42 protein-coding genes are annotated in these 53,108 nt (G+C 38.1%); 20 read left to right on the top strand and 22 right to left on the bottom strand.

What is annotated here, in order from left to right; genetic code table 11:
- Nucleotides 1-189 precede the first annotated feature (189 nt).
- From ilvE to ilvA, 6 genes are all read left to right on the top strand, one after another.
- Nucleotides 190-1,062 carry a branched-chain-amino-acid transaminase gene (gene ilvE, locus LIV57_RS19930; protein WP_227943998.1) on the top strand — a complete coding sequence of 291 codons (873 nt, stop codon included), beginning with the start codon at nt 190-192 and terminating at the stop codon, nt 1,060-1,062.
- A gap of 179 nt (nt 1,063-1,241) precedes the next feature.
- Complete coding sequence (ilvD, locus tag LIV57_RS19925; RefSeq protein ID WP_227943997.1) at nt 1,242-2,924, top strand: dihydroxy-acid dehydratase; 1,683 nt, start codon at nt 1,242-1,244, stop codon at nt 2,922-2,924.
- Nucleotides 2,925-2,929: 5 nt separating this feature from the next.
- A complete protein-coding gene (gene ilvB, locus LIV57_RS19920) occupies nt 2,930-4,651 on the top strand; it encodes a biosynthetic-type acetolactate synthase large subunit (protein WP_227943996.1) in 1,722 nt (573 codons plus the stop codon).
- Nucleotides 4,652-4,669: 18 nt separating this feature from the next.
- Nucleotides 4,670-4,951: a hypothetical protein gene (locus LIV57_RS19915; protein WP_110009245.1), complete on the top strand. Its 282-nt coding sequence runs from the start codon at nt 4,670-4,672 to the stop codon at nt 4,949-4,951.
- Nucleotides 4,952-4,990: 39 nt separating this feature from the next.
- A complete protein-coding gene (ilvC, locus tag LIV57_RS19910; protein WP_110009246.1) occupies nt 4,991-6,037 on the top strand; it encodes a ketol-acid reductoisomerase in 1,047 nt (348 codons plus the stop codon).
- An 11-nt stretch (nt 6,038-6,048) separates the two neighbouring features.
- Nucleotides 6,049-7,311 carry a threonine ammonia-lyase gene (ilvA, locus tag LIV57_RS19905; RefSeq protein WP_227943995.1) on the top strand — a complete coding sequence of 421 codons (1,263 nt, stop codon included), beginning with the start codon at nt 6,049-6,051 and terminating at the stop codon, nt 7,309-7,311.
- A gap of 138 nt (nt 7,312-7,449) precedes the next feature.
- Here ilvA and LIV57_RS19900 read toward each other — a convergent pair whose 3' ends face one another.
- The 6 genes from LIV57_RS19900 to alaS form a co-directional block, all read right to left on the bottom strand.
- Nucleotides 7,450-8,919 (bottom strand): M20/M25/M40 family metallo-hydrolase, encoded by a 1,470-nt coding sequence (locus LIV57_RS19900; protein WP_227943994.1) that lies wholly within the window; start codon nt 8,917-8,919, stop codon nt 7,450-7,452.
- An 8-nt stretch (nt 8,920-8,927) separates the two neighbouring features.
- Nucleotides 8,928-9,164 (bottom strand): hypothetical protein, encoded by a 237-nt coding sequence (locus LIV57_RS19895; protein ID WP_227943993.1) that lies wholly within the window; start codon nt 9,162-9,164, stop codon nt 8,928-8,930.
- 75 nt (nt 9,165-9,239) lie between these two features.
- On the bottom strand, nt 9,240-11,567 hold the full coding sequence (locus tag LIV57_RS19890) for a hypothetical protein (protein WP_227943992.1): 2,328 nt from the start codon (nt 11,565-11,567) through the stop codon (nt 9,240-9,242).
- A gap of 306 nt (nt 11,568-11,873) precedes the next feature.
- Nucleotides 11,874-13,688 (bottom strand): cytochrome-c peroxidase, encoded by a 1,815-nt coding sequence (locus LIV57_RS19885; protein WP_227943991.1) that lies wholly within the window; start codon nt 13,686-13,688, stop codon nt 11,874-11,876.
- Between the two features lie 70 nt (nt 13,689-13,758).
- On the bottom strand, nt 13,759-15,234 hold the full coding sequence (locus LIV57_RS19880; protein WP_227943990.1) for a PhoX family protein: 1,476 nt from the start codon (nt 15,232-15,234) through the stop codon (nt 13,759-13,761).
- Nucleotides 15,235-15,843: 609 nt separating this feature from the next.
- Nucleotides 15,844-18,486: an alanine--tRNA ligase gene (gene alaS / locus LIV57_RS19875; protein WP_227943989.1), complete on the bottom strand. Its 2,643-nt coding sequence runs from the start codon at nt 18,484-18,486 to the stop codon at nt 15,844-15,846.
- 255 nt (nt 18,487-18,741) lie between these two features.
- On the opposite strand from alaS, the gene LIV57_RS19870 reads away from it, so the two are divergent.
- The 4 genes from LIV57_RS19870 (at nt 18,742) to msrB (ending at nt 21,211) form a co-directional block, all read left to right on the top strand.
- Nucleotides 18,742-19,296 (top strand): sigma-70 family RNA polymerase sigma factor, encoded by a 555-nt coding sequence (locus LIV57_RS19870; protein WP_137905933.1) that lies wholly within the window; start codon nt 18,742-18,744, stop codon nt 19,294-19,296.
- A gap of 6 nt (nt 19,297-19,302) precedes the next feature.
- A complete protein-coding gene (locus LIV57_RS19865; RefSeq protein WP_227943988.1) occupies nt 19,303-19,572 on the top strand; it encodes a hypothetical protein in 270 nt (89 codons plus the stop codon).
- A gap of 80 nt (nt 19,573-19,652) precedes the next feature.
- On the top strand, nt 19,653-20,096 hold the full coding sequence (locus LIV57_RS19860; RefSeq protein ID WP_227943987.1) for a DUF417 family protein: 444 nt from the start codon (nt 19,653-19,655) through the stop codon (nt 20,094-20,096).
- A gap of 17 nt (nt 20,097-20,113) precedes the next feature.
- Nucleotides 20,114-21,211 (top strand): peptide-methionine (R)-S-oxide reductase MsrB, encoded by a 1,098-nt coding sequence (gene msrB, locus LIV57_RS19855; protein ID WP_227943986.1) that lies wholly within the window; start codon nt 20,114-20,116, stop codon nt 21,209-21,211.
- 42 nt (nt 21,212-21,253) lie between these two features.
- Here the strand turns inward: msrB and LIV57_RS19850 are convergent, their stop codons facing one another.
- The 3 genes from LIV57_RS19850 to LIV57_RS19840 form a co-directional block, all read right to left on the bottom strand.
- The gene (locus LIV57_RS19850; RefSeq protein WP_227943985.1) at nt 21,254-21,883 is read right to left on the bottom strand and encodes a hypothetical protein; all 630 of its coding nucleotides are present in this window, start codon (nt 21,881-21,883) and stop codon (nt 21,254-21,256) included.
- A 124-nt stretch (nt 21,884-22,007) separates the two neighbouring features.
- Complete coding sequence (locus LIV57_RS19845; protein ID WP_227943984.1) at nt 22,008-22,853, bottom strand: ABC transporter permease; 846 nt, start codon at nt 22,851-22,853, stop codon at nt 22,008-22,010.
- A gap of 2 nt (nt 22,854-22,855) precedes the next feature.
- On the bottom strand, nt 22,856-23,758 hold the full coding sequence (locus LIV57_RS19840) for an ABC transporter ATP-binding protein (protein WP_227943983.1): 903 nt from the start codon (nt 23,756-23,758) through the stop codon (nt 22,856-22,858).
- 116 nt (nt 23,759-23,874) lie between these two features.
- On the opposite strand from LIV57_RS19840, the gene LIV57_RS19835 reads away from it, so the two are divergent.
- From LIV57_RS19835 to LIV57_RS19815, 5 genes are all read left to right on the top strand, one after another.
- A complete protein-coding gene (locus LIV57_RS19835) occupies nt 23,875-25,227 on the top strand; it encodes an ATP-binding protein (protein ID WP_227943982.1) in 1,353 nt (450 codons plus the stop codon).
- Nucleotides 25,228-25,311: 84 nt separating this feature from the next.
- A complete protein-coding gene (locus tag LIV57_RS19830; protein WP_227943981.1) occupies nt 25,312-26,415 on the top strand; it encodes an NAD(P)/FAD-dependent oxidoreductase in 1,104 nt (367 codons plus the stop codon).
- 18 nt (nt 26,416-26,433) lie between these two features.
- Entirely contained in the window at nt 26,434-26,925 is a 492-nt protein-coding gene (locus LIV57_RS19825) for a hypothetical protein (protein ID WP_227943980.1), read from the top strand.
- 143 nt (nt 26,926-27,068) lie between these two features.
- Nucleotides 27,069-28,181, top strand: coding sequence for a peptide chain release factor 2 (prfB, locus tag LIV57_RS19820; RefSeq protein WP_137905936.1), 1,113 nt, complete (start codon nt 27,069-27,071; stop codon nt 28,179-28,181).
- Nucleotides 28,182-28,267: 86 nt separating this feature from the next.
- A complete protein-coding gene (locus tag LIV57_RS19815) occupies nt 28,268-28,963 on the top strand; it encodes a DedA family protein (RefSeq protein ID WP_110009261.1) in 696 nt (231 codons plus the stop codon).
- Nucleotides 28,964-29,238: 275 nt separating this feature from the next.
- On the opposite strand, the gene LIV57_RS19810 is transcribed toward LIV57_RS19815, so the two are convergent.
- Nucleotides 29,239-30,108, bottom strand: coding sequence for an alpha/beta hydrolase (locus tag LIV57_RS19810; RefSeq protein ID WP_227943979.1), 870 nt, complete (start codon nt 30,106-30,108; stop codon nt 29,239-29,241).
- Nucleotides 30,109-30,131: 23 nt separating this feature from the next.
- The gene (locus tag LIV57_RS19805) at nt 30,132-30,626 is read right to left on the bottom strand and encodes a tetratricopeptide repeat protein (RefSeq protein WP_202838553.1); all 495 of its coding nucleotides are present in this window, start codon (nt 30,624-30,626) and stop codon (nt 30,132-30,134) included.
- A gap of 155 nt (nt 30,627-30,781) precedes the next feature.
- On the opposite strand from LIV57_RS19805, the gene LIV57_RS19800 reads away from it, so the two are divergent.
- The gene (locus tag LIV57_RS19800; RefSeq protein ID WP_227943978.1) at nt 30,782-31,663 is read left to right on the top strand and encodes a DUF808 family protein; all 882 of its coding nucleotides are present in this window, start codon (nt 30,782-30,784) and stop codon (nt 31,661-31,663) included.
- A gap of 408 nt (nt 31,664-32,071) precedes the next feature.
- On the opposite strand, the gene dnaJ is transcribed toward LIV57_RS19800, so the two are convergent.
- The 5 genes from dnaJ to proS form a co-directional block, all read right to left on the bottom strand.
- A complete protein-coding gene (dnaJ, locus tag LIV57_RS19795) occupies nt 32,072-33,190 on the bottom strand; it encodes a molecular chaperone DnaJ (RefSeq protein ID WP_202838550.1) in 1,119 nt (372 codons plus the stop codon).
- 98 nt (nt 33,191-33,288) lie between these two features.
- Nucleotides 33,289-33,828 carry a nucleotide exchange factor GrpE gene (locus LIV57_RS19790; protein ID WP_395974916.1) on the bottom strand — a complete coding sequence of 180 codons (540 nt, stop codon included), beginning with the start codon at nt 33,826-33,828 and terminating at the stop codon, nt 33,289-33,291.
- 632 nt (nt 33,829-34,460) lie between these two features.
- The gene (locus LIV57_RS19785; RefSeq protein WP_227943977.1) at nt 34,461-35,795 is read right to left on the bottom strand and encodes an Nramp family divalent metal transporter; all 1,335 of its coding nucleotides are present in this window, start codon (nt 35,793-35,795) and stop codon (nt 34,461-34,463) included.
- 114 nt (nt 35,796-35,909) lie between these two features.
- Nucleotides 35,910-37,241, bottom strand: coding sequence for an OmpA family protein (locus LIV57_RS19780; RefSeq protein WP_110009269.1), 1,332 nt, complete (start codon nt 37,239-37,241; stop codon nt 35,910-35,912).
- 118 nt (nt 37,242-37,359) lie between these two features.
- A complete protein-coding gene (proS, locus tag LIV57_RS19775; protein ID WP_110009327.1) occupies nt 37,360-38,835 on the bottom strand; it encodes a proline--tRNA ligase in 1,476 nt (491 codons plus the stop codon).
- Nucleotides 38,836-38,979: 144 nt separating this feature from the next.
- Here proS and LIV57_RS19770 point away from each other — a divergent pair, with 144 nt between their 5' ends.
- Together LIV57_RS19770 and LIV57_RS19765 are read left to right on the top strand one after the other, a co-directional pair.
- Nucleotides 38,980-40,080 carry a prolyl-tRNA synthetase gene (locus LIV57_RS19770; RefSeq protein WP_227943976.1) on the top strand — a complete coding sequence of 367 codons (1,101 nt, stop codon included), beginning with the start codon at nt 38,980-38,982 and terminating at the stop codon, nt 40,078-40,080.
- A 53-nt stretch (nt 40,081-40,133) separates the two neighbouring features.
- On the top strand, nt 40,134-41,519 hold the full coding sequence (locus LIV57_RS19765; protein WP_227943975.1) for an OmpP1/FadL family transporter: 1,386 nt from the start codon (nt 40,134-40,136) through the stop codon (nt 41,517-41,519).
- Nucleotides 41,520-41,620: 101 nt separating this feature from the next.
- Here the strand turns inward: LIV57_RS19765 and LIV57_RS19760 are convergent, their stop codons facing one another.
- The 4 genes from LIV57_RS19760 to LIV57_RS19745 all read right to left on the bottom strand — a co-directional run bounded on the left by LIV57_RS19760 (nt 41,621) and on the right by LIV57_RS19745 (nt 47,762).
- On the bottom strand, nt 41,621-43,273 hold the full coding sequence (locus LIV57_RS19760; RefSeq protein WP_227943974.1) for a RagB/SusD family nutrient uptake outer membrane protein: 1,653 nt from the start codon (nt 43,271-43,273) through the stop codon (nt 41,621-41,623).
- Nucleotides 43,274-43,283: 10 nt separating this feature from the next.
- Entirely contained in the window at nt 43,284-46,028 is a 2,745-nt protein-coding gene (locus LIV57_RS19755; protein WP_227943973.1) for a SusC/RagA family TonB-linked outer membrane protein, read from the bottom strand.
- A 280-nt stretch (nt 46,029-46,308) separates the two neighbouring features.
- On the bottom strand, nt 46,309-47,037 hold the full coding sequence (locus LIV57_RS19750) for a ZIP family metal transporter (protein ID WP_227943972.1): 729 nt from the start codon (nt 47,035-47,037) through the stop codon (nt 46,309-46,311).
- Nucleotides 47,037-47,762 (bottom strand): class I SAM-dependent DNA methyltransferase, encoded by a 726-nt coding sequence (locus LIV57_RS19745; RefSeq protein ID WP_110009274.1) that lies wholly within the window; start codon nt 47,760-47,762, stop codon nt 47,037-47,039. Before LIV57_RS19745 ends, LIV57_RS19750 begins: the two co-directional genes overlap by 1 nt.
- 137 nt (nt 47,763-47,899) lie before the next feature.
- Here LIV57_RS19745 and LIV57_RS19740 point away from each other — a divergent pair, with 137 nt between their 5' ends.
- Nucleotides 47,900-49,066: a class I SAM-dependent RNA methyltransferase gene (locus tag LIV57_RS19740; RefSeq protein WP_227943971.1), complete on the top strand. Its 1,167-nt coding sequence runs from the start codon at nt 47,900-47,902 to the stop codon at nt 49,064-49,066.
- A 763-nt stretch (nt 49,067-49,829) separates the two neighbouring features.
- Here LIV57_RS19740 and LIV57_RS19735 read toward each other — a convergent pair.
- Nucleotides 49,830-50,636, bottom strand: a complete 807-nt coding sequence (locus LIV57_RS19735) for an AraC family transcriptional regulator (protein WP_227943970.1) — start codon at nt 50,634-50,636, stop codon at nt 49,830-49,832.
- 40 nt (nt 50,637-50,676) lie between these two features.
- A complete protein-coding gene (locus tag LIV57_RS19730) occupies nt 50,677-51,690 on the bottom strand; it encodes an SDR family NAD(P)-dependent oxidoreductase (RefSeq protein WP_227943969.1) in 1,014 nt (337 codons plus the stop codon).
- Between the two features lie 209 nt (nt 51,691-51,899).
- Between LIV57_RS19730 and LIV57_RS19725 the strand changes: the two genes are divergently transcribed.
- The gene (locus LIV57_RS19725) at nt 51,900-52,904 is read left to right on the top strand and encodes a glycosyltransferase (protein ID WP_202838534.1); all 1,005 of its coding nucleotides are present in this window, start codon (nt 51,900-51,902) and stop codon (nt 52,902-52,904) included.
- Nucleotides 52,905-53,108: the final 204 nt, after the last annotated feature.

Here is a 53,108-nt window from a genome sequence, read left to right as displayed (position 1 = left end):
GCAGCGTCAGATGGGTATAAGGGACAGGTATAAAAGTATGTACCAGTTATTATCAGTAATTATTATCGTCATTATTATTCCCTTACGGCTGTGAGAAGGAAGGTGTATGACTGTACATATATTGAGCCCTCTCACAGCGTGAGAGGGCTTTTTTTATTTCCATTTGTTAATTTTTTAAACTTCTATAATATGTATTACAACGACGACACGACCATCTACTTTGACGGAAAATTTATGAAAGCGAAAGATGCGGGAACTGATCTTTACAGCCAATCACTTCACTATGGTTACTCTGTTTTTGAAGGCATTAAATCCTACAGCACAGACCACGGAACCCGGATTTTCAAAGCAAAAGAGCATTATGAAAGACTAAAAAGATCAGCTGAATTAATGCATATTCCCTTCGGTTATTCCGTAAACCAACTTACAGAACTTACCTATGAACTTCTGGATCGTAATGGATTTACAGATGCTTATATCCGTCCGTTGGTTACGTGTTCGCCCAATATGTCACTTTCAAAAGGACAAAAATCTTATCTGTCTCTTCTTGCATGGGAATGGAACAACGGCTATCTGGCGGATAAAATGAAAATTATGACTTCCCCTTTTCAACGCCCTAATCCTAAGGCATTCAAGGTGGAAGCCAAAGTAGGAGGGCATTATGTAAACTCAATATTGGCCTGCCAGGATGCGAAAGACAAAGGCTATGATGAAGCGCTGGTTCTGGATGAAAACGGAAATGTTGCGGAGAGTTCAGGTGCCAATGTGTTCTACGAAAAAGACGGAGTTTTATATACTCCGGCCAAAGGAAGTATTCTTCCGGGTATTACAAGGCAAACCGTTATGGAAATTTGTAACGAGCTAGCTATTCCGGTAAAGGAAACTTTTTTCAAACCTGAAGAAATGAGAGGTGCAGATGCAGGCTTTTTCTGTGGTACGGCAGCAGAAATTGTTGCCCTGGATTCACTTGATGATGTTCCATTTTCCAAAAATTGGGAAAATACGGCGAGCAGGAGAGTACAACAGGCATATTTGAAATTGGTAAGAGTTCTGTCATTGTAAATTTTAAGAAGTTAAATATTTGATTATCAAATAAATAAATTCATTTTTTAAACAATTGAATATTGTAGTTTTTGGAAAAAACGAAAATGAAAAGAATATTACAAAATGTAGTTTTGGATCAAAATTTAGTAAAAAACTCTATTTGAAGAAGAGAAAGGAATAGAAAATGTAGGAAAAGTATGTTAAATAAATATTCAAAAACATTCACGCAAAACAGTGAACAACCCGCAGCCAAAGCCATGTTGTACGGGATAGGATTTACAGAAGAAGACATGCACAAAGCTCAGGTCGGAATTGCCAGTATGGGCTATGACGGAAACACCTGCAATATGCATCTGAATGATCTTGCCCAGGTCGTAAAAAAAGGAACATGGAACCACGGATTAGCCGGATTGATTTTTAACACCATCGGAGTAAGTGACGGAATGAGCAATGGAACAGATGGAATGCGCTATTCTCTGGTAAGCCGTGATGTGATTGCCGACAGCATCGAAGCCATCTGTGGAGCGCAATACTACGACGGATTGATCGCATTGCCTGGTTGCGACAAAAATATGCCGGGAACTATCATTGCAATGGGAAGGCTGAACAGACCATCCATCATGGTATACGGAGGAACAATTGCTCCAGGCTGCTATAAAGGAGAACAGCTTAACATCGTTTCGGCTTTTGAAGCGTTGGGGAAAAAGATTGCAGGAGAAATTACCGAAGAAGATTTTGATGGAGTTGTAAAAAATTCCTGCCCAGGAGCCGGTGCATGTGGTGGAATGTATACAGCCAATACAATGGCTTCCGCGATAGAGGCTTTAGGAATGAGCCTTCCGTATTCTTCTTCCAACCCGGCTTTAAGCAAAGAAAAACAGGAAGAATGCCTTGAAGCAGGAAAATACCTGAAAGTATTACTGGAAAAGGACATCAAACCTTCGGATATCATGACCCGCAAAGCTTTTGAAAATGCGCTGCGCATGATTGTTATTCTTGGAGGAAGTACCAATGCCGTTCTGCATTTTATAGCTATGGCAAAAAGTGTGGGAGTACCGCTTACTCAGGATGATTTTCAGAAGATGAGTGATAAAACTCCGGTACTGGCAGATTTAAAACCAAGCGGAAAATACCTGATGCAGGATCTGTATGAACACGGAGGAATACCATCCGTCATGAAATACCTTTTGAATCAGGGATTATTACATGGTGACTGCTTAACGGTAACCGGAAAAACAGTAGCAGAGAATTTAGAAAATGTTCCCGATCTGGATTTTACTACTCAAAAGATCATTAAACCATTATCAGAACCTGTAAAAGAAACAGGGCACCTGAGAATATTATACGGAAATCTTGCTGAAAAAGGAAGTGTAGCCAAAATTACAGGAAAAGAAGGGGAGCGCTTCGTAGGAAAAGCCCGCGTATTTGATGGCGAAAAAAATCTGATCAGAGGAATTCAGGATGGAACCGTCCGGCATGGCGATGTGATTGTCATCCGTCATGAAGGTCCGAAAGGTGCTCCCGGAATGCCTGAAATGCTGAAACCCACGAGCGCGCTGATCGGGGCAGGCCTGGGAAGCAGTGTAGCCTTGATTACAGATGGAAGATTCAGCGGAGGAACTCATGGTTTTGTAGTAGGACACATCACTCCCGAAGCGCACGAAGGAGGTTTGATAGCCTTTGTAAACGATAATGACCTGATTGAAATTGATGCTGTCAACAATACTATACAGCTCAAAGTTTCAGAAGAAGAAATAGAAAGAAGGAAAAAAGGATGGCAAAAACCAGCTCTTAAAGTACAGAAAGGATTGCTTTATAAATATGCTTTAACAGTATCATCAGCGGCAGAAGGCTGTGTAACAGACGAAATCACTCAATAAAAAATATGGAAAACCCGAATTTATCAACAGAAATACAACTGAGCGGAAGCCGGATCATTCTTGAAGCCTTTCTTCAGGAAGGAGTGAAAACCGTTTTCGGATATCCGGGAGGTGCTATTATCCCTATTTATGATGCCCTTTACGACTATAAAGAAAACCTGAAACATATCCTTGTACGTCACGAGCAGGCAGCAGTGCATGCGGCACAAGGTCTTGCAAGAGTCTCAGGAGAAGTTGGTGTTGTATTGGCTACCAGCGGCCCGGGAGCAACTAATCTCGTTACGGGACTGGCTGATGCTTTACTCGATAATACCCCCTTGGTATGTATTACGGGACAGGTTTTTGAACACCTTCTCGGAACTGATGCCTTTCAGGAAATAGACGTGATGAACATCACAAGCCCGGTTACCAAGTGGAATTATCAGGTGACGGATGCTCACGAGCTTCCCGAAGTATTGGCAAAAGCATTTTACATTGCAAAGTCAGGCCGTCCCGGGCCCGTAGTGATTGATGTGACTAAAAATGCTCAGCTGCAGTCTGTTGCTTATAAAGGCTATTCACCATGCCACACATTACGCAGCTATAAACCGGATCCCGATCCATGTATGGAAAATATCGGAAAAGCTGCAGAGTTGATTAATAATGCCGAAAAGCCATTTGTTATTGCAGGACAGGGGATTATGCTCGGAAAAGCTGAAAAGGAGTTCTTACAGTTTGCAGAAAAATCAGGAATTCCGGTAGCATGGACGGTTCTGGGAATGAGTGCTATTCCAACTCACCATCCACAAGCGGTAGGAATGGTAGGAATGCACGGAAACTATGGCCCGAATATATTAACCAACGAATGTGATGTTCTGATTGCTGTAGGAATGCGGTTCGATGACCGTGTGACCGGAAGATTGGATCAGTATGCGAAACAGGCAAAGATTGTTCATCTGGATATTGACAATGCGGAGATCAATAAAAATGTAAAAGCAGATGTTCCCGTTCTGGGAAACTGCAAACATACGCTTCCTCTTCTTACAGAAAAGATCGTAAAAAGAGAACATCATCACTGGCATAAAAGATTTAAAAAATGTCATGAAATTGAAAGCATCAATCTGATTCATACGGAACTTTACCCTGAAGAAGGTGAGATTACAATGGGAGAGGTTATCCGCCAGTTGAATGAGATAACAGCAGGTGAAGCAGTAATTGTAACAGATGTAGGACAGCACCAGATGGCGACATGCCGATACTCTCAGTTCAAACATTCCCGAACCAATGTCACAAGCGGTGGGCTGGGAACCATGGGATTCTGTCTTCCCGCTGCAATAGGAGCATCTTATGCAGAAACAAACCGTCCTGTTATTGCTGTGATGGGAGACGGGGGAGCTCAGATGAACATTCAGGAACTGGGAACCATAATGCAGTATCATCCGGAAGTGAAGATCTTAATTCTGAATAACTGCTATCTGGGAATGGTAAGACAGTGGCAGGAATTGTTTCACGAAGAAAGATATTCCTCTGTAGATATTCAGAGTCCTGATTTTGTTCAGGTGGCAAAAGGATATAATATTCCCGGAAAAAAAGTATCCGAGAGAAAAGACCTGAAAGCAGGACTCCAAGAAATGCTTAACCATGAAGGATCTTTCCTCCTTGAAGTAATGACAGGAAAAGAACACAATGTATTTCCGATGATCCCTCAGGGAAAAAGTGTTTCGGAAATTGTATTAAACAATAAATAAAATTTAAAAATAAAAAAGATGAAAACAGATCATAAAGAATATACCATTACAGCGTATACAGAAGATTATTTAGGATTGATCAGCCGCATCAATGCTATTTTTTCGAGAAGAAGAATCTCTATGGTGACCTTTAATGTTGGTCCTTCAGAAATGGAAAAAGTAAAAAAGTTTGTTATTGTTATCAGAGAAACAGAAGATTCTGTTCAGAAGATCAGCAGACAAATGGAAAAGCAGGTAGACGTTCTGGAAGTACATTATCACAGAAATCCATATCTGACCGCAGTAGAATATGCTAGTTAAGCGCAAAAAATTAAACATCAATAAATAAAATCAAAAAAAATGGCAAAATTGAATTTTGGAGGAGTAGAGGAGAACGTAGTAACTAGAGAAGAATTTCCGTTGGAAAAAGCTCAGGAAGCACTAAAAGATGAAGTTGTAGCAGTAATTGGATATGGAGTACAGGGGCCCGGGCAGGCTTTGAACCAGAAAGATAACGGAATTAATGTGATTGTAGGGCAGAGAAAAAACTCCAAATCTTGGGATAAAGCAATAGCAGACGGATTTGTACCGGGAGAAACATTATTTGAAATTGAAGAAGCATTGGAAAAAGGAACGATTATCTGCTATCTTCTGAGTGATGCTGCACAGATTGAATACTGGCCGAAAGTAAAACAGCATCTTACTCCAGGGAAAGCGTTGTATTTTTCTCATGGTTTCGGAATTACGTTCAGCGAGCGTACAGGAATCGTTCCTCCAGCTGATGTAGATGTATTTCTTGTAGCTCCGAAAGGCTCAGGAACATCCTTGAGGAGAATGTTTTTGCAGAACAGAGGTTTGAACAGCAGTTTTGCCGTATATCAGGATGCTACAGGAAAAGCCAGAGAAAGAGTGACAGCATTAGGTATTGCGATCGGAAGCGGATATCTTTTTGAAACCGATTTTAAAAAAGAAGTATACAGCGATCTTGCCGGAGAACGCGGAACGCTGATGGGAGCTGTACAGGGAATATTTGCCGCTCAGTATGATGTATTGAGAAAAAATGGACACAGCCCTTCTGAAGCCTTTAATGAAACCGTAGAAGAACTGACTCAGTCATTGATGCCTTTGGTAGCAGAAAACGGAATGGACTGGATGTATGCCAACTGCAGTACAACCGCTCAGAGAGGAGCTTTGGACTGGTGGAAACGTTTCAGAGATGCCACTTCACCTTTGTTTGAAGAGCTGTATGACAATGTAGCCAAAGGAAACGAAGCACAACGTTCGATTGACAGCAACAGCAAGCCGGATTACCGTGAAAAACTGGAAGCTGAACTTAGTGAGCTAAGAGAAAGCGAAATGTGGAAGGCCGGGAAAACAGTACGAAGCCTGAGACCAGAAAATAATTAATAAATAAACAGATGATGAAAGAGGAAGTAAGTTCCTCCGTTCTAGAGAATGTCTATAAAGCGGAGGAACGATTAAAAGATGTAGTGGTAAAAACACCTTTGGTTGTCAATAACAATCTGTCAGCTATTTATGAGTCGAATATTTATTTTAAAAGAGAAGATCTTCAAAGGGTAAGATCCTATAAAATAAGAGGTGCCTATAACAAGATGGCCACCATGTCTGAGGAAGAACTTTCAAAAGGTGTTGTGTGTGCCAGTGCCGGAAATCATGCGCAGGGAGTTGCATTTGCATGCCAGACCATGAAGGTGAAAGGAACGATTTTCATGCCTTTGCCAACTCCCGGGCAAAAGCTTGAACAGGTGAAAATGTTCGGTGGAGAATACATTGATGTTATTTTATTTGGAGACACATTCGATGAATCTAAAGATGCTGCGATGAGGTTTTGTAAAGACCATAACAGCGTATTTATCCATCCTTTTGATGATCCGGCGATTATTGAAGGACAGGCAACAACAGCACTGGAGATTCTGGAACAGACAGAAGGTGTGGTTGATTATCTTTTTGTACCGATCGGCGGCGGCGGACTGGCAGCAGGAATCTGCACAGTATTTCAGCATCTGTCTCCGCAAACAAAGATTATCGGGGTAGAGCCCTCCGCAGCAGCAAGCATGAAAAAAGCCCTTGAAAAGGGAAAACCTGTTCTTCTTGAAAAGATCAGCCGTTTTGTAGACGGAGCAGCCGTACAGCAAGTGGGAGATATTACATTTGAACGCTGTAAAGATATCCTGTACGATATGGCTACAGTGGATGAAGGACTTGTCTGTGAAACCATATTGTCTTTGTATAATAAAGATGCTATTGTTGTTGAACCGGCGGGAGCACTTTCAGTAGCAGTATTGGAAAAATACAGGGATGAAATAAAAGGTAAAAACGTAGTATGTATTATCAGCGGGAGCAATAATGACATTACCCGGATGGAAGAAATCAAGGAAAAAGCATTGCTTCATGCAGGATTAAAGCACTATTTCCTGGTCAGATTTCCACAGCGCCCCGGAGCATTGAAAACCTTTGTAATGGATGTACTGGGACCTGATGATGACATCACTTATTTTGAATACACTCAAAAAAATTCAAAAGAAAAAGGAATCGCGGTGGTAGGAATTGCTCTGAAACAAAACAAAGATTTCACTCCTTTGATCGATAAGATGAAACGATATGATTTCTTTGTCAACTATCTGAACAATGACCCTTCTCTGATGAATTTGCTTATTTAAAATCATATTCAATACTAAATTATTTCGTGCACAAATCAGATTCTAAAAACACAATGATGAAAAAGCTTCACAATCAGTGAAGCTTTTTTGTTTTTTTGACAGAATCAATGACATAAGAAATATAATTCTTTTTATAGATTATCTTTCAAGCGAAAAATTCGAAATTACTTTCGGACGTTCTGCTTCATTAGCAACTTTCCAGGATGTTCTGTACATCCATTCCGTCATTTTATACAGCTTTTTGTAATTGATATTTTCTGATTCATCCTGCGGGGTATGGTACTGATCATGCAGAACACTGGTAAAGAATACAGCAGGAATGCCAATTTTAGCATACGGAAGATGATCACTTCTGAAATAGAAATACTCAGCATGGCTTGGAGAATCCCAATCCTTCAGATATTTGAACTTTGTGCTTTCGTTATTGGCATCTTCAGCCATTTTAACAAGCTCTTCAGAATTTTTGTGTGGAGCATTTCCTCCTAATAAAGCGGCTTCATTATTGTCATTTCTCCCGATCATGTCACCATTCAGTACGGCTACAATTTTCTCTTTCGGAACAACAGGATGGGCTGCATGCCATCTTGAACCCAGTAATCCTCTTTCTTCAGCGCCATGGAAAACAAAAAGGATGCTTCTTTTTCCCGGCTGTTTTTTGTAAGCTCTGGCCATTGCAAGCATCGCCACACAGGTGCTTGCATTATCATCAGCACCGTTATAGATGGTATCGTTCTTTACAGGATGTCTGATTCCGTCATGATCCTGATGCCCGCTTAGTAAAACATATTCATTCTTAAGAACAGGATCTGTACCATCAATTTTTCCGATAATATTTACTGAAGGGTATTTGTAGGTTTCAGTGATCAGGTTTAAAGATGCTTTCGGATTGTTTTTTACCCAGTTGGCATTTTCTCTTTTGATCCACAAAACAGGAATATTATTGGTGATTTTTTCTCTTAATCCTTCCACTCCGTAGCTTCCTCTTGTCATTTGAGGCAGTACTTCTACCCAGCTTTGCTCGGAAATATCATCGGTGATGAAAATAATGGCTTTTGCTCCCAGTTCAGCGGCTTTATTGTAATATTTATTTCTTACAAATCCGGGGTATCTCCTTACAAAAAGAGTCATATCCTTAGAAATATTTTTGTCGGATGCATTTACCGCAAGAACCTTCCCTTTGATATTCAATTGGGCAAGCTCTTCCGGTTCTGTATTTCCGGCATATACAATTTCAGCATCTACAGAAGCATTTACAGGTTCTGCAACCAGAAAATCCTTCCATAATTTTAAACTGTTGTCTCCAATTTTCAGGGTGCTTTGCGGGATCACCTGATGTCTGTACATGTCAAAGAACTGAAAAAAAGTTCCGTTATCTCCGGCAGGTTTCATTCCGGCTTCTTTAGCTTTGTCAGCCAGCCACATAGAGACTTTCAATTCATCCAGAGTTCCTGCTTCACGGCCCCAGAACTGGTCTGCAGCAAGCTGATACATATCGGTGCGGAGATCAGATTCTTTGATAGCAGAAACTAAAGGTTTTTTATAATTCTGAGCATTTCCGAGGGTAAACAGGAAAAGGCTTAACAGAGAAAAAATATAATTTTTATTCATAACATTGCTTAATTAAATTCAGCTAGTTTCTCTGAAAACTGTTTTGAAAATTCTTTTCTGTCTTCTTCCAGTTTTTCCTGTGTAGAAGGTAGAATATAATTAAAAAGGATCTTGTCTTCATGGTCTAAAAAGATAATTTCCTTTTCATTTCCATCGATCATCTGTGAGAAAATTTCCCACATCGGAGTGTCTTTTAATTTTAATAATTCAAAAAACTGTTCTGCTTTGATTTCGATTTTCTGCATGTTCTTTTTTATATATTGTCGTTGAATACCTCTGAATTCTGATTCAAAAATAAAGATTTAGTATTTTCCGGACGATTAAAACTCGAGAAATTTCAGCTTAAACTGAATGGCGAAGTTTTCTTTGAAATGAGGCGTTGCATAATAACCCACTCTGTAGAATACCCCAAGATTAAAATAGCTGGAAAGGAAATTGTTCCATTCCACACCGACTTCCTGATACAGGTGATCCAGTTTTCTGAATTTAAACTGGTGGTATTCCGGATGTTTCATATCACCGATGGTTCCTCTTAAGACAAAATCAAAGCTGGAAACATTGTGTCCGAAACTTTTCAGATACCATGGAAGTTTATGCGTAAAGTAATACGCTATGAACCTGTCATTATAGTATTTTCCGCCTTCCAGTGTGGCAAACCCAAGGTAAGATGTAAGGTTAAAATTGAAGTCTTTACCAGGAGAGGCCAGTCCGTTCATCGTAAAGTTTTTCCAGATAGGCGCCCCACCAAGAACAAGACCTCCATATAATCGGAACCCTGTAGTCCCGATCGGTGTTTTGAAATTATGAACAAACAAAGCATCAAAACGGGAATAATTAAAATCCCCCTGCAGTATTTTGTAACTCTGCTCATAATTAAAATACAGTTCAGGATATTTCTGATCAATCAGAGATTTTCCCTGAGGGGTCATAATATTGGTAGAATTCGGAGAATATTTCAGGGTGAAAAGGGTATTGAAGTTTCTGTAAGATGTTCCCCGGTCTCTGAACTGATAATCGAATTCAGCTTCTTCTGTGTTTCTTCTTACGGCAAGAGCAACGGTAAGTCCGTTGGTGACATCGTTCAGGTAAGATAATGACATTCCTTTAAAGTGGAAATACCGGTCATTATTCAAATTATTCCCGAAGTTCATCATTCTCATCTTGAAATTCCACATTTTTCGGTTGAATTCTCCGGATGCTGTCACATCATCATACACTTCAAATCTGAAAAAGGAATTCTTTTCCAGTGTGGTTTTCATATCAAGCCCCATTCCGTACTTCCATTTTCGGTCTTTCACACCATATGCAAAATAGTAGTCCGGTGAAAAATAAGGGTTGAAATTTTCATTCAGCTTGGCTTTTAAACCTAATCTGAAACCTTCATAGGAGTTATAATTGACAATTTCATCCACAGCAAAGTCTACAGAACCGACTCTGATCTGCCCGTTCAGTAAACCTGATAAAATCTGCGCTTTGCTGTCGATTTTATATTTTTTACCTAAACTGTCGATGGTTTTATAGGTATTTTGTTCCCTTTCGGTAAGGGGATCTGTCCTGTAGCGGTCCAGAGATTGACCGTCAATATTTTTTACCGAGAAAGTATAGCCTTTGAAATCCTTTGGATCTTCTTCAATAGGAGATTCGAAATCAAAATATTTTGAGGTAAGGAAAGCATAGGTCCCGAAGCTTTTTTTGTCTTTCTTATCATCGGCATGCACTTTGTCATCCATGGCCATTTTACCCATTTTAAGCTTGGCTTTTTCATGGGCAAGGAACCATTTGTTATTGTAGAATACCCAGGTACTGGTAATAATTCCTTCGTTTTTATTTTTACTGAAATTCTCAATTTTTTTGATTCCGTAGGTTTCAGTATCTACATAAATAGCACCGTTATACTTTCGTTTTCTGTCCGGCTTTTTGTAATTTACCTCACGGAAGCGGATTACAAAGTTTTTCCTTCCGTCAAGGGTAACCGTATCTGAAAGAAAGAATCTGTAAAGCCCTCTGTTTTCGGGTTTTATCTGTTCGGGAACAACATCCCTGTTACTTTGCTGGAGTGCGATCATTTCGTAAATAGGCTGCTTCAGACCGGAGATTCTGTTGTCCAGAATATTGATCTTTTCACCATACTTTTGGGAGTACAAAAACTCCTGAGCTCTTTCCCAAAGGAAGAGTTTACTTTTTGAAAATATTTTTCTTGCGTTGATATTATTCAGCGAGTCTTTTTCCCTTTTTTTCTTGAAAATATTTAAATCATTAAAATACTGATTAAACTGCGAAAGACTGTCCTCATCAATATCCAGAGAGATTTTTTCGTAGGATTTGTAGGAGTAGGATCCTAAACTTTTGGGTGAGTTTTCTTTGAATAATTTATTGACTTTTTTAAGAATTTCCAGAGCCCTGGGATCACTTTTGTCTTCAATAACAACCGCTTCAATGTTGGTTGTCTGTGATGTTTTTTTTAGCAGGGAAACTTCCATGCTGCTCTCAACTGTGATACTTTCTCTCTGATAAGAATCTGCATCGATATCAATATTTTTACATCCTGTTTTAAACTCCAGAATACCCTGTTCATTCGTATATCCGATAACTGCATTGTCACAGGATACCTTTGCTTTATAGACAGGTTTTTGGCTGGCGTCATCCACAACCTTAATTTTTGATTGTGAATACCCCAAAAAGCAGATCAGGAAAAATAATAACAGTAAACCCCTTTTCATGTAAAAAAACTACGTCAAAAATAATGATATTTATTGTTGTAAAAAAGTTTTTAACAGAGTATAACATTGATTTAATCTAATGTTTTCATGGACTTTCCAAAGGTAAAATCAAACAAAGAAATGAGCCGCATAGCCTTTCTGTGTTTTACCTGAATTTCTAAATAAAAAACTCCTTTGCAGTTAAAGCCCAGGAGTTTTAATGGTTTTTCGTTGTTTTGTGTTTTAGAATCGTATTTATTGATCATCCAGCGCTTTCATAAATTCAATAATATCATCAATTTCTTGATCGGTAAGCTGTAACGGTGCGTCGGAAAGTGTCTGATTATCTACTTTAAATCCGAAAGCTTTTCCTCCGCCTTTGTTATAGAAATTCATCACTTCTTTCAGGGTTTTATATCCTCCGTTGTGCATATAAGGAGCTGTTTTGTTAATATTTCTAAGTGTGGGTGTTTTAAAGGAATGCTGGAGGGAAGAAACTGTTTCATGGAATTTTCCCCGTCCCGGATCTGTGTCAAATACTTTATTTTCTCCGTTCATTGCAGCTCCCAGGACTTCCTGTTCTGTTTTTTTGAAATTCGGAGGAACCGTTCCATTGAATAAGGGAAGGAAATGACAGATGGCACACTGGGCTTTTCCCACAAAAAGATTGAAACCACGCTTTTGATTGTCTGTCATCGCTGATTTATTTCCTCTCATATATTCATCAAAATCAGAGTTGAATTTTGCCAGAGAGCGGATATAGCTTGCCAATACATTCTGAAGCTGCCAGACCTCGGTTTTTTGTGAATGATAGATCTTTTTAAATGCGGCCTGATAGTTTTTATCCTGGTTGATTTTAGCAAGAATAATATTAAGATCACCGTGCATTTCTTCTTTATTGGAGATTACATCAGAACTCTGTCCTTCCAGATCATCCTTTCTCATATCCCAAAACTGACCATGCTGATAGCCTGCATAATTGAGCGAAGGGGTATTTCTTGCCAGTTCCGAATTTTCAAGGGACATTGCTTTGCTCAGTCCATCTGTAAAAGCTTTCTCAGGAATATGACAGGTGGCACAGCTCCGGTTGTTATTATTCGACAAAATTTTATCATTAAAAAGTTGGTGGCCAAGAGCAGCTTTTTCTTCAGAGTAGGCATATTCTTTTCCCGGAATAAAAGCATCAGGATTAAAAGCATTTTTGCTGAAAAAAGTAGCTGCATTTTTGTTCAAAGCAGTTGTTACGTCAACGTCCGGGATGTTCTCCTGCTTTTTAAAATCTAGCATCAAAGCTGTGATCCTCTGCAAATGATCCGGAATGAAATTCACGTAGTCAAACGTATTTTTGTCTGTGTTTTTTTTCAGTATTTCAATGGTTGAATTGATTGCTGTAATAATATTTTTTAAAGCTTTGTTTTTAGAGCGGTCAGTGGAAATCTGTACCAGCGTTTCTTTTATTCCTTCCAGAGAAGAAGGCATTTCCTGTAAAAATGTCCCCGAAACCGGGGTGTCAAAACCTGAAATTCCCAGGCTGGAAATTCTGAAAGTCTCCTGTCTTAATGCATCAAAAACCTGGTCTTTACTGATCGTGATGACCTGAAAGTTGGTATCAATGGTATTGCTTTTATTGATGAGCTTATTAAGCATCCGGATTACTTCTTCTTTATTCGCTTTTTCGTAAGGGTATAACATCTCTTCCAGCACCTGTAAACCTTCCGGCTCTATTTCAGTATGTTCGTCCATTTCTATTTCGGGAAGGGCCGGGCCATTGATAAACCTTGCAGAGTGGGGAAGGAAGTACTCTACAGCCCATTCCATTTTTTTGTAGGTTTTTCGGATATCCTGGAATTTCTCCCGAAGAAGTTTTTCATCAGCATCTTTAGCAACAAGAGCCTTCAGTTCATTGATCTGTTTTTCAAAATCAGCATTGGTTTTGATGATCCTGATTTTTACAGAACCAAGATCTTCGTATATGGGCTGCTGCTTATCATTTTTGCAATGGTAAAGCGTAAGAAGTGCTGCTGCACAGTATAAGAAAAGGAGTATCGGGTATTTTGAAAGTTTACTCATAAGTATGAAAAAGTATCAACAGAGGTTTTCTATTGATACTTTAATTGAATTTGATATGAAGGAATTAGAACTATTTTTCTACGTTTCTGATGATAACAATCTGTCCGCCTTCTTTGTTGGCGTTGATTCCGGAACCGTCAGGATTTTTGAATTTATCCAGCTGCCAGGTATGAGAGTGAATATTCACAGAGAATGTATTCGGAATTCCGATGATGTCTGAAATATCAACCATTGCCCCGAATTCCCATGAACCGTACTTCTGCAGATCTCCGGATTGGTTATACGCTGTCTGCCATGCAGAGTCACCTCTGTTGTGCCTCATGTTCAGCCATGGTTTGTATTGTTTGGTGGCAATATTCAGCTGCCAGATATAAGAATCGTGATTGGCATTTTTGTAATAAGAATCTCCGTCTTCCTGGATGTATACGAAGTTTTCAGTCACACATAAGTTGTCAGGATTGATCAGATTATTTCCCGGATTAGAGTCTCCTTCAGCCACCACTTCCAGTTTTCCTGTCAGCATATTATTGGCGTTCAGAACAAGCTTGTAGACTCTTCCCCACATGGTTAATCCGGCTTTGGGATTGATCCCGTCGGAAGATTCACCGGTAGCAGTAAAGTAGATTTCTCTTCCTTTTCCAGCTCCTTTTCTGTAATCTACATCTTCTACTCTTGAAAAGCGGATCGCATTATTGTCAATATTTTTCTGGTTGATCTGAGCTCCGGTAAGGTTTTTAGCGTTCGGAATTTCCACGAATTCTACATCATAGCTGCTTCCTTTCGTCATATCCGTTTCAGTATAGTTGCTGTTGGTTCTTTTTAAAGAATACAACTTACCGTTATCAAGATCTCCCTGTGTATCGGCAACATACATAATCAACTGTCCTGCAGACTGGTGAGAAGAAGAATAAGACTGGTCTTCACCAATGATGATATAGGTTTTTCCGTTGGAAACATCTTTAGGAAGCGGAACCGCATTTTCCATAGAAGCCTTTCCTAATGCCGGTTTTACCCTTGTTTTATCAGTTGCCTGAGACACGGGTGCCAAAGGGTTTAAAGCATGTACCATACTTTCTTCACCTGATTCTCCTGCGGTAAGGAATGCACTGAAACCATGAATTTCAGGGGTTGCCAACGTAGCGGAGCATAATCTTGTCATTCCTCCGGTTCCGTTTAATATGTATTCTCCTTTTACAGGCTTAAAAGTTTTGTCTAAATAGACTCTTGATACCGATTGCTTGATCTCATGGTTGGTAATCATCAGGTAACCGTCAGAGTTTGGATCTTTCATAAGTCCCATTCCGTCCGGCTGTCCTCCGAAAACGAAATCCGGTGAACCCGGAAGCACATCGGAACTGGAAATAAGGGTGGTTATATTTAAATTTTCAAAATCTTTCATTCCATAAACGAAAGCGGGTTCTTTAGAAAAATTTTCAAGTTTGATTTTATCATTGACAGGAGCGTCCGAGTTACCGTTGTCATCATTGCAGCCTTGAAATACAAGAGAAGCAAAGACCAGAGCTCCAATAGTTTTGTTTATTTTCATAATTACATTTTTTGAATTTCGATTATGGCAAAACTAAAGGTCTTGTATTAACTGAGTTTTAAAAAGATAAAACAAATAGTTTAAGATTAAGTAATGGTTTGTTAAGATAAGATCAATAATTAGAACGGGTATAAATAAAAAAGACTGTGATGAAATCTTAGTAATAAAGAATAGTATGGTATAGCGCAGAGTAAGCAAAAGTTTTATTTTCTGCTTTTTTCGTTCGCAAAGGCATTCCATTTAGCAAAAAATGCAATCATTTGATAGATGAGTGTATAAAATAATGTTTCTTAGCGATCCTTCGCGTTAAATAAAACATATATCCCGCTTGTGTAACCTTTTCTTAAATTATTTTATTTTAATCTCCCACGGATTTCACGGATGACACAGATGTTTATGGGGATTTTGCTTTATCTGATGGAAGTATAATTATTACTCAAGCTTAGTCAGAATCAATGAAATTGATTTTCATCTTTGCTCCCATCAATACGACGTGCTATACGAAAAACTTTGCGTTAAGAATATAATAGGATAGATAGGATAAAACAACTCCGGCTGTCTCAATTTTGAGACAGCCGGAGTTAAAAATTTATAATAGAGGTTTCTATTTTAGATATTCAAAGCTTTTTGGTAAGCGTTTTCTAACCCTTCAAGGTTTTTACCACCAGCCGTTGCAAAACCTGGGTTTCCGCCGCCGCCGCCCTGGATTTCTTTTGCAAGATCCTTCACAATAGCGCCAGCCTGATAATCTGCCGCCAGATCATCAGAAACTCCAACGGTAATCATTGGTTTTCCGTCTGCATCAGAAAGGATGATCGTTACTGAAGCAGGAATTTCTCTCTTCAGCTGGAATACGATATCTTTTACAGAACCTGCATCCAGAGAAGTTTTCTTTACAAGAAGCTGCTTGTTGCCTTTCTGCTCATAAGCATTCTTCCATTCTCCGATTTCTCCTTTTGCTTTTTCCTTTTTAAGAGCATCTACTTCAGCCTTCAATGAAGTGTTTTCTTCGATCAGTTTTTCGATCGATCTTACCACATCTTTAGACTTTAATAGCTGGGAAAGCTCAGTGATCTGTTTTTCAAGATTGTTAAAATACTCTTCGGATTTATCTCCTGAAATAGCCTCAATCCTTCTGATTCCTGCAGCAGCAGAACCTTCGGAAGTGATCTTGAAATGACCAATTTCGCTGGTGTTTTTTACGTGAGTTCCTCCGCAAAGTTCTTTTGAACTTCCAAACTGGATCATTCTCACACTATCACCATATTTTTCACCAAACAAAGCCATTGCTCCTTTATCCAGAGCTTCCTGAATCGGAATATTTCTGAATTCCTGTAAAGCAATACTTTCTTTGATCTTTTTATTTACTTTTTCTTCAATTAATGCCAGTTCTTCTTCCGTCATTTTGTTGAAATGAGAGAAGTCGAAACGAAGATAATCCGGACCTACATAAGAACCTTTCTGTTCTACGTGAGTTCCTAACACCTCTCTTAAAGCCTCGTGCAAAAGGTGAGTCACAGAGTGGTTAGCCTGAGAGTTTTTTCTGTCAGAAGCATTTACTTTTGCTAACAATAAAGATGTTGGAGGTTCTGGAAGTCTATCTACAAGGCTTATTATAAGATTATTTTCTTTTCTTGTTTCAAGAACTTCAATTACATCTGGATAGAAAAATGTGCCACTTTCAGTTTCACCTTTCGCATCTAAGTTTATTAATTCACCTTTGTCACCAACCTGTCCACCTCCTTCAGGGTAGAAAGGAGAGCTGCTCAGTACCACTTGGTAAAATTCCCCGTCTTTGTTTTCTACCTTTCTGTATCTTGTAATATAGGTTTCAGATTCAAGCTGATCATATCCTACAAAGTTTTCATCTCTTTCCTCCAAGATAACCCAGTCATATACCTTCTGAGCAGAATCAGCTTTTGAACGAAGCTTCTGTTTCTCCATTTCAGCTTTGAAACCAGCTTCATCAATCGTTAATCCTTTTTCCTCGGCAATAATTCTTGTTAAGTCATCAGGGAAACCATAAGTATCATACAGTTCAAAAACTTCTTCACTTGGTAATACTTTCTGGTTATTGCCAATGGTCTGCTGGATCAGTTTTTCAACCCTGATCAGACCGTTTTCAATAGTTTTTAAGAAAGAATCTTCTTCACTTTTGATCACTTCAGCAACAAGTTTTCCCTGCTTTTCGATTTCCGGGAAGAAAGTTCCCATCTGCTCCTGCAGTACAGCTACCAGTTTGTAAAGGAAAGGCTCTTTCATATCCAGGAATCGGTAAGAATAAGAAATTCCTCTTCTTAAGATTCTTCTGATCACATAACCGGCTCCTCCGTTGGATGGTAATTGCCCGTCTGCAATAGCAAAAGAAACTGCTCTGATATGGTCTACCACAACACGGATGGCAATATCTTTTTCGTCTTGTAAAATTCCGGTATATTTTTTACCTGAAAGTTCCTCAACTTTAGCAATAAGCGGAGTGAAAACATCGGTATCATAGTTGGAAGACTTCCCTTGAAGCGCCATACAAAGACGCTCAAAGCCCATTCCCGTATCTACGTGCTGAGCAGGAAGCTTCTCTAAAGATTTATCTGCCTTTCTGTTGAATTCCATGAAAACCAGATTCCATACTTCCACAACCTGCGGGTGGTCCTGATTCACAAGGGAAATTCCCGGAACTGCTGCTTTTTCTTCAGGAGTTCTCAGGTCAATATGGATTTCTGAACACGGTCCGCACGGTCCGCTTTCACCCATTTCCCAGAAGTTATCTTTTTTATTTCCGTTGATGATTCTGTCCTCTGAAATGTGAGATTTCCAGAAGTCATAAGCATCCTGGTCCCTGTCCAGATTTTCTGAAGCATCCCCTTCAAAAATCGTTACGTATAAATTTTCTTTTGGAATTCCGTATACTTCAGTCAGTAATTCCCAGGCAAAAGCAATAGCCTCTTTTTTGAAGTAATCCCCGAAAGACCAGTTTCCTAACATCTCAAACATGGTGTGATGGTAAGTATCTCTACCCACATCATCCAGGTCATTGTGTTTCCCTGAAACTCTCAGACACTTCTGTGTATCGGCAATTCTAGGGGCGGTAGGGGTTTTGTAGCCAAGGAAAAAATCCTTGAACTGCGTCATTCCGGAGTTGGAAAACATAAGGGTAGGATCGTCTTTCAGCACAATAGGAGCTGAAGGAACGATTAAGTGCTCCTTACTTTTAAAATAATCTAAAAATTTTTGACGTATCTCTTGTGATGTCATAGTATTGCTTTTGCTTTTTTAAATATCAAATTTTTGATAAGATGCAAATTTAAGATTTTTAAGCGATTTGTAATAATTTTATGCTATGTTTTGAATGGTGCCCGGCTTTGGATATGGATGTGTCCTAAACCTCACGGGTTTTCAAAACCTGCGAGGTTTGAGACGGCTATAATTTGTAATAATCTATCTTGTTTTGCATTTTCCGGCTTAACTTACTACCTTCGCTATGATCTTAGATAAGGCAAAACACTTCCAATGACAAAAGATGAAGAGCTGAAAAGCTGGATAGAACAGTATTCGGGGCCGCTTTTGAAGCGGGCACTGTATGTACTTTCGAATAAAGAAGATGCACAGGATGTGGTTCAGGAAGTTTTTCTTGCAGCTTACTCAGCTTATGATTCTTTTGAAGGGAAAAGTAATGCGCTTACATGGCTGATGGCTATTCTGAATAGAAAAGTGGCCGATTTTTACCGGAAAAAATATAAATCGGAACCCAATATCCGACTTGATCATTTTTTTGATGAAACAGGATCATGGAAACATAATGATGTTTTAAATGACTGGAATGTATCAGGAGAAGGGGATGAGCTTTTAGACAACAAGGATTTTAATAAAACACTCGAGGAATGTATTGAGGAATTGCCCTCCAAATGGAAGATTCTCTTGAAAATGTATTATATTGAAGAAAAAAAAGCACCGGAAGTCAGTCAGGAATTGAATGTTTCCACGACTAACCTATGGAAGATTTTGCAGAGAAGCCGCATGCAGCTCAGAGAATGTCTGGAGTTCAACTGGTTTTCAAAATCATAAGAAATCATGATACGAAGAATACTACATATATTATTTTTACCGTGCAGTGAAGCTACTTTACTGATGGAAAAGAGGAATGCCCGGTCTATTTCTGCCAAAGAAAACAGGATGCTGAGCATGCACCTGATGATCTGTAAATGGTGCAGAATGTACAATGAAAAACTGGCACTTCTGGATAAAGCTTTTAAAAAGACTTTTTCTGAAAAAGAAACTGAAATTAATGATTCTGAAATTCAGGACTTTAAAAATAAAATGATCGATAAATTGAATTTCTGATAAAATTTCTGTCAGGATTGTAAAAAAGCTCCGACTATACTTTTGAAAACAATAAAGTATTCATTTAAAATCTTAAAAATATGGTCGGAACAGTACAGGAATCTAAAAATCAATTAACCCGAACCGGGTATTATATCTCCCTTTTTGGAGCAGCTCTTATTTTGCTGTGGATTGGCATCTTCAAATTTACGCCTACGGAGGCTGCAGCAATAAAACCTTTGGTGGAAAACCATTTCTTAACTTTTTTCGTATATAAGATTATGAGTGCCCAGGCAGTGTCAAATCTTATCGGAGTGATAGAAATTATCATTGCCTTACTCCTGATATTTAGTGCGAAATTTGCTGTACTGAAAAAGTATGCAGGGATAGGAATGATGGTAACTTTTCTGGTAACATTAAGCTATTTATTTACAACACCGGGAATGTGGAAAATAGTGGACGGAGTGCCTGTGACGGATTTCTTTATTCTGAAAGACCTTATGTTTTTAGGATTTGGAATAATGATCATTCAAAATAATAAGTAATGAATAAAAAAGTAAAAATGAAGAATATATTAATTGCACTCGGAATCATTCTGGGTATAGCAGTATTTGCTGCGGAATCAGGGCTTTTCAGAAAAGCAAAGTCCAATGTGGTGGAAGTAAAAAAAGAAAATGAGGAAATTATGGATAACAAGAACGTTAAAGAGATTTATTTTGCAGGTGGATGTTTCTGGGGAACAGAACATTTTTTTCAACAGATTCGTGGCGTGGTAGGAACAGAAGTTGGTTATGCCAACGGTAATACCAAAAATCCTACTTATGAAGAAGTCGTAAGCCATACAACAGGTTTCGCAGAAACCGTAAAAGTAAAATATGATCCTGAGCAGGTAGATCTGAAACTATTGATTGATCTGTATTTTAAAACCATTGATCCTACAAGCAAGGATCAGCAGGGAAATGACAGAGGAAACCAGTACAGAACAGGAATCTATTTCACTGATAAAACAGATGAAGCGGTGGTAAAAGATGAAGTTCAGAAGCTGGCAAAGAATTATAATAAACCCGTAGTCGTAGAAACTATTCCATTAAAAAATTTCTACAGAGCAGAAGACTATCATCAGGATTATCTGGATAAAAATCCAGGCGGTTACTGTCATATTGAACCGGGACTTTTTGAAATGGCTAAAAAAGCCAACCCGCTTCCAAAACCGGCTTATCAAAAGCAGGATAAAAAAGTTTTAAAAGAAAAACTGACAGCAGAACAGTATAATGTTACCCAGGAGAACGGTACCGAGAGACCTTTTCAGAATGAGTACTGGAACGAAACCCGTGAAGGAATTTATGTAGATATTACAACAGGGGAACCTTTGTTTGTCTCTACTGATAAATTTGAATCCGGATGCGGATGGCCAAGTTTTTCCAAACCGATCACCAAAGGTTTGATTGAGGAAAAACTGGATCGTTCGATTGGTATGGACAGAGTGGAAGTAAGAAGTAAAACGGGTGATGCTCACCTGGGACACGTTTTCACGGACGGCCCACAGGATAAAGGAGGACTTCGTTACTGTATCAACAGTGCTTCGCTGAAATTTATTCCAAAAGCTGAAATGGAAAGCAAAGGATACGGAAAATATCTTCCGTTGTTAGATAAAAAGTAACATGAAAGGAAGGCTGCCGTTGGGCAGCCTTTTTATTTTGAATTAATGATGTAGTTGAAATCTTTCTTTGATGCTGAGCATGGAGATATTCAGAAATAGGAGAAATCCGAAAATAAAATAATAGGTATCTTTCGGAAGTTCTGCGAGACGCAATTGTATTTTTTCAAAAAAATCAGGTTTATATTGTGGTCTGATAACATCATAACAAAGTAAACATTCATATTCAGGATATTGCACTTTAGGATCAATATAGCTATAAACCGCAAAAATATGTCCTGTTTTCTCAAGATCAACTGCATATTGTTCCTGTTTGGCAATTGTAAGATCATTCAAAACTGAGACAAAATCACCATAACTATTATTTTGATCTAAAATAAATTCAATACCAGACTCTTTCTCATTTCTTTTCTGGAGTTTTTTCAGTTCGGAAACATATGATTTCGAATTTTCTTTAGCAGTACCGGGGGCTATTTTTATTTTTTTGTAATTCCAGTTTCTTGCAGGTTCAAAACTTGCAAAAGTATTTTTAATCCCCTCTCTTTCTTTGGCAGGAAGTCCAATATCTATCACTGAAAGATTAATATCTTCAAACTTTTGATTTCCGTAGTACCAGAATAAAACAGGAATCAGCAAGGCGCTGATCAATCCTGGGAAGTAGTATATTTTTTTCATGGCTGGTTTTTGACAGTACTGAATGAAAATTTTAAGCCAAAAAAAGTGATCCGAAAACGAACCACTTAAAAATAATCTTTAAATATTTTAATTTTTTAAATCTTTAAATCCTAAATATAGTCATCTACCAATCCCTTTTTCTCAGAATCCAGTACGAACCGAATATAAAAACAGCACACCACACCAGACAGGCGATAAGACTTTCCGTAGGGTAGTGGAACTCATATTGTAAGCCCATCATTTTAGCCATATTTAATCTCATCATCGGGTTAGGAATCAGGCTTGACATGCTTTCAAGCGGTAAAAGGTGCGAGATAAAAAAATCATTCTGAAGAACCTCATTTCTTTGCGGTCCCTGCATTCCCTTTACTTTTGAATACGTCTCAAGAGCGGTTAAAATTCCTTCGCCAATCCAGAAAACGAAAAGGGCAAGAAAAACAAAAACAGATTTTCTCAGTAAAATGGAAAGGAACATTAAGAAGCAAAAGAACGTAAATAGCTTCACAAAATAATTTCCAATAAAGAACATTTCAGCAAAAGCCTTGGTAGAGTCCGTTGTATTCGAATATTGATAGCCCAGAAACAAAGTAATTCCCAACACAATGGCTGTCGAAACAATAGTGAAAATGCTTATCGTCAGCAATTTTGAAGTGATGAATTCCTTTCTGCTCAGTCCATCAATCGTGTTTTGCTTGAACATTCTGTTGCTGAACTCCTGGGAAATAGAGAAAACGATGATCAGTCCAAGGAAAATTTTCAATAAAGCAACAATCCATGTGGTGAAATTCCAGATTTCCGGGAAATTATAAATTCCCTGTTCTTTTAAATTAATCGTTCCTCCAAAAACATCAAAGTCAACCAATCCAATGAAAAGTAAAGCAATAAGAATGGCGAAATAAAGTATCGTGAAAACTCTGAAAGGTTTATAGTTCAGGTTTTTGTAATATTCAAGTTTTAATAATTTGATCATGATTAATTGGTGTTTTTTACAAGTTCAAGGAATTGAGATTCAAGAGACAGTTTTTTCTTTGTTAAATGAGAAAGATAGATTCCTTTTTCAGCCAGTTTCTGATTCATTGCCGAAGCTGAAATAGAAGCATCATCACGGATCTGAGCTTTGATAAGATCACCTTCCTGATGGATGGAAGAGAACCACTGAAGTTCGTTCAACGCATTTAAAAGTAATGTATTATTATCAGCTTTCAGCTCAAAATATCCGTTGTTGGAAGTCATTTCATCCACTCTTCCGCAGTAAATGGAATTTCCTTCCTTCAAGACAATGACATGGCTGCAGATTTTTTCAATTTCATCCAGAAGATGGCTTGCAATGATAATGGTGATTCCCTGTTTGGCAATATCGCTGATAATTTCCCTGATCTGAATGATTCCTTCAGGATCCAGTCCGTTGGTCGGTTCATCCAAAATTAATACTTCCGGATTGTTCAGCATGGCAGAAGCAATAGCCAGACGCTGCTTCATTCCTAAAGAGAAAGTTTTGAAAGTATCTTTTCTTCTTTCATACAGATTAACCGTTTTCAGAACTTCGTCAATCCTTGAGTAGGGTGTTTGCTTAATTTCAGCGACAATCTTAAGATTGGTTTCTGCACTTAGATAAGGATAAAAGTTAGGCTGTTCAATAATCGCTCCGATCTTTTTTAAGGTGTCCGGATCAGTTCCTTTCTTGCCAAACCAGAACCAATCTCCGCTGGTGGGATTGATGGTTGAAAGCAGCATCCCGAAAGTAGTGGATTTTCCGCTTCCGTTCGGCCCCAAAAGGCCATAAACATTTCCTCTCTCGACATCAAAAGAAATATTGTTGACCACAACTCTTTTGAATTTTTTCGTCAAATTTTTTACTGATAAAATCTTTTCCATGTAATTTGTTTTACATAGTAGTAGTCTATATAAATTAGAGAATGTTACAGAATTATCATAAATCAATATTAATTTATGGACAAATACATTAAATTTGATAGAATTAATCAACAGTTATGAAGCTAATTGAACTGGCAGAAGAATTAAATGTATCTGCAGAAGCCATAAAACAGTTTATCCAGGATTTTGATCTTGAACTGGTAGATTGTATCAGTACCAATTTTGAGGTAAAAAAAGATTTTGAAAAATTTGCCCGCGAAAATGTAGATTTTTTAAGATTGTATGAAAAAGATCTTGATAAAAATAAAACCCTGGAGCAGATTGCCGAAGTCATTAAGCAGCCAAAAGATAAGGTTGAAAAGGTGATCAAAGACAATAATCTCAATATTTTCGATAATGGTTTTTACAAATCCTCCATATCGAGCTATGGAATTGATAATAAACTGGGAGGGAATTACCAGTTTGTGTATGATTATTTCGGACATAAAACCAGCCTTCAGCAAAGAGATTTTATCGGATACAGAGACCTGTTTTTTTATACATCCACTGTTCTGGAACCCTTCCTGAATCCGCAGCAGATCAAAGACTGGGGCATCAACAAGCCTGCAGGGATTATTCTGTACGGACCTCCCGGAAGCGGTAAGATATTCTGGGCCAACAAAATTGCTGAAATTATCGGATATCAGTTTAAGGAAGTCAAAAAACATTATTTGGGAACTTCGCTGATTGATGGAAATGAGATCAATTTCAGTGATTTCCTGGTGAGTATGATGAAGGAAAACAAAATGCTTCTTTTTATGGATGATTTTGATGAAATTATGATGCAGAGAAGGGCGGAAACAGACATTGCTTCCTGCAATCTTGAGGCTCAGGAACTGATTCTTCACTACATCGGAAAGTTTGAAAAAGAAGGTGTTTTAATGGTAGGTTCAGCTAATTCTGTGGCTGAAATTGATGAGGAAATTCTGGCACCAGGAAGATTTGATGTGCTGATTCCTATTTTTCCACCCAATGCTGCTGAGCGCTCGGAAATCATCCTTTATGCCATGACCAGAGGACTGGAAGAAGATTCTTTACTCTACAAAATACTTAAAAATAACAAGGCTGATAAAGTTCCATTCTGGCATGAAATCTCTTCAAAGATGAAAGCATTCAGCAATACCATGCTGATCGATTTTACCCAAAGCCTAAAGAAAAGAATCAAAAACCTGTATCAAAGGACCAGAAACGAAAAGCTGAAAATTGATCAGAAAATTTTAGACAGCGCATTAAGGGATGCAGGATCAAAGCTTACTGAAGAATATCTTGATCAGGTAGCACGATTTCTTGCGGATGCCATTATCAATAATTTTGATGACTTCAGGTTTAGGATTCAGGCTCTGAAAAATGAACTGGAAACCTACAGAGTTGTCGAAGAGCCGCAAAGAGCAATAGGATTCCAGCATAATGATGATAAAGATAAAAGGTAGAGGAAAGAGATTTTAAGTTTAAGGTTCAAAGTTTAAAGCTCAAGGGTTTATAAAAAATTACTCATTACTCATTACTCATTATTTATGAACAGCATCTGGGAACTGGATACATTCTACAGAAAAAGAGACATCATCATTATTGGTGCGGGCTTTTCCGGGCTTTGGACAGCCATATCCATAAAGGAGAAGTATCCTGAAAAATCTGTTCTTATTATTGAACGGAATAGCATTCCATTGGGTGCTTCCACAAGAAATGCCGGATTTGCCTGCTTTGGAAGCCTTACCGAAATTATTGCCGATTCTGAGAAAATGGGCTGGGAAAAAACACTGGAGCTTGTTACAATGAGATTTGATGGACTTGAGAAAATCCAACATTATGTTAAAAATGATGAAATTGATTTTGAACTGAATGGAGGGTATGAAATTGTAAACAATGAAGAGTATTTAACCCAGATTGATGCTGTAAATAAAAAACTGAAAACAATAACCGGACTGGCTCAGACTTATGCTTTGAATCAAAATAAAATACAGGAATTCGGGCTTGGAAAATCTGAATTCCTGATAGAAAATCCCTGTGAAGGAGGTCTTCACTCCGGAAAGTTAGTACAGAAACTGCTGGAGAAATGCCATGAACTGAAAATTGAGTTTTTATTTGGAACGGAAGTTCAAAATATTGAAGAAACGGACAAAGTTGAGGTGCAGCTTTCAACTGATCTTTCTGTAATCGCCGACCAGCTTATTTATTGTACCAATGCATTCACTTCAAAATTTCTGGAAAACGAGAATATCATTCCTGCCCGCGGACAGGTTCTTCTGACAGAACCAATAGACGGTTTAAAACTTAAAGGTACTTTTCATTACGATGAAGGCTACTATTATTTCAGAAATATAGGAAACAGAATATTACTAGGTGGCGGAAGAAATCAGGATTTTAAGACAGAAGAAACCACAGCTTTTGAAACCACGGAATTTCTGCAGAATCATTTAGAAAACTTTTTAAAAGAAGTCATACTTCCTCATAAAGATTTTAAAATTTTCCTTCGCTGGTCAGGAATAATGGCTATGGGTGAAGAAAAATCGCCCATTGTAAAACAGTTTTCAGAAAGACAGTTTTGTGCGGTAAGACTTTCAGGAATAGGGGTTGCCCTGGCTCCGAAGATAGGTGAAATGGTGGCAGAAATGATATAATTGCAAACGTTGAGAAATATGAAATACTTACCCTTTGAACGTATTACTTACAAAACAAATTTGTCTGAAAAGGAAGTATTAACAAGACTTTCTGGTTTTGTAGAACCTAAAAAATTTGGTTTGGGAAAGAATTATATAAAAGATTATGAAGGATCTGTGGATAATAATAGCTTTGAAATAAGCAGAGTGATACAATACAGAAACTCATTTCTTCCTCAGATCAATGGTAAAATTCAAAATGAAAATAATGGAACACAAATACAGGTGACCATGTCATTAAATGCTTTTGTCTTTTTTTTCTTAATAGTCTGGTGCTCATTTGCCCTGATTTTCTTCATAGGTGTCTCTATAAAAACTATAAGGGAAAAAGAAATATCATTAGAACTTTTTCTTCCTCTGAGTATGCTCTTGTTTGTCTACGCCTTAACTATGGTAGGATTCAAATCGGAAAGTAAACAAGCAAAAGATTATCTTAGAAGAAGCTTTGACGCTGAAATTGTTAAGGAATAGTTCTCCTAAATCAGATCCTGAACCTCTATTAAATTTCCAAAAAAATCAAGTATTCGAAAAACTCGAATCCCGAACCCCGAAAACTAAACCCCGAACCTCTCCACTCTAAAAGAATTCCTTATTTTTGCAAAAAAGAAACATTCGTGATTAACAACGACCAGATAAAAGAAGTTCAATCCAGAATTGAAGACTTACACAGATACCTTCAGATTGAAAAAAAGAAGATTGAAATTGCCAATGATGATGAAAAAACTGCAGCACCGGAATTTTGGGACAATCCAAAAACAGCTGAAGCTTTTTTAAAGCAGCTTCGTTCCAAGAAAAAATGGGTAGAAAGCTATGATGAAATTCAGACACAGTTTGAAGATCTGCAGGTTTTGGCTGATTTTGCTAAAGAAGATCCGGATTCTGAAAAAGAACTGGATGAAACATTCCCGCAATTGGTGGAGAAAATTGAAGACCTGGAATTCAAAAATATGCTTTCTAACGAAGGTGATGAGCTTTCCGCAGTCCTTCAGATTACAGCAGGGGCAGGGGGAACAGAAAGTTGTGACTGGGCATCCATGCTGATGAGAATGTATACCATGTGGGCAGAAAAGCAAGGCTATAAGATCCGTGAACTGAATTTTCAGGAAGGTGATGTGGCCGGAGTGAAGACTGTTACCCTTGAAATTGAAGGTGAATTTGCTTTCGGATATTTACGAGGCGAAAACGGAGTACACCGTTTGGTAAGAATTTCTCCTTTTGACAGTAATGCGAAACGCCATACCAGTTTTGTTTCGGTATATGTTTATCCTTTGGTGGATGATACCATTGAAATCAACATCAATCCTGCCGATATCAGCTTTGAAACCATGAGAGCTTCCGGAGCCGGAGGACAGAACGTAAACAAGGTGGAAACGGCTGTACGTCTTCGCCACGCTCCTACAGGAATTATTATTGAAAACTCAGAATCCCGTTCTCAGCTTCAGAATAAAGAAAAGGCAATGCAGCTCCTTCGTTCAAGACTCTACGAAATGGAATTGGAAGAACGTATGAAAGCCAGAAACGAGATTGAAGCCAACAAGATGAAGATCGAGTGGGGAAGCCAGATCAGAAACTACGTCATGCATCCTTACAAACTGGTAAAAGATGTACGTTCAGGTCATGAAACGTCAGATGTGGATGCGGTAATGAATGGTAATATCACTCCTTTCCTGAAAGCATTCTTAATGGCCGATGGAACCGCAGTTTCCGATGATGATCTCGACTTATAAAAATCATGTTTGAATTTTAGTTAAAATCTTATAATTAATTTTTGTTTCAGACATTTTAGACTTACTTTTGTTGTTCATCGATATTTATGGAAGATTTCAATAGCTGGAAGGATTTATTAAACCCGGAGTTTTATATAAAAATGGGAGGGTTTTGGCTGATTTTATTTATTGTTTTTGCTGAAACGGGTCTTTTTGTAGGATTTTTTCTACCTGGGGATTCTCTACTTTTCGTTTCGGGAATTTATGCCGTTGAAATCATCAAAGAGACTTTTGGCTCTACAGGGAGCGATTTTTTAGATACCACCTTATTGGCTTCAGGAGTAGCTCTTGCCGCTATTATTGGAAATGAAGTAGGATATTACTTCGGAAGAAAAGCAGGACCAGCTTTGTATAAAAGACCGGATTCAATGCTATTTAAGAAAAAATACCTTTACCAGGCACACGATTTCTTTGAAAAACACGGAGCATTAGCAGTTATTATGGCAAGATTCTTACCGGTTGTAAGAACTTTTACTCCTATTGTAGCAGGTATCGTAAAGATGGATAAAAAAGAGTTTTTAAGAGATAATATTATTGGTGCCGTATTGTGGTCTTTTATTCTGATCTTTGCAGGACATTATCTGGACAAGCTTTTTATGGAGCAGTTTGGCATCAACCTGAAAGAGAAACTGGAATATATCATTATTGTAATCGTATTGGTAACAACACTTCCGGTAATCATTAAATTTGTTTTCGGGAAAAAAGAAGATCTTTCCAAATATGAAGACCAGGACTTTGAATAGATAAAGAATTCAATCAAAATATAGAGCCGTCTCAATCATGGGATGGCTTTTTTATTGCTTATCAATGAATTTTTTAAACGCAAAGATTAATTTGTATTGAGTATTATTTTGAGAGAGCAAAGGTAGGAATCAATGAAATTGATTCTTTCTAAGCGTATGGATATATTTGTGAGCTTCATCAGTGACAAAGTCACAACTTCTTTACTTTCTTACAATGATGTGCTGTAATTATTATCCTTTGTGTTGAATAATCAAAAAAATTCTGTTACACATCTTTACTTTTTAATCCATTCCAAAATATTAGGATAGATAATGCTGTCTCTTTTTCTCTTACTGAAAAATCTGGGTGCATGCCCGGCTCCTTTCATAAAGATGAATTTATGCGGAATATTCATTTGGGTAAGCGCTGAATCCATGGCGATTCCCTGATGCTGGTTGACCAGCACATCATTGTTTCCCTGAAACAACAATGTAGGAACATTGGTAATATTAGCAATAGGACTGGCTTCTTTAAAGGCTTCAGACATATTTTTCCGGTCAAACTTAGTCCCTACTACTTTTTGAAAAGTAGGAGAAGTATATTTTGAATAAAACGACTTAAGATATGCTGAGCTGTAAAAATCTGTCGGCCCGCTTAAAGAGATGATTTTTTTGATCTGCTCGGGATGCTGATAACCGTAAAGTAAGGCGAGATGTCCACCGGCACTTTCTCCCAGAAGAATGTAATTATTGGGCTGAAGCTCTGCTTTTTCCGCCAGAGAATTGAATTTTTCAATGGCAAGGGCAATATCTTCAAGCTGTTGTTTGTAAGTGATTTTTTCCTTTGGAGAAACCAGCCTGTAATTCATATTGATGCTTGGAATCCTGTTTTCAAAAAGCATCTTCTGAACCTGGATCATATGTTCTTTTTTACCCAAAGTCCAGGCGCCTCCATGAACGATAAGTACTACAGGGGAATTTTCAGCATAGTTTTTGGGAAGAAAGACATCCATTTTCTGCCTTTTATGCTCACCATATTTCAGATTGTAAATCTTCTGCTGGCCTCCGGGACCTACCCAAACCCTGAATTTCGTATTACAGGACTGCAGCACGAAGCCAACACATCCCATAGCGAAAAAATGATACCGGAGAATGAGCTTTTTCATAAAGTAAAAATAAAAAAATATTATTACAATTCATTATGCAGACCCTTGGCATAATTGTAAACAGACCGGTTGTATCTTGGCAGATGGCGGGAAAGTGCCTTTAAAGTTAATGATAATGCTTCCTCATATTTCCCGGCTGAAGAAAGAGACAACGCTAAAAAAGAATCTACTGCATCATTTAGCTCATCAGAATAATGGGCTTTTTCTTCCCTTAAAATATGAATGCTTTCTTCTGTTTTTCCATTATTTCTTAAGGTACTTGCCAGCTGGATTCTTGCTCTTCTTCTTCGTAAGCCGGTTAATCCGTGATCTAATGCCGATCTGTACAATGGTTCTGCTTCCTTTTCATGTCCGGTGGAATCAAAAGCGCAGGCTCTTTCAAAATCGGCAATAGCCTGGGAATTGTTATCTGTAAGTAACTCTACATGATTTTTAATGTGCTGAATAAACGCTTCATTGCTTATCGTTCCCAGTTGTAGCCATAAACTTTGTAATTGGTCTTCCCAGTTTTTATCCATTGAAGAGGTTTTAAACAAAGATATAAAATATTGAAAGTGAAGGATTGCTTAATGATTCTCATAATTTTGAAAATTATTGTCATATTATGAATCCAAAAACGGAATTAAATAATTATTTTTGCTGGACTTAACAAAGATTAAAAAATTATTAAAATATGGCATCAGGCTTTTTTGCTATTTTGGATGATATTGCAGCATTGATGGATGATGTAGCAGTTACCAGTAAGATTGCTACACAAAAGACAGCAGGAATTTTAGGGGACGACCTGGCTGTAAATGCAGAAAAAGCCACCGGCTTTCTTTCCTCCAGAGAACTTCCGGTTCTGTGGGCTATTACCAAAGGATCATTTATCAATAAACTGATCATTCTTCCTATTGCCTTTCTTCTCAACTGGCTGTACAAACCGGCTATTGAAATGATTCTTATTTTAGGGGGAATATATCTTGCCTTTGAAGGAGTAGAGAAAATTATAGAATTCCTGTTCCACCGTTCCAAAAAAGGGCACGAAGTCATCGAAGAAAGTGAAGAAGAAGAAAACTCTGAAGTTTCTGAAAAAGCAAAAATAAACTCAGCAATCAGAACAGATTTTATCCTTTCCATTGAAATTGTAATTATTGCATTGGGAACGGTTATCCAGCAGGAACATCCGCTTCTTACACAGATTTTAACGGTAACTTTTGTATCATTTATTGCAACAGTAGGAGTGTATGGAATTGTTGCATTGATCGTAAGAATGGATGATGCAGGTTTCAGTTTGATTAAAAAGAGTCATGACAAAGGATTCTTCTCCAAGCTTGGTCACTTATTGGTAAAAGCATTGCCAGTTATCATCAAACTTTTAGGAGTTGTAGGAACAATTGCTTTGATCCTGGTTTCAGGAGGAATTTTTGCTCATAATATTCATTATTTACATGAGCTGCTTCCAACGTGGCCTTCTATGCTGAAAGAATTTACTTTCGGTCTTGTAGGAGGAATTGCTGCAGTATTGGTTTTCACTTTAGGAAAAGGAATCTATTCCCTGGCGACAAAAAAATAAAACAGAATTAAAATTAAATAATCAAAAAGTCCTGTATTCAAGAGAGTACAGGACTTTTTTTAGGTTCATTCAATATCTTTTAGTTAAATGAATTAAAGTTGATGGGCCTCAATTAATACTCGAGATTAATCATAAGGTTTTCTTATTGATAACCTTTCGACAGGCTCAGGTTGATAACCCAAATATCAATCAAAATTTTAAACATTGTCAGGCTGAGCCTGTCGAAGCCATTGCCACTAAAAGGAATATCAAAAAGTTGAAACAACTTAGGTTGATTTCCTATAAGCATACGTATGTTGGTAAAGCTTTTTCAGTGACAAAGTAGTCATTGTTTACTCTTTTCATTGCCACAAGACCGGAGCCTTCTTCAAAGCAAAAAAGAGACTTTTTACAAGTCTCTTTTTTATATTAATTGAATAAATCTTTTACTTTATCAAAAAAAGTTTTTTCCTTTCCGGATGGTTCTGCAACCATTTCTCCGCTGGACATCTGCTTTTCAAAGAATTCCTTCTGCTCCTTGGTAAGCTTTTGCGGTGTCCATACATTGATGTGGATGAACATGTCTCCTTTACCATAGCTGTCAATGCTTGGAAGTCCTTTTCCAGCCAATCTTAAGATTTTTCCGGACTGAGTTCCCGGATCAACGGTAATTTTCACTTTTCCGCCAACGGTAGGAATTTCTTTCTTGGTTCCTAAAGCAGCTTCAGCAAATGAAACATATAATTCCTGGTGAAGATTGTCACCTTCTCTTTTGATCGTTTGATCTACTTCCTCTTCAATAATCACCAATAAGTCTCCCGGAACACCTCCAAATGGGGCATCATTTCCTTTTCCTCTTACATTAAGCTGGATGCCGTCTCTTGCACCTGCCGGAATGTTGATGGTAATTTCCTCTTCATCTTTAATAAGACCCTGTGCATTCGCCCCTGCAGGAATTTTGTCAGCAACTTTTCCAATTCCCTGACATGTACCGCAGGTAGTTTGAGTCTGCATCTGACCGAACATCGTGTTCATCACTTTTAACTGAACACCGGAACCGTTACAGGTAGGACATGTTTTTGAAGTGGCACCTTCCGCCATCTTCATTTTCTTTACTTTGATGGTTTTCTGAGTACCGTTTACCATTTCCTCAAGGTTCAGCTTGATTCTGATTCTTAAATTAGAACCTTTCACCTGCTGACGGCCTCCACCGCCACCGCCGAATCCTCCGAAACCGCCACCGAAAATATCTCCAAACTGACTGAAAATATCCTCCATATTCATTCCGCCTCCGAAGCCTCCGCCTCCGAAACCGCCATTTCCACCCATTCCGGCATGTCCGAACTGGTCGTATCTGGCACGTTTCTGATCATCGCTCAGAACTTCATAAGCCTCAGCAGCTTCTTTAAATTTTTCTTCAGCCTCTTTATCCCCTGGATTTTTATCCGGGTGGAATTTGATGGCCATTTTACGGTATGCTTTTTTTATTTCGTCGGCTGATGCAGATTTGCTGATCTCAAGAACCTCGTAATAATCTCTTTTTGACATGACAATTTTATAATTGATTGTTGATAAATGATAAAAGATATTCTAAAGCTAATAAGTGAAACATTCAATTATCACTCATCATTTATCATTTATGAATTTTAATTTCCTGTTACTACTTTTGCAAAACGGATTACTTTATCATTTAAAGTGTACCCTGTTTCAATAACGTCTACGATTTTTCCTTTCAAATCTTCCGATGGAGCAGGGATCTGGGTAATCGCTTCATGGAAATCAACATTAAAGCTGTCACCAGCCTTTACTTCCATTGTTTGTAAGCCTTTTTCGGTAAGTTTATTCTTGAATTTCTGATAGATAAGCTCTACACCCTGAAGATCAGCCGGATTTCCGTTTTTAGCGATTTCTTTTAAAGCTCTTTCAAAATCATCCAAAACGCCTAACATTGAAACCATCATCTCCTGGTTGGCATACTGGAAGAATTCCATCTTCTCCTTGCTTGTTCTTTTTTTATAATTTTCGAATTCAGCATACAGTCTGATGTAACGGTCTTTCTCTTCTGCCAAAAGTTCCTCCGGAGAAGGTGCAGCTGTCACATTGTCCTGTGATGTTGCGTCATTCTGAACATTGTTTTCTTCCTGATTATTGATGCTTTCTTCGTTAATATCCTGGTTTTCCATAATTCAATATTTATTTACTGATTGTTTGACAAAGAGTCTGCCAAATCTAAAAACTGGACATTAAGGCAGAAAAAAGAAGTAATGGTGAATCGTGAATACATCAATGCGCTTCGCGTGTGAATTTTGAGTAGTATAGGTTTAATAATTGACTTTGCAAAGCAAAAATTGACCATTGACTATTCACTAATCAATGGTGAAGATGTCAATCCGCTTCGCTTGTGAATTTGTTATAGGGTAGGATTAATAATTGACTTTGCAAAGTAAAAATTGACCATTGACTATTCACTAATCAATGGTGAAGATGTCAATCCGCTCCGCTTGTGAATTTGTTGTAGGGTAGGATTAATGATTGACTTTGCAAAGTAAAAATTGACCATTGACTATTCACTAATCAATGGTGAAGATGTCAATCCGCTCCGCTTGTGAATTTATTGTGGAGTAGGGCAAAAAATTGACTTTGCGAAGCAAAAATTGACCATTGACTATTCACTAATCAATGGTGAAGATGTCAATGCGCTCCGCTTGTGAATTGGTTGTAGGGTAGGATTAATAATTGACTTTGCGAAGCAAAAATTGACCATTGACCATTCACTTAATAATGTTCAACAGTCAATTTAAAAACTGTCATTGTACCTTTATTCTCCTGTAAATGTCTGATATAACAGATAAAGGTTTAAAACAATAATAATAATGGAAATAATCCATACACAGATTTTCAGGAATGGTTTATTGACAAATTCACCCATTTTGGCTTTATCATTGGTAAACATTACCAGCGGAACAACAGCAAAGCTCAGCTGCATGGATAAAATTACCTGACTTAACACCAATAATTCGGTTGTTCCCTGTTCTCCGTAAAGAATGGCAACAATAAGTGCAGGAATTACAGCGATAAGTCTTGTGATCAGTCTTCTCAGCCATGGTTTTAATCTGATGTTCAGAAAGCCTTCCATGACGATCTGCCCGGCAAGAGTTCCTGTTAATGTGGAGTTTTGCCCGGACGCCAATAAAGCAATCGCAAATGCAATACTAGCCATAGAAGCTCCTAAAATTGGGGTTAACATTTTATAGGCATCATGGATATCCGCCACATGCTCGTTTCCTGTAGTATGGAATGTAGCGGCTGCCAGAATAAGGATTGCAGCATTGATGAAGAAAGCCAGCATTAATGAAACTGTACTGTCTATGGTGGCAAACTTTATGGCTTCTTTTTTTCCTTCAGTATTGCGGGGATAATCTCTGGTTTGCACAATACTGCTGTGCAGATACAGGTTATGCGGCATTACCGTAGCTCCTAAGATTCCGATTGCAATATAGAGCATGGCAGGATTCTGAATGATTTCCTTTTGTGGAACCAAACCTCCCAGAATTTCATTGAAAGCAGGTTTTGAAATAACGATTTCATATACGAAACACGCCAGAATAATGAAGATAAGTCCACCTACAATACTTTCGATCCATCGGAAGCCTTTTGCCTGAAGTAAAAGGATGATTAATACATCTACTGTTGTAATAACAATTCCCCAGGTCAACGGGATATGAAATAGCAAATTTAACGCAATAGCAGAACCGATGACCTCGGCAAGATCACAGGCGGCAATGGCTATTTCACAGAATACCCAGAGAATAAAATTAGTGGTAGGATTGAAGTGGTCTCTACAGGCCTGGGCAAGATCTCTTTCTGCAACAACACCAAGTTTTACGGATAAGTGCTGTAAAACCATTGCAAAGATATTGGAAATAAGGATGACCGAAAGGAGTGTATAACCGAATTGAGCTCCCCCGGCAATATCTGTGGCCCAGTTTCCCGGGTCCATATAACCTACAGCTATCATCAGTCCTGGTCCTGCAAATGCAAGATACTTTCTCCAGAAAGTTGCATTTTTAGGGACTTTGATTGATGAATAAACCTCTGATAGGGAATGGTTTGTTTTATCTTTTCGCCAGGCGCTTTTTATATTGAAGTTCATAAATGTTAGAAATGACTAACAAATTTAATTAAATAAATGTAAACAGAAAAATCATCGCATAAAAAAATCCCGGAAATTTGCTTTCCGGAATCTAATTTTTATTGAATTTAAAGATTATTTAGCAAATCTTACAGCCATTTTTCTGTCTGCAGCTCTTTCAGCATCAGAAGCTGTAGCATCAACTTTAGCAAATTTACTTCCATAGCCCTCAGCTTCTAAAACCTGAGCACCAACTCCTGCTTTTACTAAAGCAGCCTTGATATATTCAGCTCTGGCCTTTGATAGTTTTACATTGTTGGCTTCGTTTCCGGTTTTGTCTGTATAACCTCCAATTTTGATTTTTGCATCAGGGAAAGCTTTAAGGATAGCCACTAAGTTATCCAATTGTCCTTGTGAACCTGCCTCAAGTTCAGTAGCACTTCCCATTTTGAAATTGACGTGATCGAAGTCGTACCACTTATCTTTCAATGCTGCATCATCAGCGGCATTTTTATAGTTTCCGGATTTCAGGAATGTAATCATCTGATCTTCCATTCCTCCTTTATAACCTTTTAACATCACTCCGTTAAGATCAATGTCTTCATCTGTTTTAGCTGTTGCCGGAGCAGGTGTTGCTGTTCCCGTTGTAGCAGCAGTATCTGTTGCTGTACTGGTTGCTGCTGAGTCAGATGTTGTGGTAGTAGTGGTAGTCGTCTGCTTTTTCTCGCACTGTTTCCATAAGAAATAAGCAGCAGCTATCAATAATAAAAGCGGAAGCAACCATTTCCAGATTGAACCTCCGCCTTGATTATTGTTGTTATTATTTTCAAATCGTTCTCTTACTTCTCTTGCGCCTTCTGAAACATTTTCTCTTGCTGTAGCAACACCTTCAGCGATGTTATCTTTAGCAGTTGACGTTACTGAAGAAACCGTTTCTTTAGCCTGTCCAAACCAATTCTCAGCTCCTAATCCAAAGGATGCCAAAGAAAGACCTGCCGGCAGTAAAGAAGAAACAATGCCTTTCTGATCATGCAGTAAGCTGGAAATACCTGAAGCACCCAGATTATTGTCTGCTGCATATTTTCCAATAGTGCCTACTGTAGCTCCAGTCACCAGGTTTAACAAAGAACCTGCAGAGGTATTGCTTACACCTGAAAAACTGGCAATGGAATTCACTAATGCACCTACTTTATCTCCAAAAATGGAAGACAACAAGTTTGAAATAACAGGACTGCTGGACGAACCTCCTAATAAATTTCCTAAAATTCCACTTGAAGAGGCTTGTGTAATTGCATCCACAACGCCAGGCTTATCTGCATTATTGGCTAATCCACCTACTACAGCAGGTAATAATCCGCCAATTGCTTTAGAAATACCGGATTCACTTTCTCCAAACTGCGATGCAGCCTGTGAAACCAATGCGGGACCTAATTGTCCTTTAATTAAATCAATGACATTTAAAGACATAATAATAAATTTTTTTGATTAATGTTGAGATAAATTTAAACAAAAATCCGTCCAAATGTCACTTTTTTTTGAATATTTCTTTGAATTTTAATGATTTTTTTCTAAATCATTAAAATTTTTAATAAGCTTTTGCAAATAATACACGTCTCTTAGATGGTTTTCCTGAGATCAATGAAATTCCTTCTTCTACATCATCATCCAAAGGAATACATCTGATCGTCGCCTTCGTTTCATCTTTGATCTGTTCCTCTTCTTCAGCTGTCCCATCCCAGTGTGCGTAGATGAATCCACCTTTTTCTTCCAGAACTTTTTTGAATTCTTCATAAGTATCCACTTTCGTGATATTATTTTTTCTGAATTCAAATGCTTTGTTATAAATATCCTGCTGAATGGTTTTCAACAGATCTTCGATATAAGAATCAAGTCCTTCAATAGAACGAACTTCTTTAGTCAGGTTGTCTCTTCTCGCGATTTCCACAGATTTATTTTCAAGGTCTCTAGGTCCCATTGCGATTCTTACAGGAACTCCTTTCAATTCATATTCTGCAAATTTCCATCCTGGTTTGTTCTGGGTGTCATTATCAAACTTCACAGAAATTCCTTTTGCTCTCAGTTTAGCCTGGATATCCAAAGCCACTTCACTGATCTGCTCCAGCTGCTCTTCTCCTTTAAAGATAGGAACAATCACGACCTGGATTGGAGCAAGGGTAGGAGGCAGTACCAATCCGAAATCATCAGAGTGGGTCATGATTAATGCTCCCATCAGACGGGTAGAAGTTCCCCATGAGGTAGCCCATGCATGTTCAATTTTTCCTTCTTTGTTGGTGAATTTTACATCAAATGCTTTTGCGAAATTCTGTCCTAAGAAGTGAGAGGTTCCAGCCTGTAAAGCTTTTCCGTCCTGCATCAATGCTTCAATACAATAAGTTTCATCGGCTCCTGCAAATCTTTCAGAAGGTGTTTTCAACCCCTGAATAACTGGAATAGCCATAAAGTTTTCTGCAAAATCAGCATATACTTTATTCATTTTCTCTGCTTCTTCCACAGCTTCATCTTTTGTAGCGTGAGCGGTGTGCCCTTCCTGCCATAAGAACTCTGCGGTTCTTAAGAAAAGACGTGTTCTCATTTCCCAACGAACAACATTCGCCCATTGGTTGATTAATATCGGCAAGTCTCTGTAAGACTGAATCCAGTTTTTATAGGTATTCCAGATAATTGCTTCTGAAGTAGGACGAACAATAAGTTCTTCTTCCAGTTTTGCATCCGGATCTACAATCAGTTTGGATGGATTGTCCGGATCGGTTTTTAACCTGTAGTGGGTAACAACAGCACATTCTTTTGCAAAACCCTCTGCATTTTTTTCCTCAGCCTCAAACAAGCTCTTGGGCACAAAAAGCGGGAAGTATGCGTTAACGTGACCTGTTTCTTTGAACTTTTTATCCATTTCATCACGCATTTTTTCCCAGATCGCATAGCCATACGGTTTGATCACCATACATCCACGCACGCCTGAGTTTTCAGCTAAATCAGCTTTTACAACCAGCTCATTATACCATTTGCTGTAATCTTCGCTTCTTGAGGTTAATTTTGCCATTATTTTTTTTAATTTTTTTAACTTTTGTACATTATTGTTATCTAAAAATAAAAATCTATTTTTGATAGATTTTTTTACCAGTATTTTGGTACATTTTTGGTACAGATTGCAAATATAATTTAAATTAAAAATTTTTACGTTATCATGAAAAGAAATATACATAAAAATTTGCTTGGTCTGCTAAGATCCAAAGGGATATTAGCCATATCGGGCGGATTATTACTTGTGTCTTGTGGTGCTCAGATGGGAGGGTATAGCGAGACAGATGGGGTGTATTACGACCCCAATAAGGATACGCTACCTGAAGGAGTTATCATCAATGATAGCGGAAACAGAGTAGGAGAATATTATGACTACTATCAGGATTCCAATGTAATTCAGAATGCACAGACGAATTCCAGAGAGCAGCAAAACAGATATAATGATTGGAGCAATACCAACACCAATTGGAATTCCAATGCTACAGATTCAGATTGGGGACTTTATGCAGGTTCACAAACGAACTACTATGACAACTCATGGGGATGGGGATCTCCGTGGGGATGGTATGGTGGTTACAGCCCATATTGGGGCTGGGGCTGGAACCGCGGCTGGGGCTGGGGTGCAAGTATGTCCTGGGGCTGGGGCGGATCATTCGGCTGGGGCTGGGGAGGCTCTTTCGGATGGGGAAGTCCATACTGGGGATACGGCTATGGCGGATACTATGATCCATTCTGGGGCGGATACTACGGAAACCCATATTGGGGATACGGTGGAGGTTACTGGGGTGGTGGCTACTACAACAGACCTGTTTACAGAAGAAGTGGTGTGAGCGGAGGCGGATTCCTGAATACAGGGGTAGCCAATGCAGTTTACAGAACGAATACCAACAATTCAGGTTTCAGAAATACGAATGGTGGTTTCAGAAATACCAATAATAATGGTGGTTTCAGAGACACTAATTCCAACGGAGGTTTCAGAAACAGTAACAGTAATGGCGGATTCAGAAACGGTAACTCGGGAGGTTTCAGAAATACACAGTCTAACGGTGGATTCCGTAATTCTGCACCACAAACAAGACCCAATTACAATTATCAGCAGCCACAGCCAAGATATAACAACAATAACGGAGGTTTCAGATCTAACGACTCAGGAGGTTTCAGATCGAGTGGTGGCTTCAACTCCGGAGGTGGAGGCTTCAGAGGTGGTTCTTCAGGAGGCGGCGGAATGAGATCCGGCGGTGGAGGCAGAGGAGGCTTCAGATAATTTTCAAATTAATAAACTATTTAAAAATAATGTTAAAAAAATCTTTAGTATTAATGAGTATTTCTGCTGCATTTTATGCACAGGCTCAGGATGTTTCTGTCATAAGAAATACGGTAGAGGTTTATTCAAGTACTCCTATGGTGGGATCAGCTAAGTTTAATGCGATGGCTGGAGCTAATGGTGCGCTGGGAGGTGATGCGAATTCTTTGCTTACCAACCCTGCAGGTTTAGGAGTTGCTATTTCAGGAGAGGTTTCAGGAACTTTATCTATTTTAGGAAATAAAAACACGAGTTCGCTGGCGGGGTCTTCAATAGACTACAGCAAAACCAAAGGAGATCTAGGGAATGCCGGAGGAATAATTGCTTTTCCTTTGATGACAGAAACCGGCTGGAAATTCATCAATATTGGTATTAATTTTTCTAACCAGACGCTGGATAATGTAATCCAGACACCGGGTAATAATAATATCGTTTATGCTTTTGATAAGGATGATATTACCAAAGATGCTGCATTAGCAGGGCATATGTATGAAAGATACGGTAACCTGTCAAAGATGAGTTTCGGGGTAGGTGCCAATTATAATCATAATTTATATTTAGGAGCAGGTTTCAATTTTTTCAACGCTTCGTTGGATCAGTATGATAGTTTGTTTTACCGAAATCTGACCAATAATTCCACAGAAGGATTCAGTAAGCAGGATACTCCTTATTCAGAAAGATCATCAGGTTTTTCTGCTTCATTAGGGGTAATCGGTAAGCTAAGTCCTAATTTCAGATTGGGAGCATCTCTTGAAACGCCTACATTCTGGACAATAGACAGAAATTATTATTTCTATAACGATCCTGTGTATGGAGATGATATGGGAGCGGAAAACAGAAAGTTCACTTCGCCGCTTAAAGCAACAGTGAGTGCTGCTTTTGTAGCGAGTAAAAATTTCTCATTGAACGTAGATTATACCCTTGGACTTACAAAGCCTGATTATAAGGTATATGGAGGTGCGGAAAGAGCTTTGAATGATTTCTTTAAAGAAAACTACAAAAATCTTTCTGAAGTAAGAGTGGGAGCGGAGTACAGAGTACAGCAGTTCAGATTGAGAGGAGGTTACGCCTACCAGTCAACTCCTTTTGATGCCCTTACGATCAGCAGATTTAATGATGCAGGTACTGTAGGAGATCAATCGTACAGCAATATGATGCTAAGTGACAGAAATACCCTTTCTTTTGGTATCGGGTATGACTTCAAGTCATTCTATGTAGATGCATCTTATCAGAACATCTCATCTAAGTATACTAATCCTTTCATGAGAGGATATATGGATGGAAATTCTGATTCATCTTATTATTCTGCTAATAACATCTTTGAAAGTGATGCGTATGCGGCAAGTGAGGTGAAAAACAACAGAAATAATTTCTTCCTTACAGTAGGATGGAAATTCTAAGTTAAGATATCAAAAGATATAAAGAGAGGCTGCCCATATTTAGGACAGCCTCTTTTTTGTTGGTTTGAAATTTTTGAATGCTGTTGATTTCCGTATTATTCTTAATCCGGATTCTGCACCAGATTCGGCTGGATCTGGATCTGCTGTTCCGGAATATATTCTACCACTCTGTTATGGGTATAAGGTACTGTATAAAAAGCATTGCTTCCACTTAAATGAGTTCCGGGATATTGTCTGTCGAGATCCAGTTTGTTTCTGAAGACATCGTATCTTCTATGTCCTTCAAAAGCCATTTCCAGCCTTCTCTCCTGTAGAACAATGTCCAGAATAGTCTGCCCTGCTGGGACTGAATTATATACAGGTATTCCTGCTCTTGTTCTGATGATGTTTATGTCTGCGAGTGCTGAGGCAGTATTTCCTTTTTTCGCATAGGCTTCGGCTCTGTTCAGGTATATTTCTGCCAGTCGTACAATAACCGGCGACCATAACTGAGGAACCCCTTCCTGTAATGAACATTTTAAAACATAAAATTTAGGATATCCGTTTCTTTTATCCATATCATTATCAAGGTAGACATAAGTTTTCCCACCGTTTGCGTTAACAAAATAATAGTTTGTTTTATTAGATGCTGCTTCAGATAGTACCTGATAATTGATATTATTCATGGTAAAATAAGTATTTCCATTCTGCTGGAAGGTTTTTTGGAACTGATAGCTGTAGGTTGCGGCCCCGGATGAGCTGGTTCCTTTTTGCACCCAATAGGCTACGGGAACTGCCGGACTGCTGTATTTTGGAGAAATAAACTTCAGTCTTGCATCCTGAGGATTCTGATTGATAAGATCCAGATAAGAGGAAGAAGCGTACATTTCACCCCAGCCTACATTCTGTATGGTGGCATACATAGAACCTATCGTATACCAGCCATCACTATAGTCTCCATCTTTATTATATTTAAATGCAAAAATGGTCTCTGTATTGTTTTCAGGAGTCTTGGTAGCATAGGCAGGCAATTCTGCTTTGGACAGAAGCGTATACTTTCCGGAATTGATGACTTTATCTGCATATTCTATCGCTTTATCATTATTTTCCATGTACAAGTAGACTCTGGAAAGTAAAGCCTGCGCTGCTTCTTTGGATGCATATTTGTTCCCTTTGTCCAGTGTCATCAGTTTTTCAGCTTTTAAAAGATCGCTTACCACCTGATTGTATACTTCTCCTACAGTAGCTCTTGCAGGCAAATCGTTGACATCGTCAGATAGTTTTAAGGGTACTCCGGGATTACCTGTTCCCTGATTATACGGTCTTCCAAAGACGTTGACCATAGAAAAGTATACATAAGCTCTCAGGAAATAATTTTCACCTATGAGCTGATCTGTTTCTGTATCTTTTCCTTCAGCAATCTTTGAGATCAATCTGTTGCAACCGATGATAGCTTTATATCCGGAGGTCCAGATGATATTGGTGCGGTAATTATTTTTAATGCTTTTATAATTATAATAATAAAAGAATGAATCGCTGGTCGTTCCGCTGATATCGACATTGTCACCACCATATTCACTGATCCTGTACAGATTGTTATAAAAGCCGCCACCGTCAGCATCACCTTTAAGCAATGCATAATTTCCTAAGGTAATAGTCTGCAGTCCTGTTGCGTCTGCCAGGACCACATCAGACTCTTTTGAATCATATGGCGAACGGTCTATGTTGCATGCTGTTAATGATAGTATGAGAATGGGAATAAGTATTTTTTTCATAATTATTTTTTTAGAAGGTAAAGTTTAAGCCTAATGAAAATCTTCTTGGAATAGGGTAGATAGCTCCTGCATTGCCAGAATAAGTACTTTGGCTATTATCTCTGAGGCCGACTTCCGGATCCACCCCCGAGAATTTGGTGATGGTGAATAAATTTTCACCCATAATATAAATACTTGCTGATTTGATGTTAATCTTTTCAGTTAAGGAGCCAGGCAGGTTATATCCTATTCTCAGGGACCTTAATTTAACAAAGCTGGCATCTTCAAGATAACGTGACGAAGGCTTATTGGTAAATGTATTATTGTTGAATATGGCAGCCGGATGGGTTGCGATATCTCCAGGTTTTTCCCATCTTGTCCATCCGTTTTCCAAAACCATCTGATTGTAATAAGGATAGGCTCCGTCTGAATCATATAATTCCCTGTACGAATTATATACTTGCCCACCCTGTGAGAAATAAAGGTTTGCGGCAAGGTAAAAATTTCTGATCATAAGATTGGTACTTACAGAGCCGTAATAATCTGGTGTGGCTGCTCCTACTACCTGTACGGTAGCCAGGTTATATTTTGAGGTTGCACTTCTGCTTCCATCCGGATTAATGATCTCCCATTGTGCTTCACCATTTTCCGGATTCACACCCAGCCATTTTCTCATATAGAAAGAAGTGACGTCATATCCTGGTATGGCTACATGATAATTATCTAAAACCTGTGTACTATTATTTCGCGTTGAAAGGATACTGTTTTTATAAGTGCTGATATTGAATCCAAGATCCCAGCTGATATCTTTTGAGCGTATAATGGAGTAATTTACATTGAATTCCCAACCTTTGTTTTTGACATCACCGATATTCATGTATTGTCTTTCAACGCCTGTCAGTGATGGCAGATGGATCAGCATCAGTAAGTCTTTCGTTTTATTATTAAAATAATCAATATTTAAAGTTAGTCTGTTGTTAAATGCCCTGATATCCGTACCAATATTATTTTGGTAGATAGACTCCCAGGTTAGCGCAGAGTTTCCTAGCTGGTACCATGTGGCTCCTATCTGTCCGTCATACTTCTCTGTTAATGTATATAAATCCTGCCAACCGTAGTCCGGGTATGGCGTATTTCCCACAAGTCCCCGGCTGGCTCTAATTTTCCATTCGTTAACAGGTTTTACGTTGAAAAACTTTTCTTTATGAATATTCCATCCTACGCTGTAGGCGTAGAATAAGCCATTTCTCTTGGTGCCGCCGAATGCAGAGGATGATTCGCTTCTTAAGGATCCCTGGACAAAATATTTTTTGTCATATACATACTCTGCGTTAAACAGGAAGGCATTATAGGCACGGTCAATTTTTCTTCCTGATGGCTTTTGTCCTGTGGTTGCACCGGTATTAAATATATCTGTATCCGGTACCACTCCATAAACCCCTGCCTTTGATTCTTTATAGTATTTATCTGTATATTCATAGGCTGCTAAGGCATTGATGTTATGATTTCCAAAATCTTTGTCAAACCTCAGCATCTGGTTGAAAAATTTGTTGATGGTTTTCTGGTAAGACTCTGTCAGTTCACCTTTATTGCTTGTCCCTGCTATAGATCTGGGATCCACATATTCAGTTTTGTCAAAGTTTCTGTAGGTAATATTGTTGGTAGTGATGAATTTCAGATAATCGGTAAACCGGATTTCAGCATCTATATTTCCGATAAGATCCAGCTGATTGCCTTTTTCATAGTTCCACTGAAGGTCATACAGATAACTGCTATGATCCCTTCCATACCAATCACCTGCGTAATCCTCATCTACCCGGATCAGATTTCCATTGGCATCTCTGGGGTTGTCCCACGGCATATTAAGGTACATTTCATCAAGGGATGCACGGGTATTCTTTAATGTAGTATATGATAAGCTGACTTTGGGTTTTAGTATCAACCAGGGCTTTATAGTTTGTTCATGATTGATTCTGAATGAGAGCCTGTTGTATTCATCTCCTTTTATTGTCCCGGTTTCATTATAATAATTTCCTGAAATATAGGTTTTGGAGCTTGATGCTCCTCCCTTGAAATCAATAGTATAATTTTGTACAGTTCCTGTTTGTGTCCCGTCTTTCAGCCAGTTGTAGCCATCGTTTCTAAGAGTTTTAGGAATTTCAGGTGCTCCTTTTAATGAAGTAAAATAATCATACAGCTGCGTTCCGTTCATAAGCTTGAAACGCCCGTTGTTAAACACATTAAAAGAATTATTAAGAGATGCACTTAATGTACCTTTTCCTGAATTTCCTGATTTGGTAAACACCTGTACAATACCATTGGCAGCTCGGGAACCATACAAGGCTGTAGAAGCAGCATCTTTCAGGATGTTGATGCTTTCAATCTGATTGGGATCCAGATTGGGCGCATAGGGCATTACAACACCATCTACTACCCAAAGGGCAGAACTGGGACCATTAATGGTAGAATTCCCCCTGATTTTTACAGTGGCTGAGGAACCGGCAGCCCCGCCATTGGGCATAACCTGAACTCCGGCAGCTTTCCCCTGCAGAAGGCCCGATACACTTGGAGTATTGGAATCCTGAAGCTTTTTGTCGGAAATAACAGAGACAGCGGCGGTAAGACTGGATTTCTTCTGTGCTTTGTAGCCGATAATTACAATGTCATCAATTTTTTTTTCTTCTAAAGAATCTGTTTTCTTTGTGGTCTGGGCTGCCATAAAACCCGTCATTAAGAAAAAACAGACTGATGTTGTTAAGTTTTTTTGTTTTTTCATACAATTTTTAGATGATGGTAATGTGGCTAATGTACGAAAAACAATGTATTGTTATTAATAGTTTGTTAAAAAATGTTAAACAATGTGTTTTATTGTGTTTTTAAATGTAAATATTTAATTTTTATTTATTTTTTAATGTAAAATATTTTTAAAAAAACAAATTTTAACTTATTTGTCTAAAATGCTATAAGTAAAGATGAACGGGTATATCGTGGAAAATATATATTATTAATACAACCTAAAATGAAAAAGCTCCGGATTCCGAAGCTTTTTTTATTGTTTAATGAGAATGAGCAGGGGGATGTTGATGGAAAACATGCATCATCAATGCGAGTGAAACTCCTAAAACAACCAGCCCGATTTTTACCCAATCGATATTGTGATTTTTATTGCTTTCAAAAATGATCACGGATGAGATATGAAGGAAAATCCCTCCTACAATAGCCAGGAAATAAGGCTGAAGGTCAGGATTGAAATAATTTCCTAATAACATTCCCATTGGAGAAGCCAATGCAAATAAAGCTACAATGAGAATAGAAGGATAAGATGAGGAACTTTTTGATTCTCCCCTTCTGTTAAATAAAAATGCACCCAGAATAAATGAAATAGGAAGATTGTGAAATACAATTCCCCAAAGGTAAGGCGACATTTCGTGCTGCTCGTTAGCCAAAGGAATTCCTTCAATAAAAGCATGAATGAATAATCCTACCATTAACGCAACAGGAAGAATATTGTGTTCACTATGATGATGGAAGTGCCCGTGTTCAAAACCTTTGGTAAGAGCTTCCAGGATCATCTGCAGCAGAACTCCCGCGATTACGAATATCCCAAGGCTGCTGCTTCCGGAAGAGGTATACACCTGAGGGAAGACTTCGTTGAGACAGATTGTAATCAAAAAACCGGCACTCAGTATCAATAGATTTTTGGCCAGCTTCTCTTTTTTACCAAAGTGTTTTCCAAGGAATACTCCTGTTACGACACTTAAAATCAGTAAAAGTACTGTTGTCATTATTTTTTCTTAAATAAATTGATGCAACGCGGGGAATTTTCTTTCTTAAATTCATTCAGCTGATAATCTCCCCAGATTTTTATTCTTTCAAACCCACATTCAGAAGCATAGGCATGAATGGCTTCCAAAGTATGGAGTTTTACTTTTTCAAAGAAATGAAACGGCTTACCGTCAGCCTCAAAACGGATGTCTTTGATGACATGTCTTCCTTCGATCTTCTTTAAAATTCTGAACTCAATATTTCCTCTCGTGATCGTTGTTTCAGGAATTAAAGTGCTTCTTACAAATTCCTCATTCAGGTAGTCCAGTACAAAATATCCTCCTGGTTTTAAAGCATTGTAAACGGATTGAAATACTTTCTTATCATCATTTTCATTGTCAAAATACCCAAAACTGGTAAACAGATTGAATACAGCATCCATAGGATCTGCATCAATAGGGTTTCTCATATCATGAACTTCAAAAAGCAGCGTTTGATTTTCATATTGTTTGTCAGATTCAATACTTTGTCTTGAAAGGTCCAGTCCCAAAACATCATACCCTAATTTGTTAAGGAAAACAGAGTGTCTTCCCTTTCCGCAGGCAAGATCTATGATTTTCGACTGAGGCGGAAGCTGAAGATCCGCTGTGAGCTTTGTAATGAAGTTTTCAGCTTCAGTATAGTCTCTGTTGCTATAAAGCAAATGATAATAAGGGGTATCAAACCAAGATTCAAACCATTCCATAATGCAAAAATAACTAAATTTGTGCGGTTAAAAGCAAAGTATTTTACAACATTAAGAGATTGAAAAATTCAATTGGATAAGAACTTGGGTGGTTAATCTTTTAATTTTTAAAGCTTTAAATCTTTTAATACATACTTATGGATACAGAAAATATTAAAATACAGATAAAGACATTCTTCGGATTGGAGCAGATTCTGGCGGAAGAAATCAAAAAATTGGGCGGAAGAAATGTTGAAATTAAAAACAGAGCAGTAAACTGTGAAGGGGATCTTGGTTTTCTTTATAAAATCAATTACTCTGCGAGAACAGCATTGAAAATCCTGGTGCCGATTCATGAATTCAAAGCTTTTAATCAGCACCAGTTCTATGACAGATTATTCAAATTTGAATGGGAGAACTTTATGGATGTAGATCAGTCTTTCTCTATTGATGCTACTGTCAATTCTGAAACGTTCAAGCATTCTCAGTTTGTAACCTTAAAAATGAAGGATGCGATCGTGGATTATTTCCAGGAAAAATTCAAAAGACGTCCTAATGTAGAAACGAGAAATCCGGATATCAAATTCCACCTTCATATAGACCGAGAATTGGTCATGATTTCAATGGATTCTTCAGGAGATCCTTTGTTTAAAAGAGGATACAGAAGAGAACAGGGAGAAGCGCCTATCAACGAAGTATTGGCAAGCGGAATGCTTCAGCTGGCAGGCTGGGACGGAAAAGGTAATTTCCTTGATCCGATGTGCGGTTCTGGAACATTATTGATTGAAGCAGCAATGATTGCAATGGATCTTCCGGCTCAGATTTTCAGAAAAAGGTTCGGATTCCAGAACTGGAATAACTATGATGCAGACTTGTTTGCAAAAATTAAAGAATTCAGAATCAACAGAATCAGACAGTTTGATGGAAAGATTGTTGGATATGACATCGATGCGAGAATGCTGAATGCGGCAAGAATGAACGTGGAAGCAGCGGAAATGGAAGATGTGATTGAGATTAAAAAACAAAACTTCTTTGATTCTAAAAAAGAACTGTTCCCTTTATTAATGGTATTCAATCCGCCATATGATGAGAGAATTTCCATCAATGATGATGATTTCTACAAGAAAATAGGAGATACCTTTAAAACCCATTATCCGAATACCTTAGCATGGCTGATCTCTTCCGATCTGGAAGCGGTGAAGAAAATCGGTTTACGTCCTTCAAGAAAGATCAAACTTTTCAACGGAAAACTGGAGACAAGGTTTTTACAGTATGAAATGTATGAAGGAACGAAGAAGGTACATAAACTGGAAGAAAATAAATAGCAAGAAAAAGTGCTGGGAGATTTTTTTGATCTATTAGATACTCTATTTAGTGTGTCCGGGCTGTTTCAGAGCGGTTCGGGATCATCACGTTTAAGCTCCGATAGAAAGAGCCTGAATTATGATGAGAAACCTCAAAAGAAAGAATCTAAGAGATCAAAATACTTCACAGAGATAGTAGGTGCCTTAGCTGTGGTATTGGCAACATTTTCTTTTTTTATTGTTTTTAAAGATCCGTTGCCTGTACAAAACTATACACGAACCCTAGTGGTGGCTTCTTTAATAGGAACTGGTATTTCACTTATAGTGTTTTTTATTTTGCACGTTTTGGAACTTTATTATTTTAAAACGCTGTTCAAGCTACTTCTTTTCAGTTGTTCCGTAATCGCTTTTTTTGTTTCGGCAGTATTATATATCTACTTTAGATCGGGATTTTTTATATAATAGGACATAAATAGTATGAAGGAACGAAGAAAGTTTATAAATTGGGAGATAATAAATAATAACCTCTGAGATTAGAAATGTCCTGGAATTTTTTTGACATATTTGATGTAATTTTTGATTTACTAGATCTGTTTGGTTCTGGATCAAAATCGTCACGGTCATCACCTTCAAAACCTGAAAGAAAAGCTTTAAATCATCATGTGATATCTCAAAAGAAGCAATTAAAAGATACAGATATTCCAAAGAAAAAATAACTTGTCATACATTATAAGTTTAATTAAAACAATAAAAGGTTGTACAGATTAGTACAACCTTTTTGTTTTTATCGTGCCATTGAAGGGGCAAATCCATATTGCTTTTTAAAGGCATGCGAAAAATGCGACAGGTCTTCAAAACCTACTTCCAGAAAAACATCGGAAGGCTTTTTATTTTTTTCTGACAAATGATAATAGGCCAGTTCAAGACGTTTTTGAGTAAGCCACCGCTGTGGAGTTGTCTGAAAAAGCTTTCTGAAATCCCGGTTGAAAGTAGATAAACTCCTTCCTGTAAGGTATCCGAATCGTTCCAATGGCATATTGAACATATAATTTTTTTCCATAAAACTGATCAGATCTACTTTTCCCGGCTCATCAAAATCAGCGAGTATGTAATCTATATCCGGATCAATTTCCCTTACAATACTGATAGCTTCAGTGATTTTTAAATGGGCAATATTCTCAGGAAGCGGACCTTCCATTTCAAAATAAGGTATGAGCGACGCAAGACAGCTGTTCAGAAGCGGATGACTGCTGAAACTATGAATGCTGGCTTTGTGATTTCCGGTCTTCCTCTGCTCATCAACAGAACTGTAAAAATTCTTCAGGCGTTCTGTGGTAAGATGCATGACTACTGCTTTATGCGGAAGCCCGTCTTTAGGATAATTGATAATCGTGGCAAGATGGTTTCTTGGAATCAGGAAAATATCTCCAGCTTTGAAAACATAGGTTTTATCTGCCTGAATAATTTTTGTTTCTCCTGATATGAACCAAACCAGCATATGGTATTCAAAAACTGTTTCCGTTTTGAAGAGCTTGTCATCATAACTGGAAAGCTTGATATCCGGCGTGAGGTATTGTATCTGGAAATCCATTGTCAAAAGTTTTTCATTACAAATGTATTTAAAAAAACAGTTATTGGGTATCAAAGCTGAATCCCAGCATTTCTTCGCTTAATTTCCATAAACGGGCAGCATTGTTTTTGTCGATGGAATAAGGTTGTACCCCACGAATTGTAGCCGGTTCATCAAATCTGTGGTCAATTTGCCCTCTGTCTACCTCTGCAATATCACAGTTTTCACAATACACTCCGCCAATACCGTTAAGTTGAGGCGTTACGGCACACCATATTGTTGTTGCAGCCCCTTGTGGGATGGTCTTTAATCGTGCTTCAACTTCAGGTTTTATATTTCCGTTTTCGTCATGCGTTCCAAGCTGTTTAAAAAGCTCAACAGGTTCTTCTCTGCCCAGATCAGTACCATATACAGAACCGGGATGGAGAGAATAAGCTCTGATATTGAATTCTTTTCCTCTTTCATCGAGTTCTACAGCAAACAGATTGCAAGCTGTTTTAGATTGTCCATATCCGGAAAGGGTATCGTAATCCCTTTTTTCAAAATTAAGATCTTCAAAATTAAAAGGTGCCATCTGGTGCCCGTACGAAGAAACACTGATAACCCTTGCTCCATCTGCTTTTTTCAGAGCCGGCCATAATTTTGAGGTGAGATGGAACTGTCCAAGATAATTGGTCGCCAGTTGAGATTCAAAACCTCTGCTGTCTCTGCGGAGCGGTACCCACATAATCCCGGCATTATTAATAAGAAGATCCAGTTTTCTGCCTGATGAGACAAATCTTTCTGCAAAGGCATCAATGGATGCCGGATCCATCAGATCCATTTTTTCAAGTTCGATATTTTCAATTCCTGTAAGGTTTTTTCCTGCCTTTTCAATATCTCTTGCAGGAATAATGACATGGGCTCCGGCTGAAGTGAGTACTTTTGTAGTTTCAAGTCCGATTCCTGCATAGCCACCGGTAATGATTACTGTTTTTCCGGTAAGATCAATTCCCTGAATAACTTCCTGCGCTGTTGAATAAGCATTAAAGCCTGACTGAACGGGTTGCTGTAATGTGCTGATAATTGGTTCCATTTTTTTGTTGGTTTAAATTTCTATAGCAAAATTAGGAGGGATTCCGGATGTTTATTTTGTTTAAAATGCCAAATTACTTGGTTCAGAATTTCATTGATAAAATACATACAGTGAGAAGAATACAAGGTAACATCGTTAATTTATCTGAATAAGCTGTTAAACTGTTTGTAGGTTGTTCTGCGAATAAGTAATTTTGAAAAATTTTCAATTTGAAGCCTACTATTTCTATTGTCGTTGCCATTTACAACCGGAAAGATGAACTTTTTGAGTTGCTGACTTCTCTTACTCAACAGACAGATAAGGAGTTTGAGATCATTATCGTGGATGACGGTTCTCTGATCGATCTGAAACCTACTATCAAAAACTTTGAACAGGGATTGGATATTAAATATTTCAGAAAAGATAACTCAGGACCGGGACTGACAAGAAATTACGGAGCAGCAAGAGCTGCTAACGAATGGCTGGTATTTGTAGACAGTGATGTTATTGTTGAAAAAGATTATATTGAGCATATTAAAAATGATATCCTTACCATTCCCTGTGATGCGTTTGGTGGGGCCGATAAAGCGCATAAAGGATTTAATCTGATGCAGAAAGCTATTTCGTATTCCATGACGTCTGTATTTACTACCGGAGGAATCAGGGGAAGTAAGAAAGCGGTTTCGAAATTTCAGCCCAGAAGTTTCAATATGGGGGTGAAAAAAGAAGTCTTTAAAAAAGTAGGCGGATTTTCCGAAATGAGAATTGGTGAAGATCCGGATCTTTCCATGACCCTATGGGAAAACGGTTTTACTACTGCTTTTTTTGATGATATCGCTGTATATCATAAACGTAGGGTTGATTTTGGAAAATTCTCCAAACAGGTCTATCAGTTTGGCTGTGCAAGACCGATTCTTAACCAGAGACACCCGAATTATGTAAAAATTTCCTTTGCTTTTCCTACTTTATTTATGCTGGGATATGTAATGGGCTTTCTGGAGTATTTTATTATGGGAAGAGGAATCATCCTTGCCTTTTATGGATTGTATACCTTTCTGGTGTTGTTTCACGCTTTATTACTGACAAAAAATATCAGTATTGCCGGAATGGCAGTTATTTCCACGTATATTCAGATGTTTTCTTACGGATACGGATTTTTAAAGTCCTGGATTTTGCTGAATGTTTTCAGAATGAAACCCGAGGATGCTTTTCCGCATCATTATTATAAGAAATAGCAGGGATAATTATCTGTAAAGGAAATTCAATATGAATGGGCTTTAGCCCATTCATCAAAATAAATAAAATCTTCCAATGGCTTTAGATTCTGTGTTAACTTCCAAATATTTTTTATACATTTATATTTATAAAAGCGACCTTGAGTTAGCTTGCGTAGGGTGAACGTCTTTGATTTTTACCCTACTTTCTTCAAAATCTATCTG

Source organism: Chryseobacterium sp. X308, from assembly GCF_020733145.1.
GTDB lineage: Bacteria > Bacteroidota > Bacteroidia > Flavobacteriales > Weeksellaceae > Chryseobacterium > Chryseobacterium cupriresistens.
This window is presented reverse-complemented; position numbering and strand designations above follow the sequence as displayed.

What these genes read in the sequence shown, in the direction of transcription:
- ilvE (WP_227943998.1), top strand. Translation starts at nt 190, where the DNA reads ATGTATTACAACGACGACACGACCATCTACTTTGACGGAAAATTTATG.
- ilvD (WP_227943997.1), top strand. Translation starts at nt 1,242, where the DNA reads ATGTTAAATAAATATTCAAAAACATTCACGCAAAACAGTGAACAACCC.
- ilvB (WP_227943996.1), top strand. Translation starts at nt 2,930, where the DNA reads ATGGAAAACCCGAATTTATCAACAGAAATACAACTGAGCGGAAGCCGG.
- LIV57_RS19915 (WP_110009245.1), top strand. Translation starts at nt 4,670, where the DNA reads ATGAAAACAGATCATAAAGAATATACCATTACAGCGTATACAGAAGAT.
- ilvC (WP_110009246.1), top strand. Translation starts at nt 4,991, where the DNA reads ATGGCAAAATTGAATTTTGGAGGAGTAGAGGAGAACGTAGTAACTAGA.
- ilvA (WP_227943995.1), top strand. Translation starts at nt 6,049, where the DNA reads ATGATGAAAGAGGAAGTAAGTTCCTCCGTTCTAGAGAATGTCTATAAA.
- LIV57_RS19900 (WP_227943994.1), bottom strand. Translation starts at nt 8,919, where the DNA reads ATGAATAAAAATTATATTTTTTCTCTGTTAAGCCTTTTCCTGTTTACC.
- LIV57_RS19895 (WP_227943993.1), bottom strand. Translation starts at nt 9,164, where the DNA reads ATGCAGAAAATCGAAATCAAAGCAGAACAGTTTTTTGAATTATTAAAA.
- LIV57_RS19885 (WP_227943991.1), bottom strand. Translation starts at nt 13,688, where the DNA reads ATGAGTAAACTTTCAAAATACCCGATACTCCTTTTCTTATACTGTGCA.
- LIV57_RS19880 (WP_227943990.1), bottom strand. Translation starts at nt 15,234, where the DNA reads ATGAAAATAAACAAAACTATTGGAGCTCTGGTCTTTGCTTCTCTTGTA.
- alaS (WP_227943989.1), bottom strand. Translation starts at nt 18,486, where the DNA reads ATGACATCACAAGAGATACGTCAAAAATTTTTAGATTATTTTAAAAGT.
- LIV57_RS19870 (WP_137905933.1), top strand. Translation starts at nt 18,742, where the DNA reads ATGACAAAAGATGAAGAGCTGAAAAGCTGGATAGAACAGTATTCGGGG.
- LIV57_RS19865 (WP_227943988.1), top strand. Translation starts at nt 19,303, where the DNA reads ATGATACGAAGAATACTACATATATTATTTTTACCGTGCAGTGAAGCT.
- LIV57_RS19860 (WP_227943987.1), top strand. Translation starts at nt 19,653, where the DNA reads ATGGTCGGAACAGTACAGGAATCTAAAAATCAATTAACCCGAACCGGG.
- msrB (WP_227943986.1), top strand. Translation starts at nt 20,114, where the DNA reads ATGAAGAATATATTAATTGCACTCGGAATCATTCTGGGTATAGCAGTA.
- LIV57_RS19850 (WP_227943985.1), bottom strand. Translation starts at nt 21,883, where the DNA reads ATGAAAAAAATATACTACTTCCCAGGATTGATCAGCGCCTTGCTGATT.
- LIV57_RS19845 (WP_227943984.1), bottom strand. Translation starts at nt 22,853, where the DNA reads ATGATCAAATTATTAAAACTTGAATATTACAAAAACCTGAACTATAAA.
- LIV57_RS19840 (WP_227943983.1), bottom strand. Translation starts at nt 23,758, where the DNA reads ATGGAAAAGATTTTATCAGTAAAAAATTTGACGAAAAAATTCAAAAGA.
- LIV57_RS19835 (WP_227943982.1), top strand. Translation starts at nt 23,875, where the DNA reads ATGAAGCTAATTGAACTGGCAGAAGAATTAAATGTATCTGCAGAAGCC.
- LIV57_RS19830 (WP_227943981.1), top strand. Translation starts at nt 25,312, where the DNA reads ATGAACAGCATCTGGGAACTGGATACATTCTACAGAAAAAGAGACATC.
- LIV57_RS19825 (WP_227943980.1), top strand. Translation starts at nt 26,434, where the DNA reads ATGAAATACTTACCCTTTGAACGTATTACTTACAAAACAAATTTGTCT.
- LIV57_RS19815 (WP_110009261.1), top strand. Translation starts at nt 28,268, where the DNA reads ATGGAAGATTTCAATAGCTGGAAGGATTTATTAAACCCGGAGTTTTAT.
- LIV57_RS19810 (WP_227943979.1), bottom strand. Translation starts at nt 30,108, where the DNA reads ATGAAAAAGCTCATTCTCCGGTATCATTTTTTCGCTATGGGATGTGTT.
- LIV57_RS19805 (WP_202838553.1), bottom strand. Translation starts at nt 30,626, where the DNA reads ATGGATAAAAACTGGGAAGACCAATTACAAAGTTTATGGCTACAACTG.
- LIV57_RS19800 (WP_227943978.1), top strand. Translation starts at nt 30,782, where the DNA reads ATGGCATCAGGCTTTTTTGCTATTTTGGATGATATTGCAGCATTGATG.
- dnaJ (WP_202838550.1), bottom strand. Translation starts at nt 33,190, where the DNA reads ATGTCAAAAAGAGATTATTACGAGGTTCTTGAGATCAGCAAATCTGCA.
- LIV57_RS19785 (WP_227943977.1), bottom strand. Translation starts at nt 35,795, where the DNA reads ATGAACTTCAATATAAAAAGCGCCTGGCGAAAAGATAAAACAAACCAT.
- LIV57_RS19780 (WP_110009269.1), bottom strand. Translation starts at nt 37,241, where the DNA reads ATGTCTTTAAATGTCATTGATTTAATTAAAGGACAATTAGGTCCCGCA.
- proS (WP_110009327.1), bottom strand. Translation starts at nt 38,835, where the DNA reads ATGGCAAAATTAACCTCAAGAAGCGAAGATTACAGCAAATGGTATAAT.
- LIV57_RS19770 (WP_227943976.1), top strand. Translation starts at nt 38,980, where the DNA reads ATGAAAAGAAATATACATAAAAATTTGCTTGGTCTGCTAAGATCCAAA.
- LIV57_RS19765 (WP_227943975.1), top strand. Translation starts at nt 40,134, where the DNA reads ATGAGTATTTCTGCTGCATTTTATGCACAGGCTCAGGATGTTTCTGTC.
- LIV57_RS19760 (WP_227943974.1), bottom strand. Translation starts at nt 43,273, where the DNA reads ATGAAAAAAATACTTATTCCCATTCTCATACTATCATTAACAGCATGC.
- LIV57_RS19755 (WP_227943973.1), bottom strand. Translation starts at nt 46,028, where the DNA reads ATGAAAAAACAAAAAAACTTAACAACATCAGTCTGTTTTTTCTTAATG.
- LIV57_RS19750 (WP_227943972.1), bottom strand. Translation starts at nt 47,037, where the DNA reads ATGACAACAGTACTTTTACTGATTTTAAGTGTCGTAACAGGAGTATTC.
- LIV57_RS19745 (WP_110009274.1), bottom strand. Translation starts at nt 47,762, where the DNA reads ATGGAATGGTTTGAATCTTGGTTTGATACCCCTTATTATCATTTGCTT.
- LIV57_RS19740 (WP_227943971.1), top strand. Translation starts at nt 47,900, where the DNA reads ATGGATACAGAAAATATTAAAATACAGATAAAGACATTCTTCGGATTG.
- LIV57_RS19735 (WP_227943970.1), bottom strand. Translation starts at nt 50,636, where the DNA reads ATGGATTTCCAGATACAATACCTCACGCCGGATATCAAGCTTTCCAGT.
- LIV57_RS19730 (WP_227943969.1), bottom strand. Translation starts at nt 51,690, where the DNA reads ATGGAACCAATTATCAGCACATTACAGCAACCCGTTCAGTCAGGCTTT.